Source organism: Streptomyces sp. NPDC111507, from assembly GCF_055638955.1.
This window is the reverse complement of the sequence record NZ_JBVKBU010000016.1, coordinates 167963-225633: the sequence shown is the minus strand read 5'-3', so window position 1 is coordinate 225633 and position 57671 is coordinate 167963. Positions and strand designations below refer to the sequence as shown.

45 protein-coding genes and 9 pseudogenes (2 of these 54 running past the window's edge) are annotated in these 57671 nt (G+C 69.4%); 19 read left to right on the top strand and 35 right to left on the bottom strand.

What is annotated here, in order from left to right; all coding sequences use genetic code 11:
- The 3 genes from ACZ7M2_RS42055 to ACZ7M2_RS42045 form a co-directional block, all read right to left on the bottom strand.
- A protein-coding gene (locus ACZ7M2_RS42055; protein ID WP_471599814.1) for a hypothetical protein crosses the window boundary here: on the bottom strand, positions 1-554 show its beginning. It extends 841 nt beyond the left edge of the window; 554 of the gene's 1395 nt are visible here — the first part of the coding sequence; it begins with the start codon at positions 552-554; its stop codon lies off the left edge, out of view.
- Entirely contained in the window at positions 551-1267 is a 717-nt protein-coding gene (locus ACZ7M2_RS42050) for a FadR/GntR family transcriptional regulator (RefSeq protein WP_471599813.1), read from the bottom strand. Before ACZ7M2_RS42050 ends, ACZ7M2_RS42055 begins: the two co-directional genes overlap by 4 nt.
- Positions 1268-1444: 177 nt before the next feature.
- Positions 1445-2287: an alpha/beta hydrolase family protein gene (locus ACZ7M2_RS42045; RefSeq protein WP_471599812.1), complete on the bottom strand. Its 843-nt coding sequence runs from the start codon at positions 2285-2287 to the stop codon at positions 1445-1447.
- Between the two features lie 255 nt (positions 2288-2542).
- Here ACZ7M2_RS42045 and ACZ7M2_RS42040 point away from each other — a divergent pair, with 255 nt between their 5' ends.
- Positions 2543-3079, top strand: a complete 537-nt coding sequence (locus ACZ7M2_RS42040) for a 4-hydroxylaminobenzoate lyase (RefSeq protein ID WP_471599811.1) — start codon at positions 2543-2545, stop codon at positions 3077-3079.
- Positions 3080-3286: 207 nt separating this feature from the next.
- The gene (locus ACZ7M2_RS42035; protein ID WP_471599810.1) at positions 3287-3883 is read left to right on the top strand and encodes an NADPH-dependent FMN reductase; all 597 of its coding nucleotides are present in this window, start codon (positions 3287-3289) and stop codon (positions 3881-3883) included.
- A 414-nt stretch (positions 3884-4297) separates the two neighbouring features.
- On the opposite strand, the gene ACZ7M2_RS42030 is transcribed toward ACZ7M2_RS42035, so the two are convergent.
- From ACZ7M2_RS42030 to ACZ7M2_RS42020, 3 genes and pseudogenes are all read right to left on the bottom strand, one after another.
- Entirely contained in the window at positions 4298-4612 is a 315-nt protein-coding gene (locus tag ACZ7M2_RS42030) for a DoxX family protein (protein ID WP_471599840.1), read from the bottom strand.
- 120 nt (positions 4613-4732) lie between these two features.
- Positions 4733-5331: pseudogene (locus ACZ7M2_RS42025) on the bottom strand (IS6 family transposase).
- A gap of 63 nt (positions 5332-5394) precedes the next feature.
- Positions 5395-5691: pseudogene (locus ACZ7M2_RS42020) on the bottom strand (transposase); the annotation flags it as partial.
- Between the two features lie 262 nt (positions 5692-5953).
- Here ACZ7M2_RS42020 and ACZ7M2_RS42015 point away from each other — a divergent pair.
- The 3 genes and pseudogenes from ACZ7M2_RS42015 to ACZ7M2_RS42005 all read left to right on the top strand — a co-directional run bounded on the left by ACZ7M2_RS42015 (position 5954) and on the right by ACZ7M2_RS42005 (position 10118).
- On the top strand, positions 5954-6466 hold the full coding sequence (locus ACZ7M2_RS42015; protein WP_471599809.1) for a 4-hydroxylaminobenzoate lyase: 513 nt from the start codon (positions 5954-5956) through the stop codon (positions 6464-6466).
- Between the two features lie 190 nt (positions 6467-6656).
- Positions 6657-7220, top strand: a pseudogene (locus ACZ7M2_RS42010) (hypothetical protein); the annotation flags it as partial.
- 102 nt (positions 7221-7322) lie between these two features.
- Positions 7323-10118 carry a helix-turn-helix transcriptional regulator gene (locus tag ACZ7M2_RS42005; protein ID WP_471599839.1) on the top strand — a complete coding sequence of 932 codons (2796 nt, stop codon included), beginning with the start codon at positions 7323-7325 and terminating at the stop codon, positions 10116-10118.
- Between the two features lie 130 nt (positions 10119-10248).
- Here ACZ7M2_RS42005 and ACZ7M2_RS42000 read toward each other — a convergent pair whose 3' ends face one another.
- The 5 genes from ACZ7M2_RS42000 to ACZ7M2_RS41980 form a co-directional block, all read right to left on the bottom strand.
- Positions 10249-10710 (bottom strand): SsgA family sporulation/cell division regulator, encoded by a 462-nt coding sequence (locus ACZ7M2_RS42000; RefSeq protein ID WP_471599808.1) that lies wholly within the window; start codon positions 10708-10710, stop codon positions 10249-10251.
- Between the two features lie 1283 nt (positions 10711-11993).
- Complete coding sequence (locus tag ACZ7M2_RS41995; RefSeq protein WP_471599807.1) at positions 11994-12689, bottom strand: nitroreductase family protein; 696 nt, start codon at positions 12687-12689, stop codon at positions 11994-11996.
- A gap of 37 nt (positions 12690-12726) precedes the next feature.
- Positions 12727-13485, bottom strand: coding sequence for a PDR/VanB family oxidoreductase (locus ACZ7M2_RS41990; protein ID WP_471599806.1), 759 nt, complete (start codon positions 13483-13485; stop codon positions 12727-12729).
- A 269-nt stretch (positions 13486-13754) separates the two neighbouring features.
- Positions 13755-15182: a glutamine synthetase family protein gene (locus ACZ7M2_RS41985; RefSeq protein WP_471599805.1), complete on the bottom strand. Its 1428-nt coding sequence runs from the start codon at positions 15180-15182 to the stop codon at positions 13755-13757.
- Positions 15183-15190: 8 nt separating this feature from the next.
- Positions 15191-16603, bottom strand: coding sequence for a Rieske 2Fe-2S domain-containing protein (locus ACZ7M2_RS41980; RefSeq protein WP_471599804.1), 1413 nt, complete (start codon positions 16601-16603; stop codon positions 15191-15193).
- A gap of 79 nt (positions 16604-16682) precedes the next feature.
- On the opposite strand from ACZ7M2_RS41980, the gene ACZ7M2_RS41975 reads away from it, so the two are divergent.
- The 5 genes from ACZ7M2_RS41975 (at position 16683) to ACZ7M2_RS41955 (ending at position 21128) form a co-directional block, all read left to right on the top strand.
- A complete protein-coding gene (locus ACZ7M2_RS41975; RefSeq protein WP_471599803.1) occupies positions 16683-17474 on the top strand; it encodes an IclR family transcriptional regulator domain-containing protein in 792 nt (263 codons plus the stop codon).
- Between the two features lie 588 nt (positions 17475-18062).
- Positions 18063-19541, top strand: a complete 1479-nt coding sequence (locus tag ACZ7M2_RS41970) for an MFS transporter (protein ID WP_471599802.1) — start codon at positions 18063-18065, stop codon at positions 19539-19541.
- 101 nt (positions 19542-19642) lie between these two features.
- The gene (locus ACZ7M2_RS41965; RefSeq protein ID WP_471599801.1) at positions 19643-20044 is read left to right on the top strand and encodes an SRPBCC family protein; all 402 of its coding nucleotides are present in this window, start codon (positions 19643-19645) and stop codon (positions 20042-20044) included.
- A complete protein-coding gene (locus ACZ7M2_RS41960) occupies positions 20041-20766 on the top strand; it encodes a ferredoxin reductase (RefSeq protein ID WP_471599800.1) in 726 nt (241 codons plus the stop codon). Before ACZ7M2_RS41965 ends, ACZ7M2_RS41960 begins: the two co-directional genes overlap by 4 nt.
- Positions 20673-21128 carry a 2Fe-2S iron-sulfur cluster-binding protein gene (locus ACZ7M2_RS41955; protein WP_471599799.1) on the top strand — a complete coding sequence of 152 codons (456 nt, stop codon included), beginning with the start codon at positions 20673-20675 and terminating at the stop codon, positions 21126-21128. The genes ACZ7M2_RS41960 and ACZ7M2_RS41955 overlap by 94 nt, the downstream gene beginning before the upstream one ends.
- A gap of 278 nt (positions 21129-21406) precedes the next feature.
- Here ACZ7M2_RS41955 and ACZ7M2_RS41950 read toward each other — a convergent pair whose 3' ends face one another.
- Positions 21407-22606, bottom strand: coding sequence for an aromatic acid exporter family protein (locus ACZ7M2_RS41950; RefSeq protein WP_471599798.1), 1200 nt, complete (start codon positions 22604-22606; stop codon positions 21407-21409).
- Positions 22607-23100: 494 nt separating this feature from the next.
- Positions 23101-23769 carry a TetR/AcrR family transcriptional regulator gene (locus ACZ7M2_RS41945; RefSeq protein ID WP_471599797.1) on the bottom strand — a complete coding sequence of 223 codons (669 nt, stop codon included), beginning with the start codon at positions 23767-23769 and terminating at the stop codon, positions 23101-23103.
- A gap of 152 nt (positions 23770-23921) precedes the next feature.
- On the opposite strand from ACZ7M2_RS41945, the gene ACZ7M2_RS41940 reads away from it, so the two are divergent.
- The 3 genes from ACZ7M2_RS41940 to ACZ7M2_RS41930 all read left to right on the top strand — a co-directional run bounded on the left by ACZ7M2_RS41940 (position 23922) and on the right by ACZ7M2_RS41930 (position 25602).
- Entirely contained in the window at positions 23922-24095 is a 174-nt protein-coding gene (locus tag ACZ7M2_RS41940) for a hypothetical protein (RefSeq protein WP_471599796.1), read from the top strand.
- Between the two features lie 148 nt (positions 24096-24243).
- Positions 24244-24480 (top strand): hypothetical protein, encoded by a 237-nt coding sequence (locus tag ACZ7M2_RS41935; protein WP_471599795.1) that lies wholly within the window; start codon positions 24244-24246, stop codon positions 24478-24480.
- Between the two features lie 474 nt (positions 24481-24954).
- Complete coding sequence (locus ACZ7M2_RS41930; protein ID WP_471599794.1) at positions 24955-25602, top strand: ATP-binding protein; 648 nt, start codon at positions 24955-24957, stop codon at positions 25600-25602.
- 13 nt (positions 25603-25615) lie between these two features.
- Here ACZ7M2_RS41930 and ACZ7M2_RS41925 read toward each other — a convergent pair.
- Together ACZ7M2_RS41925 and ACZ7M2_RS41920 are read right to left on the bottom strand one after the other, a co-directional pair.
- A pseudogene (locus ACZ7M2_RS41925) lies at positions 25616-25816 on the bottom strand (IS701 family transposase); the annotation flags it as partial.
- A gap of 347 nt (positions 25817-26163) precedes the next feature.
- The gene (locus ACZ7M2_RS41920) at positions 26164-28074 is read right to left on the bottom strand and encodes an FUSC family protein (RefSeq protein WP_471599793.1); all 1911 of its coding nucleotides are present in this window, start codon (positions 28072-28074) and stop codon (positions 26164-26166) included.
- Positions 28075-28684: 610 nt separating this feature from the next.
- Between ACZ7M2_RS41920 and ACZ7M2_RS41915 the strand changes: the two are divergent.
- Positions 28685-30525 (top strand): annotated as a pseudogene (locus ACZ7M2_RS41915) (glycoside hydrolase family 15 protein).
- A gap of 229 nt (positions 30526-30754) precedes the next feature.
- On the opposite strand, the gene ACZ7M2_RS41910 reads toward ACZ7M2_RS41915, so the two are convergent.
- Complete coding sequence (locus tag ACZ7M2_RS41910; RefSeq protein ID WP_471599792.1) at positions 30755-30970, bottom strand: hypothetical protein; 216 nt, start codon at positions 30968-30970, stop codon at positions 30755-30757.
- 98 nt (positions 30971-31068) lie between these two features.
- Between ACZ7M2_RS41910 and ACZ7M2_RS41905 the strand changes: the two genes are divergently transcribed.
- The 3 genes from ACZ7M2_RS41905 to ACZ7M2_RS41895 all read left to right on the top strand — a co-directional run bounded on the left by ACZ7M2_RS41905 (position 31069) and on the right by ACZ7M2_RS41895 (position 34998).
- Positions 31069-31815 (top strand): TetR/AcrR family transcriptional regulator, encoded by a 747-nt coding sequence (locus ACZ7M2_RS41905; RefSeq protein ID WP_471599791.1) that lies wholly within the window; start codon positions 31069-31071, stop codon positions 31813-31815.
- Between the two features lie 1152 nt (positions 31816-32967).
- Positions 32968-33681 (top strand): IclR family transcriptional regulator, encoded by a 714-nt coding sequence (locus ACZ7M2_RS41900; RefSeq protein WP_471599838.1) that lies wholly within the window; start codon positions 32968-32970, stop codon positions 33679-33681.
- Positions 33682-33990: 309 nt separating this feature from the next.
- On the top strand, positions 33991-34998 hold the full coding sequence (locus ACZ7M2_RS41895) for an ABC transporter permease (RefSeq protein ID WP_471599790.1): 1008 nt from the start codon (positions 33991-33993) through the stop codon (positions 34996-34998).
- A 15-nt stretch (positions 34999-35013) separates the two neighbouring features.
- Here the strand turns inward: ACZ7M2_RS41895 and ACZ7M2_RS41890 are convergent.
- From ACZ7M2_RS41890 to ACZ7M2_RS41870, 5 genes and pseudogenes are all read right to left on the bottom strand, one after another.
- Positions 35014-35151 (bottom strand): annotated as a pseudogene (locus tag ACZ7M2_RS41890) (IS5/IS1182 family transposase); the annotation flags it as partial.
- A gap of 349 nt (positions 35152-35500) precedes the next feature.
- Positions 35501-35578: pseudogene (locus tag ACZ7M2_RS41885) on the bottom strand (VOC family protein); the annotation flags it as partial.
- A gap of 141 nt (positions 35579-35719) precedes the next feature.
- Positions 35720-36079 (bottom strand): hypothetical protein, encoded by a 360-nt coding sequence (locus ACZ7M2_RS41880; RefSeq protein ID WP_471599789.1) that lies wholly within the window; start codon positions 36077-36079, stop codon positions 35720-35722.
- A gap of 1075 nt (positions 36080-37154) precedes the next feature.
- Positions 37155-37469: a hypothetical protein gene (locus ACZ7M2_RS41875; protein ID WP_471599837.1), complete on the bottom strand. Its 315-nt coding sequence runs from the start codon at positions 37467-37469 to the stop codon at positions 37155-37157.
- An 861-nt stretch (positions 37470-38330) separates the two neighbouring features.
- Positions 38331-38599, bottom strand: a pseudogene (locus tag ACZ7M2_RS41870) (PAS sensor protein); the annotation flags it as partial.
- Between the two features lie 176 nt (positions 38600-38775).
- Between ACZ7M2_RS41870 and ACZ7M2_RS41865 the strand changes: the two are divergent.
- A pseudogene (locus tag ACZ7M2_RS41865) lies at positions 38776-39507 on the top strand (LuxR C-terminal-related transcriptional regulator); the annotation flags it as partial.
- Here ACZ7M2_RS41865 and ACZ7M2_RS41860 read toward each other — a convergent pair.
- From ACZ7M2_RS41860 to ACZ7M2_RS41795, 14 genes are all read right to left on the bottom strand, one after another.
- The gene (locus ACZ7M2_RS41860; protein WP_471599836.1) at positions 39430-41247 is read right to left on the bottom strand and encodes an ATP-binding cassette domain-containing protein; all 1818 of its coding nucleotides are present in this window, start codon (positions 41245-41247) and stop codon (positions 39430-39432) included. The pseudogene ACZ7M2_RS41865 and the gene ACZ7M2_RS41860 sit on opposite strands and share 78 nt — an antisense overlap.
- Positions 41248-41327: 80 nt before the next feature.
- Positions 41328-43040 (bottom strand): ABC transporter ATP-binding protein, encoded by a 1713-nt coding sequence (locus ACZ7M2_RS41855; RefSeq protein WP_471599788.1) that lies wholly within the window; start codon positions 43038-43040, stop codon positions 41328-41330.
- Between the two features lie 141 nt (positions 43041-43181).
- Positions 43182-43298 (bottom strand): SapB/AmfS family lanthipeptide, encoded by a 117-nt coding sequence (locus tag ACZ7M2_RS41850; RefSeq protein ID WP_054233519.1) that lies wholly within the window; start codon positions 43296-43298, stop codon positions 43182-43184.
- An 81-nt stretch (positions 43299-43379) separates the two neighbouring features.
- The gene (gene lanKC / locus ACZ7M2_RS41845) at positions 43380-46028 is read right to left on the bottom strand and encodes a class III lanthionine synthetase LanKC (protein ID WP_471599787.1); all 2649 of its coding nucleotides are present in this window, start codon (positions 46026-46028) and stop codon (positions 43380-43382) included.
- 373 nt (positions 46029-46401) lie between these two features.
- On the bottom strand, positions 46402-46878 hold the full coding sequence (locus tag ACZ7M2_RS41840; RefSeq protein WP_471599786.1) for an integrase core domain-containing protein: 477 nt from the start codon (positions 46876-46878) through the stop codon (positions 46402-46404).
- A complete protein-coding gene (locus tag ACZ7M2_RS41835; RefSeq protein ID WP_471599785.1) occupies positions 46856-47197 on the bottom strand; it encodes a hypothetical protein in 342 nt (113 codons plus the stop codon). Before ACZ7M2_RS41835 ends, ACZ7M2_RS41840 begins: the two co-directional genes overlap by 23 nt.
- Before the next feature lie 32 nt (positions 47198-47229).
- Positions 47230-47454, bottom strand: coding sequence for a hypothetical protein (locus ACZ7M2_RS41830; RefSeq protein ID WP_471599784.1), 225 nt, complete (start codon positions 47452-47454; stop codon positions 47230-47232).
- A 748-nt stretch (positions 47455-48202) separates the two neighbouring features.
- Complete coding sequence (locus ACZ7M2_RS41825) at positions 48203-48910, bottom strand: hypothetical protein (RefSeq protein WP_471599783.1); 708 nt, start codon at positions 48908-48910, stop codon at positions 48203-48205.
- A gap of 137 nt (positions 48911-49047) precedes the next feature.
- Positions 49048-49470 (bottom strand): SsgA family sporulation/cell division regulator, encoded by a 423-nt coding sequence (locus tag ACZ7M2_RS41820; RefSeq protein ID WP_471599782.1) that lies wholly within the window; start codon positions 49468-49470, stop codon positions 49048-49050.
- Positions 49471-50830: 1360 nt separating this feature from the next.
- Positions 50831-51454, bottom strand: a complete 624-nt coding sequence (locus ACZ7M2_RS41815; protein WP_471599781.1) for a malonic semialdehyde reductase — start codon at positions 51452-51454, stop codon at positions 50831-50833.
- A 112-nt stretch (positions 51455-51566) separates the two neighbouring features.
- Entirely contained in the window at positions 51567-53615 is a 2049-nt protein-coding gene (locus tag ACZ7M2_RS41810; RefSeq protein WP_471599780.1) for an acetoacetate--CoA ligase, read from the bottom strand.
- Between the two features lie 16 nt (positions 53616-53631).
- A complete protein-coding gene (mhpA, locus tag ACZ7M2_RS41805) occupies positions 53632-55242 on the bottom strand; it encodes a bifunctional 3-(3-hydroxy-phenyl)propionate/3-hydroxycinnamic acid hydroxylase MhpA (RefSeq protein ID WP_471599779.1) in 1611 nt (536 codons plus the stop codon).
- Entirely contained in the window at positions 55239-56177 is a 939-nt protein-coding gene (locus ACZ7M2_RS41800; protein WP_471599778.1) for a fumarylacetoacetate hydrolase family protein, read from the bottom strand. Before ACZ7M2_RS41800 ends, mhpA begins: the two co-directional genes overlap by 4 nt.
- Positions 56174-57319: a VOC family protein gene (locus tag ACZ7M2_RS41795; RefSeq protein ID WP_471599777.1), complete on the bottom strand. Its 1146-nt coding sequence runs from the start codon at positions 57317-57319 to the stop codon at positions 56174-56176. Before ACZ7M2_RS41795 ends, ACZ7M2_RS41800 begins: the two co-directional genes overlap by 4 nt.
- Before the next feature lie 137 nt (positions 57320-57456).
- Between ACZ7M2_RS41795 and ACZ7M2_RS41790 the strand changes: the two genes are divergently transcribed.
- A protein-coding gene (locus ACZ7M2_RS41790; RefSeq protein ID WP_471599776.1) for a TetR/AcrR family transcriptional regulator crosses the window boundary here: on the top strand, positions 57457-57671 show its 5' end (the start). It continues 421 nt past the right edge of the window; only the first 215 of its 636 coding nucleotides appear in the window; the start codon lies at positions 57457-57459; the stop codon falls past the right edge of the window.

Genomic DNA, 57671 nt, shown 5'->3' with positions numbered 1-57671 from the left:
AGCCAGATCCCGCTGTCGGTGGCCGGATCGGTCAGGGTCGTGTACCAGACCTCGGTCCGCCCCGGTGTGCCGTCCCAGCGCGACGTCAGATGCCTTTCGGCAGGGGACGCGGCCGCACGAGGGAACCGGAAGCTCGCGAGGAAGGGCAGCAGGCCGGTGGCGAGGGGGAAGCGCAGCGTGCCCTCGCCCACGCGGTCACCGTCCTCGTACAGGGTGTACGGCAGTACGGTCAGCGAGGCGAGCGGACGCTTGGGCGACACCGACTTCCAGCCGTCCAGAGTGAGGCGCCGGCCTTCCATGGCGAAGGTGATCCGGTAACGGATCCTGCGGCGCGACAGGGGCGCTATCTCCAGCTCGCCCTCGGCCTCGGCGTCGTCGGCCCGTCCCGCTATGCGTACCCGTCCGCTCACGTGCGCCCGCGTTGTGCGGTGGGGCAACAGCACGGCGTCGGCACGGGCCAGCAGGTCCAGCCGCACGGGGCGGTCGCCGTCCTCGTCGGCCAGGCGCACACGGCCCAGCATGGTCTCCTTGAACACCGTCCCGTGTGAGCTCACAGGGCACCCTCCCGGCGTCCGCCGGAGCGTGCCAGCCCCTTGAGCATGATGTGTTCCGTTGCCGACAGATAGTCGCCCGCGGTGGTGCGTGCCGTCTCCTGGTCGCCTGCGGCCACCGCCTCGACGACCGGTGCCAGACGGTCATGAGCGGCCCGGGGATCCTCGAAGGGCCCGACCAGTGCACCGCGCACCGGCAGGTACGCGTTGAACAGGGTGTTGGTCAGCAGGACGTACACCCGGTTGCCCGTGGCACGGGCCAGGGCACGGTGCACCTCCACGTCCGCCAGCTGCACGGGCTCGCCCCCCGCCGCATCCCCGACGGCCGCCAGCAGCAGACGCAGTTCGGCGACTTGGGCCGCCGTGGCACGGGTCGCTGCTCGTTCCACGATCAGCTCACCGATACTGCGCCGGACTTCGAAGATCTCACCGATCCAGTCGGGGCTGTGGCGCACGAGCATCGGCAGGAGGTCCGCTCCGCCCAGGCGCAGGAAATCCCGTACCCGGGTACCCACTCCGTGCCGCGTCTCCAGCAGCCCGACATGCGCCAGTCGGCCGAAGGCGTGCTTGAGGGAGGTGCGAGTGACCCCGAATCCGTCCGCGAGTTCGCGTTCGGGAGGAAGGTAGCTCCCGGCGGGATGACGCCCGGCGAGGATGTCCTCGCGCAGCCGCTTCTCCAGCACGTCGACAATCGTCTCGCGTGGCAGTGCCTCCACCCCGGCCTCCAATGATTGAGTGGTTCAGTGGCTCAGCCACTGAACCACTGTTCATGACACGGCGTCAATAACAGCGGCCGGGACAGCGGCGGGGTGCCACGCGCTTTGATGTCGGTTCTTCGCGGTGCCGCCACGAGTGGGTCTTCTCTTCGGCGTGACGGGCGCTCGCAGGTCCGTTCACCCGAGTTCGGTGTCGATCGGGCCGAGGGCGTACCGGTTGACCCAGGCGGCGAGCAGGGTGGCGACGTACTGGGCGTCGCTGCGGCTGGTGAGCAGGTGATCGGCCCCCGGGAGCGTGATGAAGGACTTCGGGTGACGTGCCGCATCGAAGATCTGCCGCGCGTTGTCCAGGCCGACGGTGTTGTCGGTCGGGGAGTGCAGGACCAGCAGCGCCGCACCCAGCCCGCGTATCCGCTCGGCCTGCGGCTGTGCGGCGATGTCGTCCAGGAACTGCCGGCGTATGCGGAACGTCCGCCCGGCGAGCACGACTTCGGCCTCTCCGCGCACCTCGATCTGCGACCGACTGTCACCGAAGGAGTCCACGATGTGCTCCGGGTCCGCGGGAGCCCCGATCGTGACCACCGCCCTGGTCTCCGGGATCCGGTGTGCCGCGGCCAGCACGGCCGATCCGCCGAGCGAATGCCCGATGAGGAGGGAGGGCGCGGCGACATGGTCACGCATGTAGTCGGCGACACATTCCAAGTCGTCCACATTCGAGCCGAACGACGTGTTCGCGAAATCGCCGCCGGATTCGCCTAGGCCGGTGAAGTCGAACCGGAGCACCGCTATCCCGTACTCGGCCAGCCCGCGGGAGATCCGGGAGGCTGCGGACACGTCCTTCCCGCATGTGAAGCAGTGCGCGAACACCGCGTACGCCGCCGGCGTGCCCTCGGGAAGTTCCAGGCGGGCCGCCAGTGGTGTCTTCTGCGAACCGGGGATTTCGATGCTTCTGCTCTTTCTGGCCATGTCGGTGTCTCTCCTCGCGGCGGTGAGCGCGGTGTGCGGTACGTCACGCTCCACCCAGAGATCATTACAGTCTAGATCTGTAAAGATACCTTGGTTCCCGGCGTGAAGAGACGGTCACCGCAACGCGCGGGAGATGCCGGGCGCCGCACCGAGGTCCGTACTGCGGAATTTTTCTTCCATTACAGCCATTGACTGTAATGGAATTAACGAGCAAAGTGATTCATACCGGGTGATTCGTATAGCCCGCCACCGCCGGACCCGACGGTGTGATGTTTCGGATCAGCGTGCTGATCCACGGAGAGGACCACGATGGACCGCAGGCGAGAACTCATCGAGCGCAGCATTCCGTTCCTGGCCGAGGTCAAGAACCGTACCGCGGGCAAGGGGCTGGAAGCCTGGCTCAACGACACCTATGGCCCCGACGGCGAGCTGTACGGGCACCTCGCACGGCTGATCAAGCTCGGCGTGGAGGAGGGCTGGGCCGCGAACTTCGAAATCGACGGCCCCGGCTATCGGCGCAGCCTCATCACGCCGCCCTCGGAAGAGACCTTCCACTTCAGCATCACTGCCGTGTACATGAACAGCGTGCCCCGCTATCGCGGCGACTACCACGCGCATCCCTACGGCGAGATCAACATGGTGGTGCCCATCGATCCCGGCGCCCAGCTGGTGGGGCCCAGCGGTTGGCAGGGGCCGGGCTGGACCGCGCCGTCACCGGGCAGCCACCACTACCCCGAGGTCCGCGGCGGCGCACTGATCGCCCTGTTCTACCTACCCGCGGGCCGGATCTCCTACGACATCACCCGACCGCCCGAGCCCCGGCGTACGCCCCGGGCCGCCGCCTGATCCGTGGATCACGCCCGCCTTCCTCGTGGCCGGCTCCCCGGCAGTTCGCATGGACGCCCGCACCGAGGCGGCGGCCGACGGTATCCCCGTCCACCCGTTGCGCTCCCGGCACCCCACTCCGCGCGAAGCTGCGCTGCCGACATTCCACATGGCGCCACCACCGCTTCCAGCTCACCGTTTCGTCTTTCACCACCAAGAAGGTTCGCCATGCCTGACCTGACCATCCTCGCCATATCCGGCAGCCTGCGCCGTAGCTCCCACAACACCAGCCTGCTTCGCGTTCTGCGGGACAACTCGCCTGGCGGCGTCACCGTCGAGATCTACGACCGGCTGAGCGAGATTCCTCACTACAACGAGGATTTCGACACCGAGCCGGCTCCGGCTGCTGTGGCGGACCTGCGTGAGCGGATCCAGGCAGCGGACGCCGTCCTCATCGCCGTCCCTGAGTACAACTACGCGATGCCCGGAGCACTCAAGGACGCCCTCGACTGGGCTTCACGGCCGACCGACAACGCCAGCCTTAGCCACAAGCCCGTCGCGATCATCGGCGCGACACCTTCCCCGTTCGGAACCGTCCGCGCTCAACTCGGGCTGCGGCAGGTCCTCCTGCGCATCCGCGCCAACGTCGTGGGCTGGCCCGAGGTGCTGGTCTTCAACTCCCGCGAGAAGTTCGACTCCGACGGCAACTTCCTCGGCGATGACGTGACCCTGCGCCTGCTGGACGAACTCCTCGCGGCGCTGATCGGCATCTGCCCGCCCGCCCGCGCGGATCTCCCTGGACAAGAGGTGGCGGTCGCGAAGTGAACCCGGCCCTGGGACATCCCGGGCTGACCTGAGGCGACGTTCCCCATGCGGCGTGTTCGCAGCCCCTGTCCTTCCTGCCCGACCGCGTCGCGGTGTGCCGTTCCTCCCCCGGCACCGGGGAAGGAACGGCACACCGTTGTATACGGCCTTCCGGCATCACGGTGGCCGTGCGCCGCACCCCTGCGGAACCGGGGTCCGGCACAGCAGCGGGGCATGCGCTGAGGGGGCGCGGTCGTCGGCCGTCCGCAGGAACGGTGCGCCGCGCGACCGGCCGGGTGGTGGGGCCGGGTCGCGGGGCGTCATGTGTTTTGGGGTGGACGACCTGCGCGGGACCGGTCAGTGGGCCGGACAGGATGTGAGGATGCGCCGGGTGAGCAGACCTCCGGCGATGCCGCCGAGGGTGGCGGCGGCCCATCAGGTGCTCCAGGGGGTGAGTCCGAGAGTGTGGTCGACGGACCAGCGGCCGGGTCCGGTGATTGAGAGGGCAGCGGGTGCGAGAGCGAGGAGGAGCGGGTACTCGTAGCCGTTGTTTTGAACCCACAGGACGTGGTGGCGTTTGACGGACACGGCGACCGTCATCACGCCGACGCCGGCGGCAGCCGCGAGGGGGGTGAGCACTCCGGCGGCCAGGAGGAGTCCGCCGGCGATCTGGATGCTCCCGGCCGCGAGGACGGTGAGGCGTCCGCCACGGAATCCGTCGCCTCGGAATCCGGCGACTCCGCCTTCGATGCCTTGTCCTCCGAGGCGGTAGCTGACATTTTGGACGGCGTTGTCACGTTGTCGGTGTCTGAATGTCTGGATGTCTGGTGGTGCGTCGAGACGTGGCGCAGCCGGGTTCCGACGCGCTGCTCAGGCCGTGGCGGGCTGGCCGGCGGCGCCGGTGATGTGCTCCCAGATCGCGAAGCGGATGGTCATCTCGGCTCGGCATTCGGGGGCGGTCATCAGATGGCGGCGGGGGCGGAAGTGGGGTGAGATGCCGCTGAACGCGGACAGGAACCGCTGGGCTGCGCCGACACTGCGGAAGCCCTTCATGGCCTGTGCGTTCTGCCGGGTGGGCTGGTGGCTGTTCTCGGCATGAGCTTGGCCAGGAACCGCTTGGCGGCCTTGGCGTCCCGCCTCGACTGGAGCAGGGTGTCCAGGACGTTGCCGTCCTGGCCGACGGGTCGACACAGGTAATGCCGCATACCGTTGATCTTGACGAACACTTCGTCGAGATGCCACGTGTCACCGAGCCGGGGCCCTCGGCGGCGCAGTCCGTCGGCGCAGGCCTGGCCGAACGTGGCGCACCAACAGCGCACGGTCTCGTGGGAGACGAGGACGCCGCGCTGGAGCATGAGCTCTTCGACCTCGCGGAAGCTGAGCGGGAAGCGGAAGTGCAGCCACACGCAGTGGGAGATGACCTCGCCCGGGTATCGGTGCCCTCTGTACGACGGCGCCGCGCTCCCCACGGATGATTCCCCTCCGACACGATCAACCTGAAGATCCCACGCGTCAGCCAACGTGACAGTGCCGTCGGCGACCTTGGCATGGGCGCGGGCGACCTCCAGCCGGGCCCCGGCCCGGTTCTTCGATCACTTCTGTTGACGGGGCAGCTCCCGCCGGGCCTTCCTCAGCTTCTTCTCCGCCCGGCGCAGAAACCGCGGTGAATCGATCTTCGTACCGTCCGTGAGGACAGCAAAGTGGGTGAGCCCCAGATCGATGTCGACCCTCTGGCCGATGGCGGGCATCGCGGCCGCATCTGCATCTGCATCTGCATCTGGGTCGGTCTCGACGACGAAGCCGGAGAAATACCTTCCGGCTGAGTCTTTTCCTCGGTCGCAGGACCGTACGCCCGCCCCGGACGTCGTGTCGCCATGGACTTCACTGAGGGCGGCGGGTGTCCGCGGCACCGTCATTGCTCCTCATCATTGATCCTCCCTGCCGAAGAGCACGCGGCATTGTTTACAACTATTGACTGTAATTAAGTCCCATGTCAGCCTGGCCCCGGACGGAGCGACCTGGTCGCCACCCTCGCCGCCAGACCTCTCGGCGTGATGCCTACGGTCTGGCGGAACCACTGAGAGGACAGTCATGGACCACAGCCGAGAGCTCATCGGGCACAGCATCCCGTTTCTGGACGAGGTCAAGAACCGCACCGCGGGCAAGGAACTGGAGGCCTGGCTCAACGGCACCTACGGTCCGGGCAGCGGGCTCTACAAGGACCTTGCACACTTGATCAAGCTCGGAGTCGAGGAGGGATGGGCCGCGAACGTGGAGGTAGACGGCCCGAAGTACCGGCGCAGCCTCATCGTTCCCCCTTCGGAGGAGACGCTGTACCACAGCATCACCGCGGTATACATGAACAGCGTGGCCCCCTATCGCGGCATGTACCACGCGCATCCCTACGGTGAGATCAACATGGTGGTGCCCATAGACCCGGACGCCCAGCTCATGGGCCCCAGCGGATGGCAGGGGCCGGGCTGGACCGCCCCGGCTCCCGGTAGCCACCACTACCCCGAGGTCCGCGGCGGCGCACTGATCGCCCTGTTCTACCTCCCGGCGGGCCGCATCTCCTACGACATCACTCCCCCGCCCCAGCCCTAGCTAGCTAGGACCTGTCGTTTGGATCAGGCCTGGCCCGCGGGGTCCGGCACTGATCAAACGCCCTCTCCTGAAACGACCTGATCCAAACGACAGGCTCTGGGGTCAGCCGAAGCGCCCGTCATACGCACGTCGGCGTCACGCAACGGCGACCGCGAGGCAAGCGCACACGACCGGCGAAGGCGCGGCGTCCGTGATCCCCGGCAGGCGCAGCTCAGGGACATCACGGCAGCCAGGGTCCGTGCCCCGCGCATGCCGGCTCCGGCTCGTCATCCACCTGCGCAAAGGAGACACCGATCACAGTGAGGGCGAACCCACCGCGATCCGCGCGCACTCAGCTCGCATTTCGCCATCACCCAACACCTGCATCTGCCGGTCACCCGGCGAGCCTTCGGGATGCGGCCCGGTGCTACGGGACACCGGCTGCCGAGCGACTGGCGAAGACTGTGCAGGAGCCGTCGTCTGTGTAGCCGTGGTCCGTTCGGACACCGGCCGACTGATCGCCGGCGGAGAGGCATCGCATGTCCTGCACCAATGTTCTCTCCATATCGGGAAGTCTGCGGCGGGAATCCCTCAACACGCGGCTGCTCGTGACAGCCCGCCGTCTCGCAACGGACGCCCGCCTCGAGCTCTTCGACGGGCTCGGCCGGATTCCGCCGTTCAACGAGGACGAAGAGCATCCGGAACCGGCGGCCGTCGGCCGTCGGCCGTCGGTGACCTGCGGCGCCGGGTCCAGGCCGCCGACGCGGTACTGATTGCCACGCCCGAGCACAACAGCTCACTGCCCGGTGTGCTGCAGGCCGCTTTACGCTCCGCACGAGGGGGCAGCAACCCGCGGCACAGCCGGGAAGGAGAGGGAATGTCACGGCATCCTGCTGAAGGGCCGGGCGGCGTGGAGCTGGTGGGCAGGTCCGCGGAACTCACCCTGCTGGAGTCGGCTCTGCGCCACGTACATGAGTCGGGCGCAGCCTGGCTGCTGCGTGGCGACCCCGGAGTGGGCAAGACGGCCCTGCTGGACCGGGCTGCAGGGCATGCCCTGCGGGCCGGCCTGCAGGTGCTTCGGGCCACGGGCGTGCAGCCGGAGTCCGAACTGGCTTTCGCGGCCCTGCACCAGATCCTGTACCCATTGCTCGACCGCGTCGAGGAGCTTCCCCCAGCCCAGCAGCTGGCCCTCAACCGGGCCTTCGGCGTCATCGACGATGCGCCGCCGGACCGCTTCGCCATCTCGGCCGCGGCCCTGGCCCTGCTGCAGCACACGGCAGGCGCTCGGCCCGCACTCGTGATCGTTGACGATGCCCAGTGGATCGACACGTCGAGTGCCCAGGTTCTCTGGTTCATCCAACGGCGCATCACCGCGCTGCCCGTCATCTTCCTGACGGCAGCCCGCAAGGCCTGGGGCAACTACCCGGACTCCGCCGGGATCCAGGTGATCGACATAGCACCGCTGTCCCATACGGACGCGGCCACCCTGCTGACCGCCGCGCATCCCGACCTCGCAGTGCCCGCCATGCTGCGCGTCATGGGTGAGGCCCTGGGCAATCCGCTGGCGCTGGTCGAGCTGTCGGCGCAGCTCAACCAGCGCCAGCGGCTCGGGGTGGATCCGTTGCCGACGGCACTGCCGCTGGGTGAACGGCTGGAAGAGGGGTTGACGGGCCGGATCCGTACGCTGCCTGAACCGGCCCGCTACACGATGCTTCTGGCAGCGCTGTCGAGGCAGGGCGCCGGTGGCCTGCGGACCGTGCGGGCGGCGTCCCGCAGCCGGCCGGGGTGGGACGAGCGAGCACTGGACGCCGCGGAGGCAAGCCGCCTGGTCGCCGTGGACGCCGAGAGCGAGGAGATCGCCTTCCGGCACCCCCTGGTGCGCTCTGCTGTCGTACGCATGACCCCCTCGGCCTTGCGCCGCGAGGCACATCGGGCCCTGGCGGAGGTGCTCGCAGCAGATCCGGTCCGGCGGGCCTGGCACCTCGCCGAGGCGGCCGACCGCGCGGACGAGACCGTGGCGCAGGCCCTGGTCGACGCCGCCGAACGGGCTGTCGACCGCGGCGGCGCCGCGGAGGCGACGGCTGCGCTGGCACGTGCGGCGGACCTGAGCCCCGACCCGCAAAACCGGGTCCGCCGACTGATCGAGGGCGCCTTCGTGGCCGTCGACGGCGGCCAACTGGAGGCATCAGAGCGTCTGCTGCAGGCAGCCGAGTGCGAGAACCTGCCCGCCGGGCCGGCGGTGCGCCGCGCCACGGCGGCCGCGCTGGTCACCTTCTACCGCGACGGCGACGTCGAGGGCACGTACCAGGTGATCAGCCCGTTGCTGGATGCGGTCCCGCCCGAGGGGTGGAACGACCCGGCGGTGCAGGACGCGTTCGACATCCTGATGCTGGCCTGCTTCTTCATGGGCCGCGCGGACCGGTGGGAACCGGTGCGCAGGGCTCTGGACCGGGTGCCGCCCCTGACCCGACTGGCCTATGACGCGCTGTCCGACCCCGCCCGTACCGCCCACGGCGTACGCGAGCGACTGCGGCAGACGGTCGCCGGGCTGCCCCGCGGCCAGCGCATCAGGCAAGCGAACTGGCTGGTCATGGCAGCGCTCTACGCCGACGCGTTCGGTGACTTCACCGCGGTGTGGCACGACCTGATGGACCGCTGTTCCTACTGCGTCCAGCAGAACCTGATAGCGGCACGGCAGTACGACGCCTTCGTGCACGGTCGCTGGGAGGAGATCGAGGCGCTCTCCGAGGAAGGGATCGAGCGGGATCATTCCAGCAGCTACCAGCTCTACCAACACCTCCTGCGCTGCGTCGAGGCCCTCGTCGCAGCCTCCCGCGGCGATCAGACCCGGCTCCAGGTCCTCAGCGACACGATCACCGGATGGGCCCGGCCGCGGCACCAGAATCTGGTGCTCAGCAAGGTCGCCGAGGCCCAGGTGCGAGCGGCCATCACGCGAGGGGCCTACGAGGAGGCCTACACGCGCGCGAGCGAACTGACGCCGCCAGGGCTGCTCCCGGCCTTCTTTCCCCACTCCCACCGGGTCTTCTTGGACCTGGTCGAAGCGTGCGTGCGCACCGGACGCGTCGACCAGGCCCGTGCCCATGTCGCCGCCGGTCGGGCGGCCCGGATGGCCGACGTCTCCTCGCACCATGCGCTGATCCTGGCCGGCTCCGCGGCTCTCGCGGCCGACGACGAACATGCCGAGGAGTTCTTCCGGGCGGCGTTGGCCGTGCCCGAGGCAGACCAGTGGCTCTTCGAGCTGGCCCGTATCCAGCTCGCCTATGGTGAATGGCTGCACCGCCGCTCGGACCGCAAGGCGGCACGCAGCCACCTGGCGCGAGCCTTGGAGACCTTCCGCCGTCTCGGTGCCGAGCCATGGACCAAACGCGCCCGTGAGGAGCTGCGCAGCGCAGGCGCAGCACACCAGGCGGCCGCGGCCTGGGAACCGGCGTCCCTGACCGCTCAGGAACTGCGCATCGCGGAACTGGCGGCGCAGGGCATGACGAACAAGGAAATCGGGCAGCTGCTGCACCTGTCGCCGCGGACCATCGGCGCCCACCTCTACAAGATCTTCCCCAAGTTGGGCATCACCTCCCGGGAAGCCCTGCGTGACGCCCTGCTCGAGCAACGCGGTCCCGACGAGCCACCGCCTCATCAAGAGAGCCCGCGGTAGCCGATGCGGGTTGCTGCTCCGGGATGACGCGGTGGAGTCAGGCCCGGGCCCGGCGGCACCTGTCGCCGGGCCCAGCCCGAAGCAGTCATCAAACGATGGCCGCGGCTGAGCACGTTCGGCACGTGTGCCGTTACCTTCCTGCCTCGGAGGATTCGTCGGTGGGCCAGGAATCGTCGCGCATGATCGGTGCGAGCAGGCGTTTGAGGCAGTCGTCCGTGGGCAGATGCTCATGTTCGGTGCCGGGCGGCACCGCGTTCAGGGTGTGTTCCAACCAGGCTGCCATCGCTGACGACGGCACTTCGAGCAGTGCGACGCCCCCCGTCCCCCTCAGCTCAAAGCAGACCACCGCGCGGCTGTCCACCCGCGTGGGCCAGACGCGGACATCTCCGATCCCGCAGGGCCGCAGGGACCCCTCAACCAGCAACTCGCGGGAGAACATCCAGCTGACGGGCGCCTTCGAGTCAAGGTGGAAGTCGATGTGCACAGCGAACGGGTCGGCAGCCCGGTAGACGAACCAGGCCTGTACCGGGGCTCGCCGTTCCGGCGAGAGAACCAGGTTCAGTTTCAGCTTGCGTGCGACCACGGTGTCCATGAAGACGATGTCCTTTCCTCGGTGAGCCGCACCCCGGCAGGCGAATTCGACGCCGCCCGGCATGAAGGAGCCGTCGGTTCGAGTAGCCTTGAACCGCTCCGGTGACGGCTGGGTGTGCATGCCCGACGGGCGCGGACTCCCGCCGTGCCTCCGTTCCTCACGTGTGCGTGAAACCCGCGACCGCAGGGACGATGCACTGGTGGATCCGACTGGGTTCCACCAGAACCAGCATGGTGAATCCGGCCGCGGGGCACGTAGGTCAGACGACTGCCCTTGAGACGCGGTGGACGTGCGCTGCCGTCTCAGCGCGCCTTGGCGGGCCACGCGTCAGCGGCCCCGGCGAGGTGTCGGCGGTCGGACTGGTGGCAGGGACGGACGGGGTGCGGCCCCAGCCGCGCATCGGGCGCAGGCAGCGTCGTTGCCGCAGGGGCGGCGCGCTGATCCGGGGACTGGCTCTCAACGGGCGCAAACGTGTGAGACCGCGGTACTCAGTCATGTGACCTACTGGGCCGGTGATCGGCGTGACCATGCCGAGTTCCACAGGTTGCCTGCGCCAGGTCCTGGAACGATGCCCAGCGGGAGGAGTTCGCTCCCGTGTCGCTCCGGCCACACCGACTCCAGCGCGCCAGCGGCGGGAGCACGCCCGCGCAGTGTCTCCCGGTCCGGCTGCGGCCGCTGTCCGAGATCCTTCCCGTCGGCGTCGGGGTGCGAGCGGTCCAGGGCTCCGCGTGCCTCAAAAGCCAGGGCCTCGCGCTGGACGTCGCGGTACTCGCCGTCTGGATCGTCGTCTGCGCGGGCACTCCACGCACGCGACGTACCCGCCAAGCGCCGGGTCACGGCCCGATGGGAACGTCCCGGTCACCGGACGGCCCTCGACCGCCCGGCGACCGGGACGGCCGCTGTGGTTCTGGGGGTGTCGGCGGTCTTCCACTGGCCAGAGGCCACCGACACCGGGGCATGCGGGATGGGAAAGGACGGAATCAGGAACGTGCGTTTCGGGCGGCTTGATGTCGCAGGCGATGCGCCCTGCCGACAGGTGGGGAAGAGCGGTCAGGGCGCCGCCTTCGGCCTCGGGGCAGGGTGCGCATCCCGCACCCGGGGAGGTCAGCCCGCGCCATGGCATCCTTCGGCCCGGCGAGCAGGGCATCAGGGGCAAAGCCGTCGCCTCCGCCGGGGAATCCTCGCTGCCCGGCGGCGCTCAGGGGGACTTCGGCTCGGTCGAGCGCGATGCGGGGCGGCACTGGTCGTTCCCCGTGCCCAGGGGCCGTGCGGGCCGACTCCTGTCAGGGGGAGGGAGGTTCGATGCGGGCACCGTGCGCATGTGGTGGCCACAGAGGCTCGGGCACGTGTGCCCCGAACGCTTCACCCCACCGGTTGCGGGACGAGACCTCGTGCACCGGACGCCGGTTGGCTGCAACTCCCCAGCGGCCTAGCGGATATCCAAAGGCCAGCATCGCGATCATCCGCCAGCCGTCCGCAGGGGGAACGCCAAGCAGTTCGCACACCGCGTCCGCCTCGTAGCGCAGCACGGTCGTCAGCACACCGCCGATGCCTTCGGCCCGCGCAGCGAGCAGACAACTCCAGATGGCCGGGTAGATGTTCGCGCCGCCGTGGTCGTCCATCGCGAACACGAACACGAGCATCGGTATCTCGGTGAAGTGCTCGACGAAATGGTCCCCGGACTTCTTGATGCGTGCCAGGGACGCGGCCCGGCGCGCGCCGTCCTCGTGCGGTGCCGCGCCGAGACGGCCCGCGGCGATGTCGGCGTACTCCCGGTCCCGGCAGGACACATAGAGTTCCGCGATCCGCGCCTTGAGGTGCGCGTCATCCACGACCAGGAAGTGCCACCGCTGGGTGTTGCCCCCGTTGGGTGCCCGGATGGCGGCATCCAGGATTCGGCACTGGCTCTCGATCGGGATGGGGTCCGGCTTCATGCGGCGCATGATCCGTGTCGTGTAGAGCGCCTCGTACACGTCCATCAGTTACCTCCAGGAAGTATGGGGAAATCGGCTGGTCTCAGAGGTCCAGTACGAGCGCGCCGGATTCTGCCCGGCTGACGCAGATCATCATCGTGCGGTTGTGCTTGTGCTCGGCGCTGCCGAGAACTTCGTCGCGATGGTCCGGGGTGCCGTCGAGAACGCGTGTTTCGCATGTTCCGCAGTACCCCTCCTCGCAGGAGAAGGGCACGTCCGGCCTGATCTCCCGCACCGCATCGAGGATGGTGCGACCAGCCGGGACCGTGATCGTCTTTTTGGATTTCGCGAGCCGGACCTCCACGGGACGGTCCTCGGCGTTCCCGGTCGCTGCGGGCACCGGAGCGGCCGCGAATCGCTCGCACCGGAAGATGAGACCGTTTTCGGCCTGCTCACACGCCGTTGAGACGTCGGCGATCAGCGACGCCGGTCCGCAGCAGTACACCGCGGTTTCCGGCGGGAGAGCGCCGATCAGGCGCTGCACATCGGGCCTGCCCTGTTCGTCCGTCTCGACGATCGACACACGAGGGGCATTGACCGCGCGCAGTTCCTCGGTGAATGCCATGTCTGCCTTGTGTCCGCAATACAGCGCGTGCCATGGGCGTCCCTCGCGTTCGAGAGCACGCGCCATGGCAAGAACCGGGGTGATCCCGATTCCTCCGGCGATCAGACAGTGCCGGTCGGCGGCCGCGAGGGGAAAGTGGTTCCGCGGCCCGCGGACCTCGATCGTGCGTCCCACCACGACCGTGGTGTGCACCTCGCGCGATGCCCCGCGTCCTTCGGGTTCGTACAGGACGGCCACCGTATAGCTCGTGGGATCGCGGTCGTTGCCGCACAGTGAGTACTGCCGTACGGTCCCGGAGGGCAGAGCCACATCGATGTGAGCCCCCGGCCTCCATGCGGCAACCGGGCCCCCGGCCGGGTCGACCAGGGTCAGCGACAGCACTCGTGGTGCCTCGCTGCGGACCTGCTTGACCAGCATGCTGCGCCAGGCGTCGGGCCCCGTTCGTTCGTCAGGCATGGACAGCCACCTCACAGTTGTGGAAGGTCGCGCACCATCGGCGTCCCCTCTCAGAAGAGTTCGAAGTACTCGCTTTGCTCCCAGTCCGTGACCGCTGCCTCGAACCTGGCGAGTTCGTTTCGTTTGATGCCGATGTAGTAGTCGACGAACTGTTTCCCGAATGCCTCGGCGAAGCCGGTGTCCTCGGCGAGCGCGCGGATGGCCTCGTCGAGCGTGGCGGGCAGCCGCGGCGCCGGGGATTCGTACGGCTGCTCCGTCGGGGCGCCGGGGTCCCACCGGTGCTCGATGCCTTCGAGTCCCGCGGTGAGCTGTGAGGCCATGTAGAGGTAGGGGTTGGCGCCGGGTTCACCGACCCGGTTCTCCACGTGGGTGCTCCCGCCGTCGGCGGAGCCGGTGACCCGGAGCATCGCCGCACGGTTGTCCCTGGCCCACGCCACGCGGTCCGGGGCCATGGAGTAGGGCTGGAACCGCTTGTACCCGTTGACGGTCGGCACGGCGAACAGGGAGGCCGCCTGGGCATGGCGCAGTTGCCCCGCGATGTAGTGGCGCCCGGTGTCGGAGAGGACTGCGCCGGATGTGTCGGGCACGAAGGCGTTTTCGGGCCCATTGTCACCCGTGCGAAGGAGTGACTGGTGCAGATGCCATCCGCTGGAGAAGACGCGCGGGATCTTCGGCCGGCACATGAAGGTGGCGTGGTAGCCGTGGCGGCGTGCGATCTGCTTCAGGGCGCTACGCAGAAGCACGACGCTGTCGGCCGCGCGCAGGCCGGTCTCGGGATTGAGTGTGACCTCCAACTGGCTGGGCCCGTACTCGATCTCGAACGAGCGCAGCGGCAGGCCGATGCGCCGCAGATGCCGTGCGAACACCGTCACAATGGGTTCCAGCGCGTCGATCCGGTCCTCGCAGAGCAGTTGGTATCCGTCGTTCAGCGGCTCGAAACCGGCACCGTCGGCAAAACGCCCCCCTGATGAGCCACTGGATCTGAAGAGGTGCAGTTCGAGCTCGACCCCGGTCAGCAGGGTGTATCCCATGGATGCGGCGCGCTCGACGGCCCGTCGCATCACGCCGCGGCTGCACAGCGGAACGGGTCTGCCGTTGGTGAAGCGCAGGTCACACAGGAGCCATCCGGTCTTCCCGGCCCATTCCAGGACTTGGAAGGTGAGGGGGTCGGGCACCATCACGATGTCGCCGGCACCGGCCATCTCGGCGATGCCGAGTCCTGCGTCGGCGGAGAACGCCGAGTAGACGGTCGTACCGGAGGTGTCCTTCGACAGCAGCGTCGACACGACGGTCAGGCCGTCTTTGAGTACCGCGTGCAACTCGCCTGCCATGACGGTCTTCCCGCGCAGCAGACCGTGCTGGTCGGCGAAGACCACACGGACGGCCTGGACCTCGCCGCCGTCGGCCCGTGCAAGGATCTCCCGCGCGGCGGCCGCCTGGGCATCGGAATACAGCTGGTGCCGCTCTATGAATCCCATGGCGCGCCTCAGTCCGTCGCCAGGGGCGGCAGCAGCGCGTCGTCCGGTTCGGGGGGAGATGCCCGCACACCCGCGGGGCCGCTGGCCCGCGCGGCTTCGGAGTCCTGCGCCCACGGGCTGTCACGGCGCAGCTCATCGATGGCATCGGTCCAGAAGGACTCCCACTGCCCGGTCGGTCCGATGCCGTCGAGCGGGATCGGGCCTCGGCTCTCGACGTCGGCGGTGTCCTTGAGCAGGAGTTCGGGGCTCTCCCCCGCTGCCACGGCGTCGATGGCCGCGAGCACCATCCGGCGATAGGTCACGATGGCTTTGTCCGACCGGCTCAGGTGTTCGTGCGTGCGGTCGTGGATCAGTCCCTGACCCTCGACGGCCATCTGGTCATGGACGTTGATGTCCTGGCCCAGGCCCGTGTAGGTCGAGGTCTTCTGTTCCTCGGGATCGAACAGATATTGATTGGCGCGGTTGCGGACCGGTTTGTAGTCAGGCAGCGTGATGCCCTCAAGACGCTGCTCGCGCATCGTTGGCCGGTCGACCGGCTGATCGAGGCTGGTGAACATCGCGTACCAGTAGCACGAGGTGTCATCGACGGGGACATGCCACTGAGTGATCGACATGGTGGCGCTCAGGGGGATCGTGATGCCGTGCGGGAACACCTGGTGCGTGATCCGGACATGCGTCGCGCTGCCGTCGCGGCCTTCGCCGTCGATGCGCCTGAGCGCCACGATCCGCTGGCCGTACTCGGTGCGCGCGTTGAGTATCTCGGGCCGCCCGTACTCCCTGAGGATCCGGGTCATGGGCAGGTCGGTGCCCAACGAGACGTTGCGGAACTGCTTTCCGTAGGCGTCGCCGGTGTCGTCGTCCTGCTCGAAGCGGTGCAGATAGGAGGCGTGCGCGGGATCGATGCCGACCTCCAGCGCCTGCAGCCAGTTGCAGTCGAGGTACCCCTTGAAGGCGAAGGTGTACTCGTCCGGCGCGAGGAAACAGTCGAGCGCCGGCAGGTTCGGCGGCTCGCCCTGCCCCAGGTACGCCCACACGATCCCGTTGCACTCACGCACCGGATACGAGGTCAGGGTGACGCGCGAGGCGAGTGTGCTGCCGGCCGGCTCCGCGGGCGTCTGACGGCACCGGCCGGTGCCGTCGAAGAGCCAGCCGTGGAAGTAGCAGCGCAGTCCGCCGTCTTCGAGCCGGCCGAGCGAGAGGTCGGCTCCGCGGTGCGCGCAACGGCGGTCGACCAGGCCGAGTGATCCGCCGTCGTCCCGGAAGAGGACCAGGTCCTCTCCGAGGAGCCTTACCGCCACCACCGGCCGGGGCCCCTGGAGTTCTTCGGTCAGAGCGGCCGGCTGCCAGTGCGACCGCATCCAGGCTCCGGCCGGGGTGCCAGGGCCGGTGCGGGTCATCTTCTCGTTCTCGTCTGCTAGCATCAGACCTCGTTCGATTGTCGCACAAACGTTCAGAATCTGGGTTGGCGAGTACGCTACGACGGCATGGTGTGATGTTGCAATGGGTCGACTTACAGAACAGGACGCCGAGGCTCGGCGCCGGCGCGAACTGGCTGACGGAGCCAGGGCCGCGGACTTCTCGGAAGCTCTCGCCCGGGGGCTCGCCATCCTGGAAGCGTTCGGCAGCGAGCGCCGGCGGTTGACGCAGGCCGAGCTCGCCCGCGAAGTGGGGCTTTCCCGGGCGACCGTCCGGCGGGCCGTGCTCACCCTCGAGCACCTCGGCTACCTGACAGCGGAAGGCCGGTCCTACCAGCTCAGCCCCAGCGTGCTCCGCCTGGCGGGGGCCTACCTGACCTCGAACATCGCCAGTGCCGTGGTGCAGCCGGTGTGTGACCGTATCTGCGAGCAGATGCGGGCCTCCTGCTCGGTGGCCGTCCTCGACGGGACGGACGCCACCATGATCGCCCGTGCGGTACCGCACGGGCTGATCGCCGCCGGAGGCGGCCTCGGCTTCCGGGTCCCCGCGCACCGCTCCGCCCTGGGCCGGGTCCTCCTCGCACACCGGGACATTCCCGAAAACGCCTCCGCCGCCAAAGCACCCTCGCCCGCCGAACCGGTGCTGGACCTCGACGCCGCCGAAAGGATTCGCGACGAGGGTTACTGCTATGTCGCCAACGAGGTCCAGGCAGGGTTCCATTCGATCGCGGTGCCGGTGCGGCGCTGGGACGGCCGGGTGATCGCGGCAATGAACGTCGGCTGCCCCGTGGAGCAGATACCGCGGCAGGACATGACCGGAGCGGTCCTCGACCTGCTCCGGGAGCATGCGGAGCGGCTCCGCCCGCAGCTCATCTGAGGAGCCCTGCGCCCCCGGCGGAACGCGCCGCCACGTCGGTGAGGCGCCGCCGCCACATCCCGCCCCCCGTCCATATCTGACGATATGCCAGGTTCCATGTCGGGGGGCACGGCGGGCTATGACGAGCCGCCGGCGATCCCCGGGCGACGGGGGCCATCCCCCATCACGAGCGGTGAGCCCCCACGGCAGATGGCCCGTGGCGGCGCCCACCGCCGGGGGGATGCCCACGCCCCTGCAGCACGTGCGCCCGTCGCACGGATGATGCGGTCCACCGGTGTCCCCCTGCGACTCCGCGGCATCGTCCACAGTTACCGATACAAGCTGTAACTGAACACCCTCGGCCCCTGCCTCCGCGCCCGCCCCCGAGCGCCGACGCGGCATCGGCACACCTCCCGCTCCACGCCACCGGAAGCCCTTGTCGCCCCGCCCTGCCGGTGTTAGCGTCTCGCCCGCTGCCGTTCTAGCGAACTATGGTTCGACAATCGAACGCTCAGCTACTGCACCTCCAGGCACCTCTCTCCCCCCGCAACCGGACCCCTTGTCTTCGCAGCCCGAGAGGGATGACGAACGAGCTCATGGAGGCTCTTCATGGGAATCAGCGCTGAGCGCGGTACGTCCGACGGCGAGCAAAGTCAATCGCCGGCCAATGTCGCGGCACGCCTGGAAAGACTGGACGTATGGAGTCTTTCCTATCTGTTCATCGGCATCATCGGTGTCGGCTTCCTCTTCACGTTCTATGACATCTTCGACATCAACGTCACCTGGATTCAGAGCTGTATCCAGCTGCGGCACGGCTGCACTCCGGAAAATGCCGGACAGTCGCTGAAGTTCGTCGTGCTTCTGAATCTCGTCGGCTATGCGGTCGGCACGGTCGTGCTCAGCCCCATGGCCGATCGCATCGGCCGCAAGAGGATGCTGATGGTGACTCTCCTCCTCACCGGTGCGGGCTCGCTGTACAACGCACTGGCACCCGACTACACCAACTTCGTCATCGCGCGCACCCTGACCGGGGTCGGCATCGGCGCGGACCTGGCGATAGTCAACGCGTACATCGGCGAAGTGGCACCCCGGAATGCGCGAGCACGCTACGCATCCGTGATATTCACCTTCTCCGCCGTCGGCGCATTCCTGGGCGGCCTGACCGGCCTCATCCTCTCGACCCCGGCTGCCGATTGGCCTTCGGGGTTGCCGTTCGCGATCGCGGGAGAACACCTGCAAGGTGACGGCTGGCGGTGGGCGTACGCGGTCGGTGCCCTGTTGGCCGCGGTGGGCCTCATCCTCCGGTTTGAGCTTCCTGAATCGCCACGCTGGTTGCTCATCCGCGGGAGGACCGAGGAGGCTGAGGAGATCGTGGCCGAGATGGAAAGACGCGCTGCATCGAAAAAGCCGCTTGCACCCGTCCCGGCCGACATCGCCGTGCCGGCACGTTCGACGGCCAAGATGCCCCTCGTCGAGCTGCTGACCAGCCCCGTTTATCTGAAGCGGATAGCACTGCTGCTCACCATGTGGATGCTCGCCTACGCCACGGTGTACGGGTTCAGCTCCGGGTACACCGTCGTTCTGGCGGGACTCACGCACGACGGACATGCCGTCTACACGCCGCCGCAAGCGGGGCTGATTGCGTGTGTCGGGGTGCTCGGTATCGTCGGCGCCGCGGCGTTCTGCGCGGTGTTCGCCGAGCGCATCGACAGGCGCTACTGGCTGCCGTTGGGGGCGCTCGTCACGATCGTCGGCTGCGTGGTCACCGCCGAGGGCGGCCAGAACCTCTACATCGCGTTCCTCGGCTCCGTGATCATCTTCTTCGGATTCGATGTGTGGATCGGGCCCACGTACGCGCTGACCGCGGAGGCCTTTCCCACGCGGGCTCGCGGCACCGGCTTCGCCCTCGTCGACGGCGTCGGGCACATCGGCGGAGCCTTCGCGATTCTGGTCGTCGCCCCGCGACTGGGCAGTCTGTCTCCGCTGAGCGCGTTCCTGCTGATCGCCGCATTCCAGGTGGTGGCCGGGGTCATCCTCCAGTTCGCCCCGCGCACCCGCAACGTTGCGCTGGAAGAGGTCTCGCCGTGACCCGAAGCAGTGCCCAGCCCTCTGACAGGTTCAGCGCCCGGTCCGGCACCGGCTGGACGACGGCCCCCTGCCCGCGGGTTGCTTTCCCGAACCTGCGGGTCGTGCCCAACCCCTTGCTCGAAGTGCTCGGCCGGGCCGACTCCATCGGCTGGGTCGTGCCGATCGATGACACCTCGTTTCGTGTCTACTCGGTGTTCCGCACCAGGAACCTCGAGGCGATCGCGAACATCCGCACCCGCTTCGAGGGACGTCTCGGGGCCGAGCTGAGCAAGGAGGAGCACCAGCGCATGCCCGGGGACTACGAGGCGCAGAAGAGTCAGGGCGACATCACCAGCCACTGCGCCGAGCACCTGGTCACCACCGACCGCGGCTTCGTCATGCCGCGCAGGTTCCTCAAGCGTCAGATCGACGCCGTGGCAGCCGGTGAGAACCCGGTCGGTGTGGCGTTCGCCGAGGACAAGGCGCTGCTCCATCTGGACGCGGCCGCCTTGATGCCCGGATGACGGCCCTGCTCGTGCGGTCGTTGACCTGGGAGGCCGATGGCGTCCTGTCTGTCACCCTGGCCGCGCCCGACGGTTCGGCGCTGCCCCGCTGGACGCCCGGTTCACACGTCGACCTGGTCCTCGGTGACGCTCCCGCCCGGCAGTACTCGCTCTGCGGTGACACCGCCGACCGCTTCCAGTGGCGAGTCGCCGTACTCCGGGCAGATCCGAGCCGCGGCGGATCCGCATGGGTGCACGACTCGCTGCGCCCTGGCTCCCTCGTCCGTTGCGGCGGCCCGCGCAACAACTTCCCGCTGGTCCAGGCCGGGAGCTACCTGTTCGTGGCCGGTGGCATCGGCATCACGCCGCTGCTGCCCATGGTCCGCGCCGTCGCCGCGGCCGGCGCGCCGCGGCGTCTGCTGTACGGCGGGCGCAGCCGGGCATCGATGGCCTTCCTGACGGAACTCGAAAGGTACGGCGCACATGTCATCGTGCGGCCGCAGGACCAGTACGGTCTCCTCGGCCTCGACGCCGCGCTGGCCGAGGCGCGCAAAACCCTGAGGCCGACGAAACCCTCCGGACGGGGCAGGCACCGGGGACCGGCGGGCTGGCGGTCTACTGCTGCGGACCCGAGTCACTGCTGGCCGCCATGGAGGAGCGGGTTCCCGCACTGCACTTGGAGCGGTTCAGCCCCCCGGTACAGCCCGCGGCGACCGGGCCCGGCGCCTTCGATGTCGTGCTGATGAGGTCAGGGTTCACGCTGCGTGTCCCGGCGGACCGCAGTGTGCTCTCCGCCTTGGAGGAGGGAGGCGTGTCCATCCCCAGTTCCTGTCTGGAGGGCGTCGGCGGCTCGTGCGAGACGACCGTGATCGAGGGCGAAGTGGAGCATCGCGGCTCCGTGCTCACTCGGGCCGAGCGTGCCGCGGGGACAACGATGTTCCCCTGCGTCTCCCGCTGCCGCTCACCACGCCTTGTCCTCGATAGACGAACCACTTTCGATGAACCGCTCTCAAGGAGAACCGCGGACATGTCGGGCGGCGGGTGGCTCGCCGCCCGCTCTGCCCAGGGTCCGCGGCAGACCGGTCCTGGTTTCCAGGCGCGTTGACGGTGTGCCGTTCAGCGCTGCCGTAGGAGTGGACCGCGGGCGGTGACGGGCAGTCACTGTCCCTGTGCATCGCGCGACCCCGCAGGTGACTCCCCCACCCCGCAAACGGGGACTTCTCAGAAGGTCGTGGCGCTGCAGCAGCTGTGGGCCTGGTCCTCAGTGACGGGGTCCGGCCTGCCGGGGAGACGGCCGAGCCCGGTTCCTGAGACATCGCCGTCCGCGCCCGCGAGGGCAGGAGTCTGCAGAGGCGGACTCGGTCACCAGGGGCCCCGGTCGGCCTACCAGGGCGCAGACAGCCCTCGCTGCCATCCGGGTGATTCCTCGGCAGAACGCCGGGACAGCGGGCAAGCCGGCGCTGCCTGGGCGGTCCATCGCTGGACGGAGCCGTTGACGGAGCCGGGGGAAGTGTCTTCGGCACAGCGGACGGTGATGCGCCGGTCCGAGCGGTCCAGGTCGGCAAGCAGGCGTTCAACGTCGGTCATCAGTGCCCCGTAGATGTGCCAGGCTCCAGGTTTGACCAGCCTGCCCTGCTCGATCAGGTCGGTCATCGTCTCGTGCCAGATCAGAGCCTCATCAAGGGCTGCCCGCAGCCCTTCACGCGCTCCGTGTGCGCCGGGGCGGGCGGCGGCCGGCTGGACGAAGGCTTCGACAGCCCGTCCCGCCATCTTGAGCATGGAGGCGTACCGGTCCAGAAAGAGCTGGCCGAGGTGGTGGTCGGCGTGCCGGTCATCGACATTGTCGGCGAGGGTCCTGGCGATGCCACGCACAGCGAAGGAGACGCGGTGCAGGACACGGAGCGCCTCGCAGTGGTTCGAGTGTTCGACGTGCGCGGCTGAGCGGGTGTTCCATCGCATGCTCTCCTGTCCGCGCAGCACCTTCTCCTGCGCCTGCACGACCAGTTCCTCCAGGTGGCGACCCTTCTCCAGCCATACGTGAGCCTGGCGCGGGTGCCGCCTCTCCCTCAGCCCGTGGCCCATGTCATCCAGGAGAGAGCCCATGGCGGAGGCGAGATTGCGCACCGAGGCCTGCGAGGCGCCGAGATGGAGCGGGGGGAGAATGAGTGCGTTGACCGCGATGCCTACCACCGCTCCGGCCAGCGTGATCACGGCGAGTCCGACCACATGGCCGACCGAGGCAGCGGTGGCCGCGGTCAGGGTGAGCACCGCCGTGGACGCAACCTGCAGGCGCTTGTCGGAGTTCTGGCGGCCCGCAGCGACCAGCGCAATCGCGAGGATCGCCACGATGTTTCCCGCAGTGGAGCTGAAGAGCCACACGGTGGCGCCGGCGAGCGACAGTCCTGCGGTACGGGTGGCCACACTGCGCGCGGCCTCCGTCACCGAGCTGTAGACGGTGGCGGCGTTGACCATGAGCAGCGAGGTCGCCACGGCGAGGTACGGCTGCTGCCCTGGGAGCCACCACGAGGCGATCTCCCAGGACAGGAATGCCGCGATGAGGCACTTGGCTGCCCTGACCAGCACGGTGACAACCTCTCCGCGCCTCGGGGGCCGGAGAGCCGGCCGCAGCCGCAGCGCCGGGTCGGCGATCTTCCTCCAGACCCAAAAGATTGCGTGTTGCACGAAATTCATGTCGGCCGCTTCCCTGCTCCCGCACCGTGGCGTGTCCCGCCGAGCCAGGGCCGTGCGGGAGGTTGCCCCTCACGGCTGCCACTCAGGCACTTCCCGCACTTTCAGGGTCATTGACACCGCACATGCCACCACGAAGAATAGTTACAGTCAAGCTGTGTAACTTAAATGCCTGGGGAAGCGACCTGGCGGGGATGCCGGCGGCAGCCGAAAAACCGATCCCCACTTGCGCAAACGCTGACCGGCGGGTGATCGAGCGGACCAACCCGTAGCCGTCCGGCCGCCGGCGCCCGTCACCCCGCCACGGGCGTACCCTCACGGCTTGCCGTCACTCCGGATCCGCCACAGTCCTGCGCCGCCACGGGCACACCCACCGCACAGGACACCTCTCAGCCGGAAGCCGCACGCCGAGCCGAGATCACGGGCCAGATGATGTCCACGACGTCACCGGGCAGGTCGGCGCCCGCCTCGCCGGTGCGCAGGTAGCGCGCGAAGTAGCTTCCGAAGCACAGGGTGACAACGGTGTCCAGGTCGACGTCCGCGCGGACCTCCCCCCGCTGCTGAAGCCGCCGCAGGGCATCCATGAGCTCATCGCACCGCGGTCGCACGCCATGCTCGCGCAACTGCTTCAGCAGTCCTGGGGCCCGCTCGGCCTCGGCCATGAAATTCGCGTGCAGCGTCATCGCGCCTTCGTTGCAGCAGCAGGGGTCCAGGCGCCGCACCGCCTCTTTCATGACGTCGATCGCGGGCATCCGGTCCATGTCCGCATGGGGATAGGTCGCGCGCTGCGCACTGCAGCCGTACCCGAGGGCGTCGATGACCAGCTCGTACTTGTTGGCCCACCGGCGGTAGAGCGTGGGGCGGGTGACGCCGGCCTCGGCGACGATGTCAGCGATCGTCATCCGCGAGTAGCCGTCAACGGCCAGGCGCTGATGTGTCGCCCGGATGATCGCTGCCTCGATGCCCGGATCACGCGGGCGCCCCCCGGCCCGGGGTTCCATATTGCCGACGGCGTCCGTATTGCCGATGGCGTCCGTGGCGCGGTCCTCGCCTGTCATCCGTGGCCCTCCTTCGCCCCAGAACAACAATGTTTAGTTACAGATATTGACTGTAACAGAACTCGATGGGAGGCTGGGCCCGGGGACAGCGACACAGCAATCTCGGTCCCGCCGGAGGATCCCGGGCCGTGGAACTGCAGACAAGGACACCGATGAATCACCGGAAAGAACTCATCAAGCACAGCACCCCCTTCCCACACGAGGTCACGGGCAACGCTGCGGGCGAAGGCCTTGGGGCCTGGCTCAACGGCACCGGCCAGGGCCGTGGGCAGCGCCGCTGCGGCGGCCAGCCACGGCGGGAGCGGCCGGGCGCGGGGCACTGCTGACCGCTCCCGCAGAAAACGGCGACCCGCAGGCGGGCCGTCACTCATCGCCCGACACAGTCCGCCGGCGCCACAGAGGCAGGCCGGCGGCATCCCCGGACCCGTGTCGAACAGTTCGGCACAGGATCGAGCAGTAATCGAAGGGACTGTCATGCAACACACGATCTACCGCAAGGCGACCCTGGCGGCCGCCTCCCTCCTCCTGTGCTTCACCACCACGGTCGCCGCGGTGCCGACGATCGCCACTCGCCCCCGCCCCGCAGGTGGCGGAGCATTCCCGCCGCACGCCGCAGGCGACCGCACTGCTCCTCCCCCTGGCGCCCTCGACCGGGCGGCCATGACACAACAGTTCACTGTCGCCTTCCTCACCTCGCCGTCCGGCGCATAAGCGGCCAGCCGAACGGCCGGGACACTCCCTGCCGGGGCGGCATCACCCAGTCCCCGGCAGCGAGGTGTCGCTCTCCTGGGCTCTTCGCACGATGACCGGCCGTCGTGGACTCCCGAACGGCCCCGATCGCCAGGGCACATGGCCCGCTTGCTCACAGCCGACGTCGACGTGACGGATCCGGCACCGAGCGGCGAGCGCACGGCGGCGTCCTCCACCGGATCGGGCACATCGCAGCCCACCAGCCCGGCGAGGCACAAGACGAATGCCCTGTCACGGGTACGGGCCGCTGTCCGGCCAGCAGGCGCACAACGTGCCACTGCTGCACCCACGCTGTCACCGGCATGCCCGACCACACCGACCACACGGCAACGCGGCTTTCGAACCACCTGGGACGGCCACGCTGCACGGGTTCTGCTGCGAACAGCGGACCAACTCGCGCGCGTACACGCCGACAAGGACAAAGGCGGACACATCATGACCGTGCAAGAACACCCCGAACCCGCCGTGGCCCGCCACCCGCAGGACCCGGGGCCGGTGTGCCAGTCCCAGGTGGTATCTGCGCCGTTCCCGCTGGCGAAGGCCCTGCGGCCGGCGAGTGGTGACGCTGTGACCGGCGGGAAGAACGTGCGTCGAGCCCGTACATCGCAGCTGCCGGTCCTGGGCGAGGGCGGGCCCGGACCCTCCGGACGCCGCCCCGGCCTCAGACGCCTCGGCAGCAGGGGTCCGGTCGTCCGAGCGTTCACCTGCCCGCTGCCGCACTCCGTCTCCGCGGCGTCCAGAGCCCGACGGCTGACATTTTCGCTGCTTCACCACTGGGGTGTAAGCGGGGACTACATCGCCCGCGCAGCGGTGGTCGTCTCCGAGCTGGTCACCAACGCCATCTGCCACGCACACCCCGATGTGCGCATCTCCTGGAAGATGCTCTCCCGCTGCGGGCAGTCGAGCATACGGGTGGAGGTCGCCGACGGCGGACCGGCCGAGGGTTCCTCGCCCTGCCCCGACCGTCCCGCGGAGGAACACGGTCGCGGCACTGTGGTGATCGCCGCGCTCGCATCCCGCCACGGAGCTTTCACCGGCCCCGACGGCGCGACAGTACGGTGGGCGGAGATCGTCGTGTCCTGACCAGGCGCACTCACCTTGACCACGCCTGCCGGGGCACCGCGTCAGCCGGCTGGTCCACGCGTTCGTCCGCGTGTGCGGTGATCACCCTGTCGTCGGCCTTCGTGGCCGGCACGTGCGCGACTCGGCGTTCCTCCAGCCACACCCGCAGATGTCCGACCTGCCCGTACGCCTCGCCGGCGGTCACCCACGCGCACGGGACACCCGCGTCTATGGCGCAACCGTCGCAGGGCGTGAGGAAGTGACCCGCTGCGAAGTGATCAGGTGCGGGACGCCTGTACCCGCTGCGGGACAGGCCTGATCGAGTTCACTGGGGAAGAATTCCAAGGTACTTGCTCGTTCGGTACCTGCCCGGGGCCCGCCTCTGCCGGACCTCGTGAGCAGCCTCAACGGCGTCAACTCGCGTCGCGCGTGTGAGGAGTTCACCACCGCACGAACCGGGCGATCATGCGCTCGTCCGACCGTCGGGCACAGCCGTGTACGGGGTCAGGCCGGACACCGATACCGACGTGAACTCCTCTGCGGGTTCAGCGGGGAAGGCCGGCCCGCGGGTCCGCTTCGGGTTCACTCATCGCCACGGGCGCGGGTCCCGCCCTTGCACAGCCGTTTCCACGAGGGGACGTTCCTGTCGCGCCGCCGACTGTCACCGGTTTCACGAGCGACGCCGAGGCTGTCGTACAAGCCCAGCAGTTCGCCACGCAGGCGGGGCAGTGCGCCAACGCTGGGAAGACGCAGTGCGGGTGGTCCGCTGCCCGTCTCGGCCGTAGCAGCGAGGGTTTGGAACGCGGCACCGACCTGCGCACGTTCCATGTGGTTGAGCTGAGCCTCGCGAGGAAGGGGGGAGCGGGACGCGGCGACGGCCAGGTAGCCGAGCCGCTGGGTGGCGGCGACAGCCGGCCACAGTCGTTCCAGCTCACGGCGGGCCACAGGCTCGCCGGCAGCGCTGTCGGCGACGGCCCGCAGGTTGATCAGCTCCGTGCGGAGCCGGTGCCGGGCGCGACGAGCACCGTCGTCCTCGGCTTCGCCGGAATCGGCCAGGATCAGCTGCCACGCCCGGCCTTCTGCACGGATCACGCCCCCCAAGGTGGCCGGGAGCCGCACGGTCGATGCACGCCGTCCCCATGTAAGAGCAGTGAGGACGGCGACGAGGCAGCCGAGTGCCGTGTCCAGCAGACGCGCGCCGGCCAGGTGCCCCGGAGTCAGCGAGGGGTGTGCTGCCTCGGCCAGGAGCAAGGACAGCGGGGTGATGAATGCTGCTCCGAGCGCATAACTACGCGCTATGACGGTCTCGGCGGCGAACTGCAGGAGCATCACCGCCGCCACCAGCGACGGCGGGTCCGGATGCAGGGCGAGGATCCCGCTGGCGGCGAGGACGCCGACCGCTGTTCCCGCACCACGCTGCAGGCTCCGCCCCACGATGGTGGTGACGTTCGTGCCTTGCAGTGCCACGATCGCGGCCGCGGCCGCCCAAAATGACTGCGGTAGTCCACACACGTGGGCGAGCGCGCCCGCCATGACCGCACCGGCTCCGACACGCAACGCGGCGGGAAGTACAAGCGAGTGCCGTGTCCTGGCGCAGGCCAGCAGCCTGGCCGCGGTCGACGGTTCGAGCGGTTCATCCTCGACGTGGAACGGCAGGCCCTCAGCCGTACTGCGCAATGCCTCGTTGATCTCGGTCCGCAGTGCGCGCCGGGCCGGGGGCTCCCCTTTCGGGAACGAGAGCCGGGGCAAAGGCTGTACGGCTTTGTCCGGGCCGGACAGGGACCGGCCGATCCATTCAACAGCGTCGATGAGATCGTGGGAGATCGGCTCGCTGGATTCTGCGGCGGCGTGGATCGCTGCGGAGAACAGCTGGTGGGCCTGGCCCGCGTGCAGTCGTAGACGGGTCTCAGTCCCGGCGCTTCGCATCCGCCGGGGCATGGCCGAGACGGCCGCGTACCAGGCGCCGCGCAGTGCGAGGGCAGTCTCGTGCTGGACGGTGTCCTGGCGGGGCCCACCCACCGCGGAGAGGTATGCCGCGAGGCGGCTGTAGCCCTGGGCGACGGCTGTGGTCTCGGGCCCGTGACGGTTCACCAGTGCGCCGGACATCCCCACCAGCCAGGCGCAGGCGGCTCCTGACAGCGCGAGTACGGCGCGCTGCGGGATTGCCGCAAGGTCTGCGGGCATGCCGGTGGCTGTGCCGCACACGAGGGCGAACAGATACCCGCCCGGCGGTCCGATGCGCAGTGCGTCGCAGACATAGGTGGCCACTGCTCCCACGACGCCGATCACCAGCGTCGCCGGCCATGGCCGGCCGGCCGCCAGGGTCCCTGCGATCAGGCACAGCACGAACCCCGCCCCGGCCGCGGCGAGTATCGCCGCCCGCCGGCCGTACGGCTCGCTCGTGGCATAGAGGCCGGTGAAGGCACCCATGGTGGCAGTGACACCCCAGGACAGGTGCCCTGCGGCAGCGCCCGCGGCCAGGGGCACGCCCATGCTCACCGCCGCGCGCGCGGCGGCCGCATATCTGCCTGGGCTGTCGGAGAAGCGGAAGGCATCGCGCAGTCCGCCGCCGGGCGGCCTCTGGGGTCCTGGCAGTCGTCCCGTTGCATCGGTGGTTGTGCCATGTGGCACGTTCATCATGTCCGGACCTCGAGCGGGGGGTCTGTGCCGGTCATCCGTTGCGCATCGACACCCGTGTGGACCGAGTCCGAAGCGCAGGGGCAGGGTCGAAGTCACGCCACGGTCCGGCGGGAACCGCTCAGGCGCTCATCGCTCTGCGCTGCTGGCCGGCGCCAATCGCGGCGCCGCCATCGTTCGGGTGGCCGGTTGTCCAGGCCGTACGAAATCAGCACAGCGCAGGCAGCGCCCATCGCGTCGGCTCATCGCACGGGGCGGTGCCGGCCGCAGTGCGGCCGAGTCTAATGGCGGTGGCGTGCGCCGTCCTTCGCGGTGTGCGGTGGCGGTGACCGCCGAGTTCCTCCCAGAGGCATCACGGGAGAAATGCTCCTAGACTCGCATCACAGCTGGCCCCTCACTCTGGGTGGTCGCTCCGCCCGTCACACCGCGTACTGCTGACCAGGCGCAGGTATGAGGAGGCGTCGTGGTGACAGCCTGCGAACAACACTTCGGTGCCGTAGCTAACCCTCGCCCAGGCGGATACCTCCGTATCGGGGACCACGGTCTCATCGGCGACCTGCACACGGCAGCTCTGGTGGGCGGCGACGGCACGATCGACTGGTACTGCTGTCCACGGTTCGACTCGCCCAGTGTCTTCGCAAGTCTCCTCGACCAGGAACGCGGCGGCGCATTCACCCTGCTGCCGGCCGTGGACTCCTCCACCCGACAGTTGCACTTTCCCGACACCACCATCCTGATCACCCGGTTTCTGACCCCGGAGGGCGTGGGCGAGGTACAGGACTTCATGCCGGTGCGACAACCACCGCGCGAGGCCGGTGGCCATCGGCTGGTGCGCCGCGTGGTCTGCGCTCGCGGGATGATTCCCTTCAGCGCGTGTGCAGCGCCTCGGTTCGACTACGGACGGCAGGAACATGTCGTGCGGCACGAAGCCGGGTTCGTGGCCTTCGAGTCCCCCTCGCTGGCGCTGTCCCTGCAGGCCACCGTGCCGCTGAGGGACGACGGTCGCGATGTCCGAGCCGACTTCGTATTGCGGCAGGGGCAGACGGCGACCTTCATCCTGGACCTGTACACCAGTGGGCTTCCGGAGCGCGACCAGGACGGGGAACAGCTCTTCGAGTCCACGGTCGCGTTCTGGCGGGCCTGGCTGGCCAGGAGCAGATACACCGGGCGCTGGCGGGAGATGGTGCACCGCTCGGCGCTGACGTTGAAACTGCTCACCTACGCGCCCACCGGTGCGCTGATCGCCGCGCCCACGACGAGCCTTCCCGAGCTGGTCGGCGGCGAGCGGAACTGGGATACCGCTATGTGTGGATCCGTGACGCGGCTTTCTCCGTGTATGCGCTGCTGCGGCTGGGTTTCACCGAGGAGGCTGCCGCCTTCGACGACTGGGTCCATGACCGCTTCGCGGAGTGCGCCGGGGACTCTGCCGCGCCGTTGCAGATCATGTACCGCGTCGACGGGAGCGGTGACCTTCCCGAGCAGGAGCTGACGCACCTGGAGGGATACCGCGGCTCCACACCGGTGCGCGTGGGCAACAACGCGGCCGATCAGCTCCAGCTCGACATCTTCGGCGAGCTCATCGACTCGGTCTACCTCTGCAACAAATACGGCGAGCCGATCTCGATGGACCTGTGGAACGGGGTCTGCAGGATCGTCGAGTGGGTCTGCCGCAACTGGGACCAGCCGGACGAAGGCATCTGGGAGACCCGCGGCGGCAGGCGGCACTTCACCTACTCCAAGCTCATGTGCTGGGTTGCCGTCGAGCGTGCCATCCGGATCTCACGCCAGCGTGGGCTGCCGGCCGACATCGCCCGTTGGTCCGCCGAGCGGGACCACATCTTCCGCTGGCTTGTCGAGCAGGGGTGGTCAGGCGAGCGCGGCACGTTTGTCCAGCAGCAGGGCGCCGACATCCTGGACGCCTCGCTGCTGCTCATGCCCCTGGTGCGGTTCGTGGGACCCACGGACCGCAGATGGCTCTCGACACTCGGCGCCATCACCGCCGATCTTGTCGCTGACTCCCTGGTCTACCGCTACGACCCGAGCGCCAGCCCCGACGGGCTGCGCGGTCACGAGGGCACCTTCTCCCTCTGCTCGTTCTGGTACGTCGAGGCACTCACCCGTGCCAGGCGGCTCAACGAGGCACGCTTCGCCTTCGAGAAGATGCTCACCTACGCCAACCATCTCGGCCTGTACTCGGAGCAGATCGGACTCACCGGCGAACAGCTGGGCAATTTTCCCCAGGCCTTCACCCACCTGGCACTGATCAGCGCGGCCTTCAATCTCGACCAGGCCCTGAGCCGGCCCTGATCCCAGACAGACCAGACCCTTCCAGCTGTGCGCGTCGGCCCGTCAAGGGCTCCCGCAGCGGAATTGGCTCAGTACGCAAAGGGGCGGCATCGCGCCCGCCGACAACCGTGCGGCTGCTCATCTGCCAGCGCGCCGGGGAAAGGGGGCAAGAGCCGCCACGTCGTCAGCTACGACTCCCCCGTGCGTTCTCACCCCGACAACTCCGCCTCCCCCGGGCGTGAGGTCCCTGTCACGCCGCCGCTGTCACCGCTACGCTGTGGGCCGGTCCCGGGCCAGGCCGGCACCTCCCGATCAGGGCCGCGCGCAGCTGGTGCAACAGCGGCTCGGACACCGCTTCGCAGGTGTCGTGGAGCAGGAGCCTCGTTCCTTCCTTGCCTGCGGTGCGGTTCTTGAGCTCCCGGAAAAGCGGGATGCCCCGCCCGATGAGTTCTCGCCTGTGGTCCATGGCAGTCCTTCCCGCCTCCCTCGCCCGGAAATCAACATTTCATTGCAGTTAATATCTGTAACTCAAAGAGATACTCTTGGGCGAGAGGGAGGATCACGATGAGCAGTGACGACCGCGCCACCGGCACCAGGCGCCCCACAGCATCCGACAACGAGGCGACCGACGGGGCAGCGTCCCGCGGCGGCGGCCGACCGCGCGATCCCGCGATCGAGGAAGCGATCATCCAGGCGACGCGCAAGCTCCTTGCCGCCGACGGGTACACGCAGATGACCATCGGGGACATCGTCGCCGAGGCCGGTGTGACCCGGCCCACGCTCTACCGCCGGTGGGCCAACAAGTACGACCTCGTCATCGACGCCCTCGCCTACGGATTCGCCGCACAGCGCGCGGCATATCCAGCCGTGGACCTGGACCAGCTGCCCGCGATCGACGCCATGAGGGAAGCCGTACGCCGCCTGGATCCCTGCTACCACAACCCCGCCGCGATGACGCTGCACGGGAACTTCATGGCCGAGGCCGAGAGAGCCCCCGGCCTCCTGGAACAGTTGCGCAAGCACGGGGTACAGCCGCGCTGCGATGAGCTGATGGAGACCCTGCTGCGGCTCCAGCAGCGCGGCGACGTCCGTGCGGACGTCGACCTGGACACCATCGTGACCCTGTGCTTCGGAAGCTACTTCGCCGACTACCTGCGCACCGGCCAGGCGAGCACGGACCTGGCCGACCGCGTCGTCGACACCCTGTGGCCGACGATCTCGACCCACGCTGCACCGTCCGCCCGGCCCCGCCCGGCCCGCACCGCCTCCCACGCGCCTGCCGGGCAACCGGATTCGCCGGCGACGGCATGAACCGACGGGCCGAGCCACGGCATGCAACCGTGCCTCCTGTCGTCATCACGAAGCCGTAGATCACCTCGGCTCGAGGCGCGGAGCCACCTGGCCGGCGACGTCGCCGGCCAGGCCGTTGGAACACAGGCAGCACGCCTTCACCGCCGGTGCCCGATGGCCTTTTGGAAGTACGACTGGGCATCCGCCCGTTCGGCGCCCCCGGGCGCAGCACGCTCACGCGCCCGCAAGGAGCTCCTTTCGGCGGTGACCGGCTGTGCCGAGGGGCGATCGCGTGCAGCCGACGGATCCGCAGCCACTGACCCAGTGCTCACCCGCGTACTGACGGGCAGCGATGCCGGCCGCCGGGCCTCTGCCCGGTCCCGGTCATCCATGACCGGCGGCTCATCCGTGGCCGGCGGCCCCCGGCGGCGGTGCTCCCCGCCGCCGGGCGGCGCCGCGACTGCTCACACGTCGTGCACACCGCCGTTCCCGAACTCCGGGAAGCGGCCCCGCCCGTCACACGCCGCTCGCGGTCCGCAAAACCCAAAGCGGCGCCACGCTCCAGTACCGCACGCGACGCCGCCTCATGCCCTGGGCAGTGACCGGGCTGGAACCAACGGCCGCCCCCGGCGGCCGCGGTCAGCGCCAGCTGCCGCCGTCGCCGTCGCCGTGGGACAGCTTGTCCACGGAGTTCATGTCCGCCAACTGGTCGAAGACCCAGGTATCCGCGTTCACGCACCGACCGGTGTCGCGGTGGCCGTATCCGTGACACCACCCACCGAGGCCGCCGCCATCGGAACAGGACCCGTGGCGCAACCCAGTGTGGCCGCGGCCGTCGGACCCGGACCAGTGTTCGCGGCCACCGCCGCCATGAGATCCATGGCCGGAGTCGGCCGGTTCGGCGACCACAGTCACGGCCGTCCGGGCAGGCGTCCGCCCGGACGGATGGGCGGCAGCTGTTGCCGAGCCCCCTGCACCCAGCAGGGCGGCTCCGGTGAGTGCGACAGAAGCGACCGCCATGACAACACGCCGCGTCAGCACGTTCATGATCTTTCCTCCTTGCGTCGTCCATCGTTTCGTGGCTCCGAACGGTGGACCGGATGTCCGGTATAGACGCGGACCGATCGGCACGGCAAACTTCGTTCCGTGACACGGAACGCAATGAATGGCAACATGCTGGACAAGGCCACAAAGATCCTGGAGAGTTTCCGGCCCACTGGCGGTCCGTTCCGTCTTACGGAACTCGCGGAGCGGACAGGCCTGACGAAGACCACGGCGCACCGGCTCACTGCCGACCTGGTCCGCCTCGGTCTGCTGCAGCGCGACGGCGACACCTACCGACTCGGCGGCAAGCTGTTCGAACTCGGCTCCCTGGTGCCCCGCAGCCGCGACCTCCGCGAGGCGGCCCTGCCATTCCTCCAGGACCTCTTCGAGGCCACCCACGAGACGGTGCACCTGGTGGTCCGCGAGGGCAACGACGTCGTGTACGTGGAGCGGATCCACGGACACGACACCCTCCCCGTGGCCTCCCGCCTCGGCGGCAGCCTGCCCCTCACCTGCACCGGTTCCGGCAAAGCCCTGCTGGCCTTCTCCGGCGCGGAACTGCTCGAAGAGCTGCTGGCCGGGCCGCTGCCCCGCCTGACACCCCATTCGATCACCGATCCGGACCGCCTGCGCACTGCCATCGAACAGGCCCAGGTGGCCGGACTCGCCTACGACCAAGAGGAGGCAACACCCGGCGTCAGCTCCATCGCGGCTCCCGTACTCGCCGGACGACTGGCAGTCGCAGCCGTCTCCGTGGCACTGCCCAAGACCCGCTTCCGGCCCGCCCAGATCGCCCCCGCCGTGCGGACCGCCGCGCTCGGGATTTCCCGCACCCTGCGCTGACCCGGCCACCCGCCCGGAGTCCCGCCCCCTAGATGCATTACAGTATCTGTTCGTAATGAATCTTGGGTAAGGATGGCCAGATCGTGCAACACCCCCACGCGGCAGGGAAGTCCACCATGGCTGAACAGCGCAGGAGAACCGGATGCGCGAACCGCCCGGCCGGGAGCGCCCTGTGCAACGAGCTGCATGCGACGGGCAGTGACCGTACATACGCCAAAGGCGTCCGCCGTGGCAGGTGATCCCACCCCCCGCGTCCGAAAAGCCCCTCCGGAAGTCCGCACGGCAGCCCGTCGCCGCCCAGCTCACGCGGTGGACAGCGCGCCCCGGCAGCCTGGTGCCACCGGAGTCAAGGCCGTCCTGCTACCCGTAGCCATCGCCCTGACCATCGGCACGATCTTCGTCACCGTCTACCTCGCCGCCTTCCACGCCCCCAGGCCCCACCGCCTGCCCATCGCCGCCGTCGGACATGCCCAGCAGGTTCTGCAGGTCACGGCAGGGCTCGGCGCCGTACTGCCCGGCGAATTCAGCGTCACGAGGTACCCGAGTGAGGCGCAAGCCCGGCAGGCGATCGAGCACCGCACGGTGTACGCGGCATACATATCCCCCGATGGCCCGGGGAGCGCTGGGCGAAACCCGCGCCTGCTGTATGCGGGCGCCAACGGCCCTGCCGTCACCGGGACGGTGACCGGTGCGTTCGATGCCGTCGCCAAAACCAGCGGGCACCCCATGGCGCAGGAGGACGTCGTACCGGCGTCCAGCGGCGACACGCGCGGCATGTCCGTCTTCTACGCCGCCTTCGGTCTGGTCCTGGCGGGCTACCTGTTCGGCATGACGACCTATCAGATCGCTCCTCGGCTGTCCTTCCGCCGGCGCATGCTGAGCGTGGCAGCCTTCGGCGTACTGGGCGGAGCCATCATCGCCCTGCTCTGCGGCGACACCGGGTTTGCAGCGCTGCACGGCCCCTTCCTCAACATCGCCGGGGTCACCGCGATGATGGCGGCGGCCGCAAGCCTGGCGACGATGGCCTTCCTGCGCCTGGTCAAATCAGCAGGCCTCAGCCTGGCCTCGGTCGTCCTGCTGACCCTTGGCAACAGCACCAGCGGCGGCATCATGCCCGTGCAATACCTGCCGGGGTGGCTGCGCCCGCTGTCCGAGATCCTGCCGGTCGGCGTCGGAGTGCGGGCGATCCAGGGCGCCGTGTACTTTCACGACGAGGGTCTGACCAGAGGCGTAGCGGTACTCGCCGTGTGGATCCTCGCCTGCGCGGCCATCATCTACGCCCGCGACGTATCCGCCAAACGCCCGGCAACAGGCTAGACAGTTTCGTTTGGATCATCGGGCGGACCGGAGAAAGATGCCTGCGATGTGGAGTCCGGCCAGGTAGATCATGGCTGTCTTCTCGTAGCGGGTGGTGATGCCTCGCCACTGCTTGAGACGGTCGATGCACCACTCGACGGTGTTGCGCTGCTTGGGGTGCCAGTAAGAACGCTGTCACCAGCCGCGAACGGCGGCGATCACTCGATGAGGGCGCTGACGCGGTTCTCGTACGCGCGGCGGGCCTTGCGCTGAGCCGGGACGACCGGGACACCTTGGGTGCCGTCGAGGGGCTGGTCGCCCGCAGCACCATCAAAAACAACTGGACCACCGCTTGCAGGTCTCCGGCATCGGCTGACCTTCAGTGAGGCCGTAGACCCCGCCCGGTGATCGACCCCCGGGGACCGGCTGCGCGCATGCGACGAGGGAGCCCAACATCCGTGTCCGAAGGCAGAGTTGAGCTCCCTCGCCACCGCACCTATGTCCGTGACGCACTGGCAGCGGTGAGCGCTCGCTTCTCCTCCCCGTCGAGGTCGTCCACGTCGAAGCCCGGGTGGAGCTGCTGCGGGAACTGCTGTCCGGGTGCTCATGGTCCTGGTTCTGCTCGCCCACGCCTCCATCGCCCTGCGCACCGGCGGGCCGCACCAGGGCGTACGGAAGGACGGCGCGCGAACTCCGCCTCACAACCTCACAGCTCACTGCATCTACCTGGGTAAACGTGTGGTCAGTGGCCGCCGCTCGGGGGCTCGCAGCCGGTGCCGTCGGGGTAGCCGCCGAAGGCATCCGCCTTGGTGGAGTCACTGTTCATCGTGCCCTCCACACACCAGGGAGAGACGCCTATGTCGATGAGGAAGCCGACCCCGGCGGACCCGTCCTGGTACGCCTGCACCTTCCCGGCGGAGTAGCCGAGGCCAGTCAGCGCGTTGCGGACGCTGCCCGGGGCGAAATCGTCGCGCTGGCGCAGCAGTTCGAGTGCACTCTTGACGCGTCCGACGGCGGTGAGTCCGTCGCAGCGGCTCTGGCCGTGGAGCGGGATGGGAACTCTGAAGCCGTGGTTTTCGGCGTAGTGGTCGGTCGGCGGCACGGTTGAGCTGGGGGTAGTGGCGGCCGTGGGCGCCGTCGGCTTGGGGCTCTCGCCGGGGCAGAGGAAGTCCGCTGGTGTACTCGGCGTCGATATACCGGTCGGAGTTGGATGGGAACGCCGGTACACGTCGGCGGTATCCCCTGCCCGCTGCGTTCCGCACCCCGCCGTCAGCAGGACCATCACCGCTAACGGCAGCATCCCGAGCCAGGCTCTCGTCTTCCTCAGTGTCGTCACCCCCCGATCCTTCCCCGTAGCTCGGTGGGCGTCATGAGTACTTTTACTCATTGGGCCACACCACCCCGGTCAGCCTGAGCTTCGCTTTTATCCCTGACTGCGCAGGTGTGCGGCAGGCATGACGACGGCCGTGACCGCACGCCGAAGGGCCGATGCCGCGTAGACGGCCTGGCGCCCTGCGCGCCCAGCACCATGGCCCTCGCATCTGGGAGGACCCGCCGCCGAGTCGGATCCGCGGGCTCTCCGCCCTCACCAGCCTGGCGATGCATCGAGTGGAGCGCCTCTCGGGCGACTGTTACGTCTTCCCCGGCGCCACGGTTCGCGCGCTGCGGCGTGATGAAGGGTTCTTGCAACCGCCGGGGCGGCGGCCCTTGTCTCCCCAGGACGCCCACTGCTCGTGCCGCGGTTGTTCCTTCGACGATGTGAGGCATGCCCGTGACGTGCTCGAGGAAGTTCTGCAACAGCTGCCCTGCCGGTCGCGCGCCGAGCTGAAGGACCAAGTGGCCTCCCTGAACGCCGTGTACTTCGAGCGCACTCCGCCTGATCCTGTCGCCGATCGTCGGCAGTGGCGCGCTGACCTCTGGTGGCGTCGTCGTCTCTCGGTAGGCGGGGAGGCCATGTGAGGTTCGTGGTCCGGTCCAGGACCGACAGGATCACAGCGTGACTGGTGTGATCACGGCGTCGGAGCCCTCCGGGATAGTCGTCCCGGGCCTTTCGGTCCCGCCCCGTGGCCGGGAAAATCGGGGTCGGCACCCGTCCGGAGGACGCCCGGCCGACGATGCCCCATCACCGAACCGACGTCGTCCCGCTGCGGAGGGCACCGTGACCGGCGGAAGACCAGTCAGTCGACCGGATCGTCGATCCACCGGAACCAGGCTCGTTCGCCCTCGACATGCAGCAAGAACTCAGCGACCGGCCCCGCTGGGGCGACGAGCTGGAGCTTCTCGTTGATCTCACTGACCACAGAGTCCCACTCGTCCCACTCTTCCTCTTCGGTCAGCGCCAATTCACGCTCGAACAGAGGCTGCACCTCGGCGAAGCCCGTTCCCGATACGAAGCGTCCGGACAGCCAAGGGAAGTCGCCCTCCTCAATGAAGATCTCGCCGACCACATCCTCTCCCCGGCGAAGCTGCCAGACATCCCCCTCGTTCCACACCTCAACCACCCCTCTCCTCGACCGATACCGCGGAGCCTTCCACGGGGGTCTGACACAGCCCGCAGGACAGCACTGATCACAAGGGTCCGGCAGCCTCCGGCCGCCGGACCCTCAACCTGTCGCTCATCGCTCCCCATCCTCCCCACTTCGTTGCCAAGTGAACGAACTGGGGCGGCCAGCAGCCTTGGCCAAATTCGCGGCTCTGGCCGCAGTTCCGTGAATGATCTTTGGGTCAGGCGGGGCCGCCGGGGTAAGTCATGCCGGTGTGTGTGGGTCTGGACGTGCCGGCATTTCAGCCAACGAAGTACCCATTCGTGCGGCTGCGATGCGGCGTGCTCGCAGTTGGGCTCGCGTGCGGGGGCGGAACTTGGGTTCCTTTCCGCAGCCGCAGGGCTCCCGGCCTTCGTAGCGCAATCCAGAATTCAGGACCGCGGCCACGACGGTCCATGCCTTGGTGTCTCGGCGTCGTGGTGCTGCGAAGTCGTGACCTGCACAGACCATGGACGTGGAGCATCGGGGGCATCGGTGATCCGTGAGGCCGGGATGCTGCTTGAACGCAATGCGGCAGGCCACGCACGCGTAGTGCAGTTTGTAGGAATTCCCGGCGTAGTAGCACACGGTACGAACCTATCTTCCGGCGTGGCGGCTGACGAAGCGTTATCGTCTCCCGGCTCAAAGCCGCGTGAGGATTCGGATGCGGAGGAGCCGGAAAGAGGCCCGCCTGTACATGGCTCTTTTAGCAGTTCGCATAGATGGCGAGCTGGTGGTGTGGGAGCGGGGCAGCGCGGGCGGCGGGCCAGTCGCTGTCGGACAGCGAGGGCAACGACCGTTGCCGTGGCTCCGAGGACCACGCCGAGGGCTCAGCCACCGCTCCCGCACCGCCTCGGCGACCGGGATCGGCGCGCTGAGCCCCACCCGCTCCCAGGGCGCGGCGAACGACCGGGCAGCCCCGCCATCACCGCCATCTCCAACACCGGCTCGTCGCCCAGCCGCAGGTACACCGCGCCGGAGTGCGCCCCGACGGCGTCCATCATCGAGGTCAGCGCCAGCGACAGCAGCGGCCGGCCGACCGGGTTGCCGAGGGCCGCCGGCGCCTGCCCGGACGTCTGCCCGTCGGACACGGCGACCATCTCCCTGGGGCAGGTCTCACCGTCCGCGACCAGGCGCCGCGTATCCGATCGGGCTGGTCCGACGGACACGTCCTCGTCGGCCGCGCGATCCCCGGGTCCAAATCTGCTCCCCTGGCGGCCTGGCGCGCACGGCGAGCGGCGCGCACCGGCGGGCGCACTTCCGGTCCGGGGCGGCCATGCCCCGGACGGAGTGCCGGGGTGTACCCCGTCCGCGCGCCCCCATGCTTCCTCGGCAGAAGCGCGCCGCGGCGTGCGGGCGCTGCGCGTGCGCCCCCTCGCACCCTGATGGCCGGTTCTTCGCGCCCAGAAATGGTGCGAGGGCCCAACAATGGGCACGCGCTCAACAACACAGGACTGGCGTACGGCAGACTGAAGGGGCGGCAGTGATCCAGGTACTTCTCGTGCACGACGGATGTCTCGTCAGATCGGTCCTCGCGCAGTGGCTGTCACGGGAGCCCGACCTGCGGGTGGACGACGTCCCCTGGCGCCGGGCGTCCTGTCACGTGCGCGCGTTGCGGCCCGACGTGTGCGCGGCGGATCTGGACTGCTCGGACACGGCCGGCATTCCGCCCCTGGGCGAGTTAGGTCTGCGGGGCGGCGGCCAGGCCCTGCCCCGCTTACTCGTACTTGCCACTGCGAACAGGCCTGGCCTGCTGAAACGGGCCCTGGAGGCGGGCGCGCTCGGCTACGTCGACAAGACGGGGACGCCCGAGCAGTTGCTGCGCGGAATCCGGAAGGTCGCTCAGGGGGAACGTTTCGTCAGCGAGTCGCTGGGGTTCGGATTCCTCAAGGCCGCCGAGATGCCGCTGACCCGCCGGGAGCTGAGCGTGTTAACCCTCGCCGCCGAGGGAGCCTCCTTCGCGGAGATCGCCGGGAGCCTGCACCTGTCCCACGGGACCGTGCGCAACTACATGGCGGCCATCACCCGCAAGACCGGCGCCCGCAACCGCATCGACGCCATCCGCATCTCCCAGGGCCAGGGCTGGCTGTGAGAGCTGCCCGGGTTCCCAGCCACCCACGAGGTCGCGGTAGAGGGGCGAGCGGCGCAGCACCTCCTCATGCGTCCCGAAGGCCGTGCGCGGGCCGTCCATCACCAGCACCCGGCCGGCGCGGCGGGCCGAGCTGATGCGGTGGGCCACGACCACCAGGGTGCCGCCGGGCCGGGCCGCGAACGCCCGCTCCGCCCGTTCCTCCGCCACCGGGTCCAGATGGCAGGTCGCCTCGTCCAGCAGGACGAGGGGGGCGGACGACAGGTACGCCCGCGTGAGCGCGATCAGCTGGCGCTCACCGGCCGACAGCGCCGCGGGATCCACACTCGCCCCCGGCCCGCCCAGGGCGTCGAGCAGCGGTGTGAGCCCCACCGCCTCGGCCGCGGCGAGCAACTCCGCCTCGGGGACGGGATCCGGCCGCAGATGGGCGAGGTTCTCCCTGAGGCCGCCGCTGAACACGTACGCCTCCTGCGGGATCAGCACGCGCCCGGCGGCGGCCTCGCGGCCCGGCACCCGGCACCCGCAGATCCGTATGTCTCCGCGTACCGGCTTCAGCAGTCCCGCGACCAGCCCGGCCAGCGTGGACTTCCCGACCCCGCTCGGCCCTACGACGGCCAGGTGGGCGCCGCTGGGCAGCGCGAGGGTGAGGTCGTCGACGACGGGGGCGCAGGCGAGGCCGTAGGAGAAGGTGAGGGACGTGAGAGCGAGGGCCGGGGGCGCTGCCGGGGTGGAGGGGCACGGAGGCGGGGTGTACGGGGGGAACTCGGTGACGACGGGGCGGGAGACCGCGGGCGGGGGCGGCGTCAGCCGGCGCAGCACCACTGTCAGGCGCGAGCCGCTGGTGCCCAAGCCGTGGATGAGGCCGCTGAGGGCGGGGAGGAGGGACTGGCTGACGTAGGCGAGCGCGCCGAGCACGGCGCCAGGGGTGACCCCGTGGTCGAGGAGCCAGGGGGTGCCGGCCAGTAGCAGGACCAAGGGCAGGTGGCCGCCGAGTGCGAGACAGACGACGCGGGCCACGCCCCAGCGGGCCAGGGCGCGGGCCGCCCGTTGCTCGGCGTCGGCGAGGGCGCCGGCGTCCGCGGCGATCCGGTCCTCCGCTCCGGCCGCCGTGACGTCCCGCAGCCCCGGGCAGACGGCGCCCAGGTTTTCCGCCAGGGCCTCGTCGGCGGCGAGGTACGCCTCCTGCCGTCGCGCCAGCGGACGCAGGGTCGCTGCGAACAGAGCCATTGCGGCCGCGAGCGGCGGCACGACGGGCAGCAGCAGCGGCGGGGCGAGCGAGCACAGGCCCGCCAGCGCGCCGACGGACGTGAACACGAACGAGCGCGAGACCATCACCAGGCCCGCGAAGGTGTCCCGGGCGATCTCGACCTGCTGGGTCAGGCCGGACAGCGCCCCGCGGTCCCCCTCCCGCACCCCCCGCCGCACCACGCCGGTGACGAGCCTGTCCCTGAGCGGCTCCACCAGCGCGGCGACCGCCCCGTACACCCGCCCAGTGCCGTACGCGCCGACGAGTACGCCGAGCCCGGCTGCCGCGAGCCAGCCGAGCCCCACGGTGGTCCGTCCGGCCAGGAACCCGTCGTCCAGTGCCCGCGCGAGGGCGTAGCCGAGGAGGAACGTCTGACCCGTCTCCAGCACCGACCAGCCGGCGAGCCGCACCATCGCCCGTCGGTCGACGTGCGGAAAGCGCAGGGCGCGGTGGCCCGGGTGTCCGTGCAGCCGGTGGAGTCCGTCCCGGTGGGTCACGCTCCTGCCTCCTCCTCTGCGGCCCCGAACACCGCCCGGTAGCCCGGCAGCCGCCGCCACAGCTGTGCATGCGTGCCCACCGCCCGGACCCGCCCCCCGTCCAGCCATGCCACCGTGTCGGCACGGGCGGCCGTCGCAGCCCGGTGGGCCACCACCAGCCGGGTGCCGGTCGCGGCCCGGCCCAGGACGGCCTCGGTGACCTGGTGCTCGGTCACCGTGTCGAGGCTGGAGAGCGCGTCGTCGAGGACGAGCAGACGACCGCCGTGGGCGAACGCCCGTGCGAGGCCTAGGCGTTGGGCCTCGCCGCCGGAGTGCGGGGCGTCGGCGACGGGCGTGGCGTAGCCGTCGAGCAGGCGGCGGACGAACGCGTCGGCGCAGGCCGTGCGAGCGGCCTCCCGGACGCGGGCGGGAGGGGGGCAGCGTAGCCCCAGGGCGATCGTGTCCTCGACGGTCGTGCCCAGAAGGGCGGGGCGGTCAAAGGCGTACGCGACCGCCGCGCGCAGTTCGGCGCGGGAGAGGGCGGGCAGCGCGACGCCGTCCAGCAGCACCTCGCCGGCGTCCGGGTCGGTGAGTCGGCCCGCGAGCGCGGCCAGCAGCGACTTGCCCGCACCGGAGCGGCCGACCAGGGCGAGCGTCGTCCCGCCGGGCACGACGAGGTCGACGCCGTCGAGCACCGTGCGTGCGCCGCGTCGGGCGCTGACCCCGCGCAGCTCCAGGCGGCCAGGGCCGTCGGACGGCAGGCTCCGGTCCCCGTGCGAAGGGGCGGGTTCCGCCAGGACCTCGCCCAGGCGGCGGGCCGCCGTGCGGGCGCGGACCAGGCCGGAGAGCTGCCCGACCAGCACGCCGACCCCGGTGGCGAGGACCGCGTAGCGGGAGGCCGCCAGGACGTCTCCGGCGGAGAGCCGGTGCCGGCTGAGCAGCATGCCCGCCACGGCCACGACGGCGAGGTGCAGCAGAGGCGCCACCGCCACCGCCCGCGCCGCCGCCCGCCCCTGTACCCGCCACATCCGCCGACCTGCCTGGGAGAGTTCGGGCAGCGGTCGCAGGATTCGTTCCGCGTCCCGGTCCGCCGTACCCGCCGCGCGGATGGTGCGGGTGCCGCCGACGGCCTCGGCGAGCGCGGACGCGATGCGCCCCTGTACCCGCTGGTAGTCGGCCACGCACGTCGAGGTGTCCCGGGCGAGGGATCGCAGCAGGAGCGTCAACAGCGGCGCGCCGGTAAGGAACACGGCCGCGAGCCACGGGTCGATCACAGCGAGCGCGACCATGCCCCCCACCGGGCCGGCGAGTGCGGCCAGCAGCGCGGCGCGGGCGCCGGGCGCCGTGCCGGCCTGGGCGGCGTTTCCCACGAGTCGCGCGACGAGGTCGCCGGGGCCGAAGCGGAGCGTCGCACGCGGCCCCAGGGCCAGGACGTGACCGGTCACCCGGCGACGCAGGAAGGCGGTGGTGCGGGCGTCGAGGGTGCCGGCGAGCACGGTCTCGCACGCGTCGAGCACGGTCAGCAGCAGGACGAGAGTCGCGCAGATCAGCACCCAGCGGGTCGCCGAGGCGTGGGCGAGCAGGAGGTCCAAGGCCCGCCCGAGGGCGGCGGGCAACAGCAGTCCCGCGCCTGTCGCCGCCACGCTCACCAGGCAGAGCGCCGCCCAGCGGGGCCCGCTGTGCCGGTTCGCCGCGGTGAGCAGTCCACCGGTCGTCGGGTCCATCGACATCGTGCACTCCCTCGGAGCTTCCGCGCTTCCGCGTTTCCGTCCGATCGGGCGGACGACCCCGGGCGGCCCCATCCCTCGCGGGAGCGGACCGCCCGGAGTGTTCAGCGTGAGCCGTTCGTCAGAGCGTTCGGCACCGCTTCGTCACAGACAGAGCAGAACGCTGGCCGCGCTGATGCACGACAGGAGGCTGACGGTGCTGTTGCCGCCGCCGCCGGTGTGCTCGTCGGATTCCATCGTCTGCAGGTCGAGCAGGGCCATGGTGTGTCCTTTCGTCGATATCGGTTGTTCGTCCCGTGGGGACAGGGTTGCGTCACGACTCCGCCGGGTGGCAGAGCCATGTCATAGAGGCCGCCGATGCGGCGGCGGGAGGAACGGCAGGTGCGCGGCAACGCCCTCGTCGCCCGAGCCGAAGGCTGCGGCGAGGGCGAGCAGCGCGCCCGCCGTTCCGGTGGCGAGGTCCATGGAAAGGCGCATCATCTGGTGCCCGGGGAAGGCGAGTTGGCCCTGGTACGACATCGCCGACCAGCCCAGCCCGGCGATCTGCTCGTCGAGCCGCGCCCGCGTCGCCCCCGGCGCGGTGGTGCGGGCGAGGTGCAGGATCATCCCGGCACGTCCCTGGAAGAGGCCGGGCTGTGCGTAGAAACGGGAGGTGGCCGCGGTGAGGATGCCGGCACGGGCCTGCGCGAACTCCGCGCCGGCGTCCGGAACGTGCGCCGCATAGTCGTCGAGCACGAGCCCCACGCCCACGCTCCCGTCCCCGAGATACGGCATGGTCCGCCACCCCTCGTCGACCTCCACCGCGCCCCCCTCACGCTCGGCACAGCACTCCAGGTCCCGCCGCAGCGCCACGCAGGCCGCCTCCAGCAGCGCACGCTCGCCGGTCTCCTCGTACCGCCGGAGGAGGAACAGCGCGGGCCCGCTCGCGCCCCGCATCAGCCCGGCCCGTCGCCGGGGCGCGGCCGGCGCCGGTTCGGCGAGGCGACGTACGAGGAGGTCGGCGGCCTCGGCGGCCCGCTCGCGCAGTTCCGACTCGCCGGTCGTGACGGCCAGTTGCCCCAGCACCAGGCCGAGGCCGGCCAGGCCGCCCTGGAGGTCCGAGGACAGATGCTGCCAGCGTTCGCGGAGGATACCGTCGACCAGGTCGAGGGCCCGCTGCCGGTGTCCGAGCAGGTCGAGGGTGTGGGCGACGCCCGCGAGTCCGTCGTAGAGACCGAGCGGGGTGCCCGTCGGGGCCGGGGCAGTGTGGTCCAGAAGCCAGCGTTCGCCCTCGTCGTGGCGTTCGGCGCCGGCCACCGCCAGGGCGTACAGGACGCCGGCCGCGCCGTGCGCGAGGCCCAGGCCGCCGCCGTCGGAGAACTGGGCGACGTCGCCGGGGTAGAGCCGGTCGTCGCGCTCCGGGGTCGCCGAGGCAAGGATCGCCTTGATCATCGAGTCGCGGCTGTGCGGCCAGTCGCCCGGCTCCACCCGGGAGGCGGGGGCCGACGGCACCCGCTCCGGCGCTCCGGTCCCGCCGGCAGGGGCGCCGGTGCCGCAGACATCGCGGGTGATCTCCGCGACCGCCTCGGCCAGGAACTCCTTCGGCACGTCCGGGAACTGCTGCGCGATCACCTCGGCCAGATGGGCCGCCTTGCCCCGGTCCACCACGAGCAGCGTGGTGACGGGCAGGAACAGGGCGAGCCGCAGACACGCCAGCGCGTACCGGTCGACGTCGGCGCCCCGGCGGTCCGGTGGCGCGAAGAACCCGGGATGCGCCACGACCTGGCGGCCGTTCTCCTCGGCGGAGGCGGCCGCCTCGAAGTCGATCAGGAACACCGACTCCTCGTCGGGCGCGACCATGATGTTGAAGACGTGCAGGTCGTTGAAGACGATCCCGCGCGCGTGCACCTTCTCCACCGCGCACTCCACCGCCCGGTGGATGCTCACCGCCCATGCCGTGTACGCGGCGACGGCCTGCGGGTCGGGGTCGGGAGAGAGCAGCGGGTGCCGTTCGGCGAAGAAGGAGTTCAGCGGGCGCCCCGCCACGAAGTCCATGACCAGGAAGCGGTGGTCTCCGAGGGTGAACCAGTCCCGCACCTCGGGCACCACCCCGGTCCCCGCCACTGCCTCCAGCGCCCGCTTCTCCCGCTCGAGCCGGGCGATCGCGTCCGCCCCGTCCGAGGCCAGCCCCGCGTGCGGCCGCCCCTCCTTGAGCACCACCTTGCGCCCGTCCCGGGTGTCGGTGCCGGCGTACACTCCGCCGCCGTTGGAGAAGTGCAGCGCCTTCTCGATGCGGTACGGCAGCTCACCCACCGTCGTGGTGTTGCGCGCCGCGAGATGCGGCTCGAGGAACGCGGGCAGCGCCACCCACTCCGGCACCTGGAAGGACGGCGCCCGCCGGTCCGGCACCAACGTGCCCGAGCCGTCGCGCACCGCCGGCACGAGCGAGCCCCGCTCGTCGACGACGTATATGCGCGCGAACGCGCCGTAGCGGACGTACAGCGGTCCGTCGTGCCAGCGCAGGTCGGTGAGGATGTAGGGGCCCTCAAAGCCCTCCAACAGGGAACCCAGCTCACGCAGGACCGTGTGCAACTGCTCCTCGTCGGCCGGGTAGACGGTGACGAACTTGCCGCTGGTGTCGCGACCCGCGTACTTGGTGTTGCGCAGATGCAGCAGATGCGGGCCCGGCACGAACTTGAACGGGATGTGGCGGGGCAGGCAGTAGTCCCACACAATCGCCGCGATCCGATCGGCGTTCGCCCGGGTGGCCGAGGCGTGGATCTTCCAGCCCTGGGCCGGCGCCGCCGCCGGGGCGCCGTCCGCGCCGAGCGGCGTAAGCGTCAGCCAGTCACCGACGCGGGCCGTCGCCCAGCCCTCCGGGATGGGCCTGCGTGCCGTCTCGAACAGGGGAACAGTCCCCTGAGCCGCCCCTGCGACGCCCGTCGCCAGCCGGTCGGGTGTCTCGTAGAAGTGCGCGTCCGCCAACGCGTACACCTCGTACCGCTTGTCCATGCCTCCCCTTCCGTGGCCCGCCCAAGAGCCTCGCAAGCCGGCCTGGGGCACTGACAGTCACGACTGTCACGAGCTCACTGTGCGAAACGCACGAGTAAAGACATGTTCGGCTCGTTTCGATCCCTGCCCCGCGCCGCCTCCTGGACGGCTGTGCTCCGCAGGTTGCGAAGACCCACGGTTTCCCGCCTGGTGAGAACGCCGTCGCACTCGCAACGGATGAGAGCCACAAGGCGACGGATGCACTCGTGGATCTGACTCCGATTCCCTCTGACCTGACCACCGTCTACTGGGTGATTCGCGAAGTTTCCTTGCCTGATGTCGAGCACGAATACTTCGTCCACCCTGTAGGTGCCAAGAACCACGTCCGCGCTGGTCACGCAACGTGTCGGTGGACGTTGAGGTGGGTGAGCCGGTCGGATTGGGTGATGGGTTCGGGCAGGGGACGCAGCGGTGCGGCGCCTGTAAGGATGTGGTGGGGCCTGTGCTGGTTGTAGAACTGCTCGTACTCGCGCAGCGCGTGGAGTAGTTGGGCCTGGTTCCAGATGAGGGTGCGGTCGAGGAGCTCGGTTCGGCAGGACCGCACCCATCGCTCCATGACCGCGTTCATGCGCGACATCCGGACGCCGGTCTGGACGACCTCGATACCCCCGGCCTGCAGGACGGCGTCGAAGGCCGCCGGGTGGCGGACATCCCGGTCGCGGGTCAGGAACTTCACCCCGGCGCCGGCGTCGTGGAGGTCCATGACCGTGTTCCGGGCGAGCTGGCTGACCCCGGCCACCGTCGAGTGCGCCGTTGCGCCGAGGATCCGCACGCGCCAGGTGGCGTGCTCAATGACAGCCAGGACGTACAAGGTCGCACCGGTCGGTCCTGGCCTCGAAGAAGTCGGCGGCGACGACGGCTTGCGCTTGGGAGCTCAAGAAGTTAGCCCAGATAGTGAGGTCCCGGTCAGGCGCAGGATCGATGCCGTGCCCCTTGAGGATGTTCCACACAGTGGCGGCGGCGAACTTGATGCCGAGAGCGGCGAGTTCGCCGTGGATACGCCGGTACCCCCGATTGAGGTTCTGGCCGGCGAGCCTCAGCACCAGGGCCCGGACCCGGACGTATGGTGCGCCGTCACCGGGGGCGCTTGGGTCGGGAGGCATTGCCGTGGTGTAGGCGGAGCAGGTCACGGTGCCAGCGCAGCACCATGTCGGGGAGACGATCAGCTGGAGTCGGCGAAGTTGTACCCGGGGCGGCGGTGCAGAAGTGCGGCGAGCAGCGCGCGGTCCGGCCAGGTGAGCATCGGCCTGTCGATCTGCCACTGCAGCACGACCAGTTGGTGGCGCAGCGCCAGGATCTCGGTGTCCTTGTCGCGATCGCCCATCGGCAGGAGCCGTATCAAGGTGAACATGCTCGTCAGGGCCAGGTAGGGCAGTCGCAGCAGCACCGGACCATCCTGGCGCCGGCCGGGGCTGCCCAGCAATCACCGAAGACCCACCATCACCGTCGACTGGCAGGAGCTCACGACAGCGCCCCTACACGGCCTGACCAGCGTGGATGAGATGCGGTGCTGCACCGCTGCCTGCTTGGCATGGACCATCGCCTGACGGAGGTCGTCAGTCATCGTCTCGGGGCTGTAGCGCTTGTGCGGGGCCTGGAAGCGTTGCTGGACCGCCTGCCGCCTCACGCCCAGGGCGGCGCCTATGTCCGCCCATGAGAAACCGTGCATCCGGCAGTGCTCGACGTAATCCTCGACCAGGTTGTCTGCCAGCGCCTGCGAGTTGGGGGGGCGACCGTGAGGAGGGCGAGCCGGTCGGGCTGTTCCTGTCCGCCGGGCAGTGCGCCGTGGCGCACCTTCGGTCGACTTCCGCGATGAGGCAGTCCAGGTCGGGAAGAGCCATGAGGCAAGTGCGCCTTGACAATTCAGGATTGTCAAGGCGCACTTGCCTCACCTCAGATGCGCGCTCAGGGGAATCACCGCGTTGGGATGGCGCCGGTGGGTGCGGTGCGAGACAAGAGGGGCGAGCCCCTCGGTAGCGAGACGTGAATCTCCGGCGCCTGGCGTGCTCACAGAGAGCAAGGATGACTGGGCACCTGCCGACAGCGGCGCCGGATGGGCGCAACGGTCAGAACGTGCCGTACGTGCAGTGCACCAACACGTCCGCCCTTGCCGATCTCATGACCATCTTCCCGGCCTACAGGTCGGTACCGGCGTTGCCATCGTCGCTCGAAGCGTCTCGCCGCTTGGTCCCACCCTGAGTGGAAGCGTCCTTCTCCTGCTTGTCCAAGAGCTCCAGGAGCGCAGCGTCTGCCTTTCGCTGATCCTCCTTCGTCAGTTCAAGAGGTGCGTTGTTGTAGACGGCGTACCGGTCGGGATCAATGATGTTGGTGGTCCTCAACGTGAACGTCAGAAGCGGGCGCCACCCCTTGCGGTGGCCAACCCTCACTTGAATTTGGACCTTGTAGTCACGGGCCTCCGGAAGGAGCCCGGGAAACGGTGCCTCGAGCTCGATGAAAAGTTGTTGAGCTTCTCTGCCGGCCACAACGAATCCGGCCGGCAACTTCATTTCCTCGTCCGGTCCGGGTTGGAGACGAGACGGCGAAGACATCCACAAGAGTGGTAGATGAGAGGCTGGCTCATCAGGGAAGGTGAGCCTGAGATCCTGCACAACTATCGGCTTGGCGCCGGTGTTGTGAAGGACGAGCGGAAGCCGCAGGCGAACCAGTGAGTAGTTGAAAACCGCTGCAAAGGAGTGAGGCTCCCATGTCTTCAGGCGCCCTTGTCTGGCATTGATCCACCAGAATGAGGAGACCGTGAAGACCAATGCGCAGACCGACACCACGGCGGCGCCGCCAATCGATGAGGACGCATTCTGGTCAGCAGCGGCCATCAACAGGGACACATATTCAGTGTGCCAGCCTCAGGATGTCTACGCTAAACGTCGCCACGGGGCACAGGCAGCTGGTCAGGGCGGTCTCGGCTTGCAACGGCACGTATTGCTGCAATCACACCCAGAGCCTGATTCCGGGCAGGAAGACCTCAGCCTTCGGCGAGGAGGTGCCTCAGTAGCGCGTCCGGTTCGATGTGCTCGGACTCGGATCCTCTGGGTACGAGTGTCTCTGTCTCCTGCAGGAACCTTTTGATGTCCTGCGCTGGAACTTCGAGCAACGCCGTACTGTCGGGCGGCTTGAGGCCGATATACACAGCACCGCGGTCGCGCTCGCCGGCTGGCCAGATCCAAACGTCTCCCTCGCCGACGGGGCCCTTCAGGCCGTCGATCAGCAGATCGCGTCCGATGATCCATTCCACCGCCTCATCGCTTTCGTCCACGGTGAACGCAACACGAACGGCATAAGGATCACTGAGCTCGTACCGCAGCCTCATGCACATGGGCAGGGATATTTCCTGCGAGACGACAAGCTGTACAGGGAGACCCTGCATCACGGTTCTCATTGACTTCATGGGTTCGCTCCTGGCGTCTCGAGCCATATGGGGATGGTGGCGGCGGGACTGATGGCGGACGGCACGAGAGCGCTCGCGGGAGCGACATCTCGTGACGTCGCCAGGGCGTCCGGCCGGTCGGCAGGAGCAGACAAAGCCATCACTGACCGCCGGGGGCATCACAGGGATGCAGGCGACCTCGGTTGCCTGGCAAGGGCCATGTTCGTGTCAGCGGCCACTGCCCTGCCGGTCGTGGTTGTAGTGGCTCCCGCCGTCGCGGTCCCCACCGTGATCGCCCCAGAGGAGCTGGTGCCCTGGTCCCGGCGGTGGCCGTCATCACGGTCCCCGAAGTAGTCGTGATCGCGGCCCGACCCGCGGTCGTCGCTCCGGCCCCAGTCGTGCTCATGACCGCCGCCCGAGCGGGTTGTCGGCCGCGACACCGGCAGCCGGGCGCTGGACATGCTCGGACGCCGCAGCCGACGCGGTACCCCCGAGACCGACTACGGCTCCGCCCGCCACCACCACGGGGGTGAAAGCGATACACATGCGCTTTGTCAGGTTACTCACGGGTTCTCTCCTTCGGGCCAGGACAATCCGCCAGTGCAGACGGGTGCTTCTGTCACTGGTGCAGTTCGTGGGGCGCTGTTGACTGCTCTGCGCGGGCTCGGTCGACTCTGCACTGCGTCACCGAGCGCGAGAGAAGTCGCTTCCGCAGCAAGGCTCCAAGGTTCCATACGCCGCATGGAACTATCTTCGAGTAAACCATACGACGTATGGAAATGCGAGTGTGAAGTTCTCCGTCGCACTAGGGGTGTTGATCAAGGTCCCAGGCAAGAGGCGGCCTCGACTCGCACGAAGGCCCGCGACATGCATCAGTCGAGGCGTGCGTGCCGGCTTTGGGACCCCCCTGGAGGTCGGCGTGACGACCGCTACTCCCACCTGAAGCCTGGAGCCAGATCGCCAACTCCGGTGTCGGCTGTTCCGTTGTCGCGTTCGCTGCCGGAGTTCTGCTCTACCCGCAGGGTCCCTCGGCGCCGAGGCAGGGCTGATCATCGGGTACTACGAATACACCGAATTCGGACGTGACGGCATGAAAGAGTGCGATCCTCCCCTACGCCCTCATCGAACTGCCCCTCCAGGCATCACTCTCCGCATCGCACGCGGCACCTCATGATCACCCGAGCTGCAGCCACTCGTTGATGGCCGCTACGAGGACGGTCGCTTCCAGAAAGTCCATCACATCCACCCCAGGCAGGGGAGAAAGTGGGCGCCGGTACTCAGGAGAGCACCGGCGCCCACGGCATGGCACCTCTCACTTCTACGCCGACCACTCTCGGGCTGATCGGACTTCGACCCGCGCGACCAGGCAGCTGCAGTGCCGTCAGGCCCAGGCGAGGGCGTGCTCAACTCGTACGCGCGGCAGCCGCGGGAACCATGCGTCGGCACCGGGGTGACCGATGTTGACCACCAGATGCGAGCGCCAGCTGGTACCGGCGAAGAACTCTCCGTCCACGCCGGCCTTGTCGAAGCCCGCCATGGGACCGGCCGCGAGCCCCGCCGCGCGGACCGCGAGCAGGAAGACCCCGGTCTGCAGTGCCGAGTTGTAGGCCGCGATGCTCTCGCGCGTGTCGATCTGGTCGTCGAACGCCGCTCGCAGCATGTCGCCGCGGGCCGGGAAGACTGTCGGCATGTGCTCGTGGAAGTCGAGGTCGTAGGCCAGGATCGCCACGGCCGGCGCACTGAGCGTCTTGGCCCTGTTGCCCTCGTCGAGATGCCGGACGAGTCGCTCCTTGCCCTCGCGGGTCCGCACGAAGAGCACGCGCAGAGGCTGGCCGTTGGCGGCGCTCGGCGACCAGCGGGCGAGCTCCCAGATCATGGCGAGTTCGTCGTCGGCAACGGCCACCTCGGCGAAGGTGTTCGCGGTGCGGGCCTCGGTGAACAACACCTTTCGTCCGGCGTCGTCGAGGACATCGAGGGCCTGCGTTTCGCGGTCGGTCACGCTCATCATTTCTCTCTTACTTCGGTTGTGTGCGGTGCCGGGGCGGGTTGACCGCCCCGGCACCACCCCGTGGGGACGGGGTTTGCGGAGCCGGGCGGGGCACAAGGACCCCGTGCTGTCACGTGCGCCTGTGGTCCCCTGGCCGACGCCATGTGTCGTGTGCTGACCGCTTGTTCCGCTCCGCGCCCAGGCGGGCGAAGTAGGCGATCAGGTCGGGATCGTCGACCGCCTCGGGGTTCAGGACCTGCTCGGCAGGGGCACCCTGGAGCAGGCGCTTGACGGGAACCTCGAGCTTCTTGCCGGTCTTCGTGTGCGGGAGGGCCGGTACGGCGAGGATCTCGTCGGGGACGTGGCGGGGTGAGGCGCCGGTGCGGATCGCGTCGCGGATCCGGACGCGCAGGGAGTCGTCCAGGCCGACCCCGTCGGCGAGGACCACGAAGAGCGGCATCCAGTAGCCGCCGCCGGGTTCCTCCGCACCGATGACGAGAGCCTCGCTGATCTCGGGGAGGCGTTCCACGACGTCGTGGATGTCGGCACTGCCCAGGCGCACGCCGTTGCGGTTGAGGGTGGCGTCGGAGCGACCGTGGACGATCACCGATCCGTGCGAGGTGAGTGTGATCCAGTCGCCGTGCCGCCACACACCGGGGTAGGCGCCGAAGTAGGCGTCGCGGTAGCGACTGCCGTCGGGGTCGTTCCAGAAGTACAACGGCATGGACGGCAAGGGCCGGGTGACGACCAGTTCGCCGACCTGGTCGAGGACAGGGATGCCCGTCGCGTCGTAGGCGGCCAGGGCAACGCCGAGGCTGGGGGCGGACAGTTCCCCCGCCCAGACGGGGGTCGTGGAGGCGCTGCCGGCGAAGCCGGAGACGATGTCCGTACCGCCGCTGGTGGACGCCAGTTGGACGCCGGCGCCCACGTGGTCACGGACCCAGGGGTAGGCGGAGGCGGGCAGAGCGGAGCCGGTGCAGCCGACGACGCGGATCGCTGACAGGTCGTGCACGGAGGGTTCGATGCCCAGCTTGGCCATGGTCAGCAGGTACTGAGGACTGGTGCCGAAGACGGTGACCTTGTGACGGGCCGCCAGCTCCCACAGGACGTCCGGACGCGTCTGCGGTGCGGGGCTGCCGTCGTAGGTGCAGGTGGTGGCGCCGGTCAGCAGGGTGGAGACGACCAGGTTCCACATCATCCAGTGGGTGGTGGTGTACCACAGCAGGCGGTCCCCGGTGCCCAGATCGGTGTGCAGGCCGAGGGTCTTGAGGTGTTCGAGCAGGACCCCGCCGTGCCCGTGGACGATGCCCTTGGGCACTCCGGTCGTGCCGGAGGAGAAGACGACCCACAGGGGGTGGTCGAACGGCACCGGGGCGACGGTGAGGTGCTCGACACGGGTGGCCGCGTCCTCCCAGGGAACCGTCAGCACCGAGTCCCCGCCCTCGGGCCACACAAGGCCCACGTGGTCCACGAGCACCGTGGCCTTCAGCGTCGGCAGGGCGGCAGCGAGTTCGAGCGAGGCGGTACGGCGGTCGTGGGTGGTGCCGTTGAAGAGGTAGCCGTCAGCGGTGATGAGCACCGTGGGTTCGAGCTGGGCGAAGCGGTCGGCGGCGGCCTTGGGTGCGTAGTCCTGGCCGCACACCGACCACACCGCGCCCAGGCTTGCGGTGGCGAGGAAGGCGATGACGGCGTGGGGGGTGTTGGGCAGATAGCCCACCACCCGGTCGCCCTGTCCGACGCCCAGGTCGCGCAGGCCGGCAGCGACGGAGGCGACCCGGGCGCGCAGCTCCCGGCCCGTGATCTCATAGCCGGCTCCGGTCTCGTCCAGGGCGGTGATCGCGGGAGCGTCCGGCTGCAGGTTGCGCAGCGCGTGATGGGCGTAGTTGAGGGTGGCGCCGGGGAACCAGCGGGCGCCGGGCATGGTCTCCTCGGCCAGCACCCGCTCGTACCCAGTCGTCGCGTCGATGTCGAAGTACTCCCACACCGCGGCCCAGAACCCTTCGAGGTCGGTGACGGACCACTGGTACAGGGCTGGGTAGTCCGTGGGCTCCTGGATCCCTTCGGCGCCCCGGTGCCGGGCCGCCCATCGGGCGAAGTCCGCGATGCGGCTGCGGGCGGCCGACTTCGGGTCGGGAATGAAGAAGGGTTCCGGATACGGAGCGGGGTGCGGCGTGGTCATGGTGTGGTGCTCCTCGTCAGGCGGGCCGGGCGTCGGCGGTTCGGCGGGCCGTGTGCAGCAGGGGGGCCCAGGCGACGGTGTCCGTGAAGTCGCCGGTTCCTCCCGGGACGGTGTCCATCACGACGCGGTCGGGGCGCAGCAGGACGGCGTCGGCACGGCCGCGTGCCAGCCAGCCGGCCAGGGTGCCGTCGTCGCCCAGGTCGTCGACGCGGATCGTCGGGGCGCCGAGTGCCGTGGCCACGGCCGTCATCCGCGCCGTGGGCGGCACAGCGGTCAGGACGGCGAAGGAGTCCCCGAGGACATCATCGAGGCGCACGCGACTGCCGTCATGCCGCACCCAGGGCTGCGGGCAGAAGGTGCCGGCCAGCATGCGGCCGGTCAGCCTGGGGCGGCGCCGTACGAGTGGACCGGCGGTCAGGGCGGGACTGAGGTCACGGCCCACCGCCGCGGTCACGCCAGGGATGCGACAGGCCGTGCCCACGACTGCTCGGCGAAACGCCGCACCGCGGTCCTGTCCCCCGGTCATGGCCCAGCCGACGGCGACCGCCACGCGGATCACATGGCGGGCGTGCGGCTTGCGCTCGCGTTCGTAGGTGTCCAGCAGCCCCTCGGGGGCGCCCTGTTGGAGGACGCGGGCGAGTTTCCAGGTGAGGTTGTTGGCGTCGCGCAGGCCGGCGCACAGACCCTGCCCGACGAAGGGCGGGGTGAGGTGGGCGGCGTCGCCCAGCAGGAAGACACGCCCTCTGCGCCACCGGTCGGCGAGACGGGCCCGAAAGGTGTACTGCGCCTGCCGTATCACCTCGAAGTCGTCGCCCTGCGAGACGTCGGGCGGCAGGTCCACCCAGGGGGCGACCAGCTCGCGCAGGTACTCCCATCCGTCCGGTCCGTCCAGGTTCTGGTCGTCGGCCAGCCGGAACTCCCAGCGATAGCGGTCCTCGCCGACGCGCATGAAGGTGGCCGGCCGGTTGGGACAGCAGATCTGCTCGACGCCTTCCCAGGTGCGTACCGGGCGGCTGGTGCGCACGTCGATGACCCGCCAGCTCTCTTCGAAGTGCAGGTCCTCCCAGAGGGTGCCGATGGCGTCACGGGTGACGCTACCCGCACCGTCGCAGCCGAGGACGGCATCGGCCCACAGGTGCTCCTCATCGTCGCTGCCGTCGCGCCGGAAGGTGACCCGGACCGGACCCGTGGGATCGTTCGGTCCATCGGTGTCCTGGGTGACGGACACGACCTCCACCCCGCCCCACAGCTCGCACTCGGGGCGGCGCGCCAGGGCATCGCGCAGCAGGCGTTCCAGATCGGGCTGGTCGAACATGCTGGTCTGCGGGAAGCCGTGGTGCCCGCGCAGGGACCGCGGAAACTCGCTGATCACGCGGCGCCGGGCGTCCAGCAGCCGCAGTCCGGGCGCCGGGCGGGTGAGGGAGGCGAACTCCTCGTGTACACCTACGTTCTGCAGGATCCGGCGGATCTCGTCGTCCACGACGACGGCGCGCGGCAAGGGGTACACGCCCCGGTGGCGTTCCAGTACGACGCTGCGCACTCCGTGCCGGGCGAGCAGCAGGGCGGCCGTGACCCCGACGGGTCCCCCACCGATGATCACCACCGGTCTCCGGGATCCGGCCTTCATACCGCGTCCGTAACGGGGGTCCGCTGCTCGCCGAGGTCGATCCGCCCGTCCGGGGTGGCGATCGTGGCGGTGATGAGGTCACCCTTGTGCAGGTAGCGGGGGTTCTTGGCCTGGCCCTTGAAGAACGCCTTCCACTTCAGCGCGGGCGGCAGCAGCGCAGCGATCTTCTCGGCCGCCTTGGGCGGGGCCTTCAGAGCCGTGCCGCCGGGAGTGCCGGTCAGCAGCAGGTCGCCCGGGCCGAGGGTCTGGAAACGGGCGAGCAGGGTGAGCGCCTGCGCGGGACGTACGATCATGTCGGCCAGCGTGCGGTCCTGGCGCGACACGCCGTTGACCGACAGCCGCAGCCGCAGGTTCAGCAGATGGGCGAAGTCCTCGGGCTCCAGCAGGGTCAGGTACGGACCCGTCGGGGTGAAGGTCGGATAGGACTTGCTCTCGTAGAACTGGGTCTTGGTCAGCTGGACGTCGCGGGCGCTCACGTCGTTGGTCAGGACGAGGCCGGCGACGTAGCGCGGCAGGTCCTGCTCCTCGACGACGGTGCCCACGGGCAGGGTGGCACCCATGACGAGGCCGAGTTCCACCTCGTAGTCGAGGAACTTCACGTGCGCGGGGCGGATGATCGTGTCGTGGGGGCCGCTGACCGAGCCGGACGCCTTGCGGAAGAAGGTGGGCGGGATATCGCCGGTGAAGCCCGAATCCTTGGCGTGGCTGCGGTAGTTGACCATCTGGGCGACCACCCGGCACGGGGTGGTGACCGGAGGCAGTGCCACCAGGTCGGCGACGGGCGTGCCGCTCTCGGAGGATGCGGCGGCTTCGCGGACCGCCTCCCGGTCGGCGAGCAGTTCGGCGGTGGTGGCGGCCTTGGTCTCGATGCGGACGGCGCGCTCCTCCCGGACGACCCACCAACCGTCGGTGGTGCGCAGAACGTTGGTGCTCATGAGCTCATCGCTTTCATCAGGCCCAGCAGGCGTGCGGGGTCGAGTTCGTTGTCGTCGCGCAGGGCCGTCATGACCTCGCGCAGCTTGGCGGGGGACGGGTTGGCGCCCAGGAAGTCGCGGGTGACCGGCGGGCCCCACTGGGCCAGGCCGCTCGCCGACATCGGTGCCCAGCCGGGCGCCAGGTCGCAGGAGAAGAGGTCGCCGTCAGCGAAGTGCTCCAGCATGAAGTGGTCGGGGTCGCGCCAGTAGTCGAACAGCTGGCTGCCCTGGATGTGCCGGCCGATGCCCCAGCTGCGCTTGTAGCCGCGCTCGGCCAGGTACTCCCCACCGGCGGCGATCGCGTCGAGGTCGGTGACCTGGTAGGCCGAGTGGACGTAGCCGGTTCCGGGTCCCAGGTGCAGGGCCAGCGTGTGGTGATCGACGGCCACGCTCCCCTGGTCGCACCGGATGAACGTCATCGTCGGTCCGCGCCCGCGCTGCCCGTCCAGGAACAGGAAGTCGGACACGATCATCCCGAGGGTGTCCAGGTACCAGTCCAAGGTGCGGGCGAACACCCGGGTCTCCAGCACCACATGGCCCAGCCGCTGGATACGGGACGGCTCACGGGGCGGACGCTGGGTAACGTTCGTACGACGGTGATCGGTACCGAAGTTGAGGATCAGCGGCTCCTGCTCGGGCAGCGGGGGCAGCTGCTCGGCGCAGTGCACGACCCGGACCGGCAGGCCCGAGGGATCGAGCAGGGCGACCGACTGCCCACCGCCCGGTACGGCAATGTCGCGGACGGTACTGCCGGTGGCGCGGGCCAGCCGGTCCAGGTCGGCCCGCTCGGCCGCGCGGAACGCCGGCCCGATGAAGCGCGACGTACGCCCACGCCGAATGACCATGCAGGGTGAGCCCGCGAAGGTGCCGCGCAGCCACAGCTCCCCCTCGGTGCGGGCGGCGATCGCGAACCCGAAGTCACGGGCGAACACCTCGGCCCGATCCAGATCCGGCTTCTCGAACTCCAGCCAGGCAAGATCCGCCACCTTGATCACGGGATTCCGGGAACGTCCGGGGTGCTCTCCGCGCAGGGCTCCCTGCTCACTGTGAAGGTCTTGGTGGGGCGTCTGAGGAGCGGCCCTGTTGACGGGGGTGTGGGACATGGTGTCCTCCAAGCAACACTGCTGTAATGAGGAAATCATCAACTTTGCCGTTACCCATCGTCAATAGGGTGGACGCAAATAATTGATGATCTCATCAGTAATGGCAGACTCATCGCGACGGTTGTTACACTCGCCGTATGCCGACGTCAGCCCCGCCCAAGAACCGCTTCGAGCGGCGCCGCGCCGAGACCCGTCAGGCGCTCGTCCGTGCGGCCCGGCAGATCCTCGCGGAGACCGGGGACACCAGCGCCAGCATCCAGGCCATCGCCGAGCGCGCGGACGTGGGTTTCGGCTCCTTCTACAACCACTTCGAGTCCAAGACGGAGCTCTTCGACGCCGCGGTGACAGACGC

Excerpts from the sequence above, each read along its gene's own strand:
- ACZ7M2_RS42040 (WP_471599811.1), top strand. The coding sequence starts at position 2,543 with ATGGACCGCAGGCGAGAACTCATCGAGCGCAGCATTCCGTTCCTGGCC.
- ACZ7M2_RS41900 (WP_471599838.1), top strand. The coding sequence starts at position 32,968 with ATGCTGGACAAGGCCACAAAGATCCTGGAGAGTTTCCGGCCCACTGGC.
- ACZ7M2_RS41930 (WP_471599794.1), top strand. The coding sequence starts at position 24,955 with ATGACCGTGCAAGAACACCCCGAACCCGCCGTGGCCCGCCACCCGCAG.
- mhpA (WP_471599779.1), bottom strand. The coding sequence starts at position 55,242 with ATGAAGGCCGGATCCCGGAGACCGGTGGTGATCATCGGTGGGGGACCC.
- ACZ7M2_RS41945 (WP_471599797.1), bottom strand. The coding sequence starts at position 23,769 with ATGACAGGCGAGGACCGCGCCACGGACGCCATCGGCAATACGGACGCC.
- ACZ7M2_RS41855 (WP_471599788.1), bottom strand. The coding sequence starts at position 43,040 with ATGTCGATGGACCCGACGACCGGTGGACTGCTCACCGCGGCGAACCGG.
- ACZ7M2_RS41795 (WP_471599777.1), bottom strand. The coding sequence starts at position 57,319 with ATGTCCCACACCCCCGTCAACAGGGCCGCTCCTCAGACGCCCCACCAA.
- ACZ7M2_RS42005 (WP_471599839.1), top strand. The coding sequence starts at position 7,323 with ATGTCACGGCATCCTGCTGAAGGGCCGGGCGGCGTGGAGCTGGTGGGC.
- ACZ7M2_RS41955 (WP_471599799.1), top strand. The coding sequence starts at position 20,673 with ATGGAGGAGCGGGTTCCCGCACTGCACTTGGAGCGGTTCAGCCCCCCG.
- ACZ7M2_RS41815 (WP_471599781.1), bottom strand. The coding sequence starts at position 51,454 with ATGAGCGTGACCGACCGCGAAACGCAGGCCCTCGATGTCCTCGACGAC.
- ACZ7M2_RS41810 (WP_471599780.1), bottom strand. The coding sequence starts at position 53,615 with ATGACCACGCCGCACCCCGCTCCGTATCCGGAACCCTTCTTCATTCCC.
- lanKC (WP_471599787.1), bottom strand. The coding sequence starts at position 46,028 with ATGGACAAGCGGTACGAGGTGTACGCGTTGGCGGACGCGCACTTCTAC.
- ACZ7M2_RS42035 (WP_471599810.1), top strand. The coding sequence starts at position 3,287 with ATGCCTGACCTGACCATCCTCGCCATATCCGGCAGCCTGCGCCGTAGC.
- ACZ7M2_RS41995 (WP_471599807.1), bottom strand. The coding sequence starts at position 12,689 with ATGGACGTGTACGAGGCGCTCTACACGACACGGATCATGCGCCGCATG.
- ACZ7M2_RS41905 (WP_471599791.1), top strand. The coding sequence starts at position 31,069 with ATGAGCAGTGACGACCGCGCCACCGGCACCAGGCGCCCCACAGCATCC.
- ACZ7M2_RS41970 (WP_471599802.1), top strand. The coding sequence starts at position 18,063 with ATGGGAATCAGCGCTGAGCGCGGTACGTCCGACGGCGAGCAAAGTCAA.
- ACZ7M2_RS41985 (WP_471599805.1), bottom strand. The coding sequence starts at position 15,182 with ATGGGATTCATAGAGCGGCACCAGCTGTATTCCGATGCCCAGGCGGCC.
- ACZ7M2_RS41800 (WP_471599778.1), bottom strand. The coding sequence starts at position 56,177 with ATGAGCACCAACGTTCTGCGCACCACCGACGGTTGGTGGGTCGTCCGG.
- ACZ7M2_RS41940 (WP_471599796.1), top strand. The coding sequence starts at position 23,922 with ATGAATCACCGGAAAGAACTCATCAAGCACAGCACCCCCTTCCCACAC.
- ACZ7M2_RS41920 (WP_471599793.1), bottom strand. The coding sequence starts at position 28,074 with ATGGGCGTGCCCCTGGCCGCGGGCGCTGCCGCAGGGCACCTGTCCTGG.
- ACZ7M2_RS41820 (WP_471599782.1), bottom strand. The coding sequence starts at position 49,470 with ATGAAGTCAATGAGAACCGTGATGCAGGGTCTCCCTGTACAGCTTGTC.
- ACZ7M2_RS42000 (WP_471599808.1), bottom strand. The coding sequence starts at position 10,710 with ATGGACACCGTGGTCGCACGCAAGCTGAAACTGAACCTGGTTCTCTCG.
- ACZ7M2_RS41935 (WP_471599795.1), top strand. The coding sequence starts at position 24,244 with ATGCAACACACGATCTACCGCAAGGCGACCCTGGCGGCCGCCTCCCTC.
- ACZ7M2_RS41860 (WP_471599836.1), bottom strand. The coding sequence starts at position 41,247 with ATGGTGCGGCTCGCCGGCTGGTCGGTGCTGGAGACGGGTCAGACGTTC.
- ACZ7M2_RS41975 (WP_471599803.1), top strand. The coding sequence starts at position 16,683 with ATGGGTCGACTTACAGAACAGGACGCCGAGGCTCGGCGCCGGCGCGAA.
- ACZ7M2_RS41960 (WP_471599800.1), top strand. The coding sequence starts at position 20,041 with ATGACGGCCCTGCTCGTGCGGTCGTTGACCTGGGAGGCCGATGGCGTC.
- ACZ7M2_RS41850 (WP_054233519.1), bottom strand. The coding sequence starts at position 43,298 with ATGGCCCTGCTCGACCTGCAGACGATGGAATCCGACGAGCACACCGGC.
- ACZ7M2_RS42015 (WP_471599809.1), top strand. The coding sequence starts at position 5,954 with ATGGACCACAGCCGAGAGCTCATCGGGCACAGCATCCCGTTTCTGGAC.
- ACZ7M2_RS41910 (WP_471599792.1), bottom strand. The coding sequence starts at position 30,970 with ATGGACCACAGGCGAGAACTCATCGGGCGGGGCATCCCGCTTTTCCGG.
- ACZ7M2_RS41980 (WP_471599804.1), bottom strand. The coding sequence starts at position 16,603 with ATGCTAGCAGACGAGAACGAGAAGATGACCCGCACCGGCCCTGGCACC.